This window comes from Mycobacterium europaeum, from assembly GCF_034555895.2.
Taxonomy (GTDB): Bacteria; Actinomycetota; Actinomycetes; order Mycobacteriales; family Mycobacteriaceae; genus Mycobacterium; species Mycobacterium europaeum.
Map to the genome: position 1 here is coordinate 796,739 of NZ_CP157315.1, position 57,671 is coordinate 854,409.

The window sequence follows — 57,671 nt, forward strand, 5'->3', positions numbered from 1 at the left end:
CATCCGGGCCTTCCCGCTGTCCAACTGGACCGAGTTCGACATCTGGTCCTACATCGGCGCCGAGAACATCGCGCTGCCCTCGATCTATTATGCCCACCGGCGCAAGGTGTTTCGCCGTGACGGCATGCTGCTGGCCGTCGACCGGCACATGCAGCCGCGCGACGACGAGCCGGTGTTCGAAGCGACGGTGCGTTTCCGCACGGTCGGCGACGTCACCTGCACCGGATGCGTGGAATCGGCGGCCGGCACGGTGCAGGAGGTCATCGCCGAGACCGCGGTGTCCCGGTTGACCGAACGGGGCGCCACCAGGGCCGACGACCGCATCTCGGAAGCCGGCATGGAAGACCGCAAACGACAGGGGTACTTCTGATGGCCACACCCACCACGCTGCTTCGCCTGGCGACGGCCGGTTCCGTCGACGACGGCAAGTCCACGCTGATCGGGCGCCTGCTCTACGACTCGAAGGCCGTCATGGAGGACCAGTGGGCCGCGGTGGAGCAGACGTCCAAGGAGCGCGGCCACGACTACACCGACCTGGCGCTGGTGACCGACGGCCTGCGCGCCGAACGCGAGCAGGGCATCACCATCGACGTCGCCTACCGCTACTTCGCCACTCCCAGGCGGAAATTCATCATCGCCGACACCCCGGGCCACATCCAGTACACCCGCAACATGGTGACCGGCGCGTCGACCGCCCAACTGGTGATCGTGCTCGTCGACGCCCGCCACGGCCTGCTGGAGCAATCCCGCCGGCATGCCTTCCTGGCCTCGCTGCTGGGCATCCAGCACATCGTGCTCGCCGTCAACAAGATGGACCTGATCGGCTGGGACAGAGACGAGTTCGAGGCCATCCGCGACGAATTCCACGCCTTCGCCGCGCGCCTGGACGTGCACGACGTGGCCACGATCCCGCTTTCGGCGTTGCACGGCGACAACGTGGTGACCAAGTCGGATCGGACGCCCTGGTACGAGGGCCCGGCGCTGCTCTCCCACCTCGAGGAGGTCTACATCGCCGGCGACCGCAACCTGGTCGACGTGCGATTCCCGGTGCAGTACGTCATCCGCCCGCACACCCGCGAGCACCAGGACCACCGCAGCTATGCCGGCACCGTGGCCAGCGGCGTCATGCGTCCCGGGGACGAAGTCGTCGTCTTGCCGATCGGCAAGACCACCCGGATCACCGCGATCGACGGGCCGAATGGTCCAGTGGAAGAAGCGTTTCCGCCGATGGCCGTGTCGATGAGCCTCGCCGACGACATCGACATCTCCCGCGGTGATCTCATCGCCCGCACCCACAACCAGCCCCGGATCGCCCAGGAATTCGACGCGACCGTGTGCTGGATGGCCGACGACGCAACGCTGGAGCCCGGCCGGGAATACGTCATCAAGCACACCACCCGCACGACGCGTGCGAGGGTGACCGGGCTGGACTACCGGCTGGACGTGAACACCCTGCACCGCGACAAGGCCGCAACCGCGTTGCAGCTCAACGAACTTGGCCGCATCTCGCTGCGCACTCAGGTGCCGCTGCTGCTCGACGAATACACCCGCAACGCCAGCACCGGATCGTTCATCCTGATCGATCCGCACACCAACGGCACCGTCGCGGCGGGCATGGTGCTGCGTGACGTGTCGGCGCAGACGGCAAGCCCGAACACGGTTCGGCACAAGTCGTCGGCCATCGCCGAGGCGAGGCCGCGCGGCAAGACCGTATGGTTCACCGGCCTGTCCGGGTCGGGTAAGTCCTCGGTGGCGATGCTGGTCGAGCAGATGCTGCTCGAAAAAAGCATCTCCGCTTACGTTCTCGACGGTGACAACCTGCGCCACGGCCTGAACGCGGACTTGGGCTTTTCCATGGCCGACCGTGACGAGAACCTGCGCCGGCTGGCGCATGTGGCGGCGCTGCTCGCCGACGCCGGCAACGTGGTGCTGGTGCCGGCCATCAGCCCGCTGATCGAGCAGCGCGAGATGGCTCGTAATGTGCACGCCGCCGCGGGGTTCGACTTCGTCGAGGTGTTCTGCGACACCCCCATCGAGGAATGCGAGCAGCGCGATCCCAAGGGGCTGTACGCGAAGGCCCGCGCGGGGGAGATCGCCCACTTCACCGGCATCGACAGCCCGTATCAACCGCCGGTCAACCCCGAGCTGCGGCTCACGCCGGACCATAGCGTCGAGGAACAGGCGCAGAGCATCGTCGATCTGCTCGAATCGCGCGGATAGCACGCCGGGCCAGCCCGGCTGCATCGGAATACCCGCACCGGGTGGCACAATCCTGAGAGTGCGCATGTCAGCAAAGGCGGAGTACGCGGTGCGGGCCATGGTCCAGCTCGCCACGGTCCCCCTCGGGACGTTGGTGAAAACCGACGACTTGGCCCAGGCGCAGGGCATACCGCCGCAGTTTCTCGTCGACATCCTGACCAACCTGCGCACCGACCGCCTGGTGAGAAGTCACCGGGGCCGCGAAGGTGGTTACGAACTGGCCCGGCCCGGCGACGAGATCAGCATCGCCGACGTGCTGCGCTGCATCGACGGCCCACTGGCCAGCGTGCGCGACATCGGTCTGGGTGACCTGCCCTACTCCGGCCCGACCGCGGCGCTCACCGACGTCTGGCGGGCGTTGCGGGCCAGCATGCGATCGGTGCTGGAGGAGACGACCCTGGCCGACGTCGCTGCCAACGCCCTGCCCGGACACGTCGTTCAGTTCGCCGAGGACTACCGAAGGCAGGAGAGCGTGCGGCACGGCACCCCGCGCGCCGGCGAATAGGCCCCGCCGGCCGCCCGGCTCAGCCTCCCGACCCGTACGGGCGGGTCAGGATCTCCATGGCATGCCCCGAGGGATCGAGGAAGTACACCCCGCGCCCGCCGTCGTTGCGGTTGATCTCGCCGGGCCGGCTGGCGCCCGGGTCCGCCCAGTGCGGCAGTCCGCGTGAGGAGATCTTGCCGTAGATGGTGTCGAAGTCCTCCTCGGACACCAGGAAGGCGTAGTGCTGCCGCGGAATCTCCGCCCCGTCGGGGGCGTCCGCATAATCCAGGTTGGCGCCGTGCTCGAGCTGGACAACCATGAAGTGGCCGAACGGCTTTGGACTGGGCAGGCCGAACAACTCGGTGAGGAACTCCGCGGCCTCGCGCTTGTCGCGGGAGGCGACGATCGTGTGGTTGAAACTGATGGCCATGCTTCTCCCTATTTCGGTGCCGTGAGCTCCAGGGCGATGTTGTCGGGGTCGCGGAACTGCAGGATGTAGGACGGACCGATGTCTTTCACCGGCTCGTGGGCGACACCCAGTTCATCGAGATGCGCTGCCGCGGAATCTAATTCGCCCTTGGTGGCGATCCGGAACGCGATGTGGTCGAGCCCGGTGCGATCTTCGTCGAAGCGGTCGCTGGCAACGGGCCGCAGTCCGAGCAGCGTGCCGCCGAGGTCGTAGATAACCCCACCGAACAGGAAGCTCAACTGGTGGCGGGTGGCCTCGTCGGCGTTGTCGGGCACCTCCAGCAGCACCGGCCAACCGAACACGCTCTCGTAGAACTGGCGGGACCGCTCGATATCGGTGACGGTGAGGCGGACGTGCGCGATGGAACTGCTGGTGAAACCCATCTGCTCCATGCTGCCACTTGCGCACCCGGAAGTTGACTCCCATGCCAGAATCGCCGTCGTGCGGATTGCGATGACGCTGCCGGTGATGGAACCGGACTTGAATGCGGAAATTTTGGAGAACTGGGCGCGCGCGATCGACGACGGCCCGTTCTCATCGCTGTGCTGGGGCGAGCGGATCGCGTTCGACAACCCGGACAACCTCACCCTGCTCGGAGCGCTGGCCGCCTGGACGAGCCGGGTGCGACTGCTGACGACCGTGATCGTGCCGCAGCTGCACGACCCGGTCATGCTGGCCAAGGCGCTGGCGACCGGCGACATGCTCTGTGGCGGGCGGCTGAGCGTGGGCATCGGCGTGGGCGGCAGGCATGAGGACTACCACGCCGTCGGCGCCGACCCGGCCACGCAGACGATGCGCGACATGGCCGAACGCGTGGCCGTGATGAAACGGGTGTGGGCCGGGGAGAAGCTCACCGACTCGGTCTTGCCGGTCGGGCCGGCGCCGGTGCAGCCAGGTGGTCCGCCGCTGTTTGTCGGCAGCATCGGCCCGAAGACCATCCGCAGCGCCGCTTCCTGGGCCGCCGGGCTGGCCGGGACCACCCTGGACCTGGATGTCGCCAAGCAGAACGAGCTGTTCGACGTCGCGCGCGACGCGTGGACGCGGGCGGGCAGGGGCAAACCCCACCTGGTGACGTCGTTCTGGTTCGCGTTCGGCTCGCCCGAGCAGGCCCGCGCCCAGGTGCATCGTCATCTGCGGCGCTACATGAACTGGATACCGGGGGAGTACGTCGACGCGATGGCGCCGACGACCGGCTGGGCCGGCACCGAGGACGAACTGCTGGCGGTGCTGCGCAAGTTCGAGGCCATCGGCGCCGACGAGGTGCAGCTCATCCCGACCAGCTCGGACATCGACCAGCTGCGCCGCGCGGCCGACGTGGCGGCCCAGATCTAGGGTTGGAGTCAGGCCGATGGTGGCGACCCGCTTCGCCCGGCTTCGCCGCGCTTGCGATCGCCACTAGGCCGACGCGCGCTGGTCGTCGCCCGCCGCCGGCTGCTGGGGAGGCTGACCCTTGCGCAGCGTCGCCAGCAGCTCGCGGTACGGGCCGACGAGGTAGACGGTGTCGCCGCCACGCAGCCAGGCGTCACGCCGCGGGTGGAGCTCGACGGGCGCGTCCTGGCGGGTGATCGCGATGACACGGGTCTGGGTGGACAGCTCGAACATCTTCAGCCCGTCGAGTTCGCTGCCCGGCGCCACGTGCATGCCGCCGATCATGAACGAACGCTGCCCGACGGAAAACGTGCCCAGCACCTGCAGCCCCATCGCAGCGCCGATGAACCACGGCGCGGCCAGTTCGACCGTGGACCGGACGTTTTCAAACCCGAACCGCTGCGCCACCGCGGCCCCCAGCGCACGGTCGTAGACCCGCAGCACCAGGGGAACGTCGGGCCGGACGACTTCGGGCTTGACCCGCGGGCCCAGCATCTCGCGCAGCACGATCCCGGTCTCGATGTTGACCATGTCGTCCTGCGTCAGCACCGCCACCGCGCGCGCGTGGTCGACGCGGGCGGCCTCGAGCGTCTGGCGCAGCGTCGCGTCGCCGAAGATCACCGGCACGTCCAGGTCGGCGGCAGTGGACAGGTAGCGGTTGTTCTCGTCGCGCTCGATCACCGCGACGTCGTATCCGGCCGACCTCAGGTCGGCGACGACGCGGCTGCCGAACGAGCCGAGACCGACGACGATGACGTGATTGCGCAGGTGGCGCGCCCGGCGGCGTCCCACCGAGTGGGCGAACCGCCGCGACAACAGCAGGTCGGCGATGAAGGCGACGAGGAGCGCCGTGGTGGTGACGCCGGCGAACATCAACATGATGCTGAACAGCCGCAGCCAGGTGGGCTGGTGGAGGAAGCTGAAATCGCCGTAACCCACCGTCGCGATCGTCTCGGTGCTGAAGTACAGCGCGTCGAGCCACGTCATCTTGGGACGAGGCTGGTAAGAGAAGCGCAGGACCACCGTCGAGCCGATCAGCAGGCACACCGCGGCCAGCACCGCCCGCGCGAACATCGGGTTGGCGTCGTCGCGCAGGGCGCGCGCGCCGTCGAGTGCCCGCCGCAGCCGGAGCAGGCGGTAGTGCGTCACGGTGGGCCGGGGGACCTTGATGCCGCGGGCGGCCAACTCCTCGGCGGTGCCGATCATCGCGGTCCAGTCGCCCGCGTGAATCGGCAGGTCGCGGCCCGGGCAGGTCACCACTGCTCCCGGGGTGGTGCAGTTCTCGCCGTGAATCACCGCCACCGGCGCCAGATCGCCGTAGATCTCGCGCAGCGTCGCGTCGCGGGGCGCCTCGGCGCCGGAGACCACGAACTCGATGCCGGCCGCTTCGAACGGGTGCACGGTGTGCGCCAGGCATGCCTCGACGACCGAGGGCGCCGCGAGGTCGGCGACGTCCAGGATGGCTCCGGGGCGCTTGTCGGCGGCCATGGCCGTGCGCAGCACGTCATTGGCCAGCCGCGCCACCACCCGCACCCGCGGATTGGCCTTCCTCGCCAGCAGCGCGATTTCGAGGTTGGTCGCGTCGTCGTCCCCGACGCAGATCACGGCGCGAGCACGGGTGACCCCGACGGTTTCCAGCTCGCCGGCGGTGCGGACCTTGACGATGTGCACACCGGCGGTGTTGAGCTCCTCGACGATCGTGGTCGCCAGCGCGTCATCACCGCTGACGATGATGTGGCCGCGCACGCTCACCCACCCTCCCGGGCGTCCGGCATAACCCCCACCTCTGCTGACGTTGGCGTTTGTTCCTATGACTATCGGGCACCGTGCCGATTCATGCCAGTGCGACACTGGCGCGGGAGCCGAGGTGAATTGCCACGGCGCCGCGGGCGAGATTCGATAGCGGTATGACGCAGCCGGAACTTCCGGGGCCGCTCGCCGCCTTGACCCGGCTCATCTCGGAGCGCATCGCCGCGGCGGATTTCGCCGGGGCGTTGCCCCTGATGAGCGAGCTGGTCGCGGTCTGCCGGCCGATCTTGGGGGAGCGCCATCCGAACGTGTTGGACATGGAGCTGGCGCTGGTGCACCTGCAGCTCCAAATGGGGGACCAGGCCGGGGCCTACGCCGCTCTGGAGCAGCTGGTACCCGAGCTCGAGGAGGTGCTGGGTCGCAACCACATCACCACGTTGACGGCGCGGCACATGTTCGCGGACCGGCCGCAGCCCGAGGGGCGGGCCGCGCTGGCCGAATGGTCGCAGCTGCTGGCCGACGAAGAAGGCGTGCTGGGCGCCGAGCACCCGACCGTGTTGACGTCCAGGGACCGGGTCGCGCACCAGCGCAAGGAGCTCGGCGACTACCCGGGCGCCATCGCCGAGGGTGAGCGCGTCCTCGCCGCGCGGCGCCGGGTGCTCGGCGAGCACCACGAGGACACCCTTGGTATGTGGCTGTCGCTGACGCAATGGCAGGGCGAGTCGGTGGACGCTGCCGGCGCCATGGCTCAGCTCGAGTCGCTGGTCGAGGTGATGCGCGAGAAGCTGGGACACGACCACCGGCACACGCTGATCGCGCGGCACACCATCGCGCTGTGGGAGTCCGAACCCGAGGACTACCGGGACAAGGTGGCCACCTGGCAAGCCCTGGTCGACGACGAAGCCCGGGTCTTCGGTGACGACAGTCCCGTCACGGTGGCCGCCCAAGAGGAACTGGCGAAGTGGCGGGCCCGCGCCGAGGACTACCGCTGGGCGGCCGAGATGCGCGGCCGGGTCGAGGAATCCACCAAGCGCCGCCTACGCGCCAGGAGCCAAGCGACGCGGCACTTTTCGAACGGCGAATACCTGCGGTGCTGGCTTGCCGAGCGCGGTGCCCAATTCCCGGTCTGGGCAAGCCATTACGGTGGCGATGCGGTCTGGGACTTCTCCCCGGAGTCCCTCGACGCACTGGAAGAGCTTCTCGTTCAAAAGGCCCCGACGCCCGAGCAGCTCTTGGACGAGGAACGCAATGCGCCGTTCATCGACGGCGCGGTGTGGTACCTGGGCGAGGTGCTGCGCCGCGGACGATCCCTGCCCTGGGAATACACCCGTGGCGAAACGGCGGATCCCACCGTCGGACACGTCGACGTCTTCGAGGCCCTCACCAGCGTGCTGCATGCCGTCGACCGCGGGACCCTGCGCCGCACGTACGACCGGTTCACCGCCCCCCGGTAACAGGACGTGCCGGGGGCCGGCAGTGATACTGGGCGGGTGCCCTTCATCGAACGCGTCGCGTCCCGCGAGGTCTACCGGAGCCAATGGATGGTGCTCCGCGAAGACGACATCCGTCGCCCGGACGGCAGCCCCGGCATTTACGGCGTGGTGGACAAACCCGACTATGCGCTGGTGATGCCGTTCGACGGGCACCGCTTCCGGCTCGTCGAGCAGTTCCGGTACCCGCTCGGGGCGCGACGCTGGGAATTCCCGCAGGGAACCGCGCCCGGTCTGGCGCACACCGACCCCTCTGAACTTGCCGCCCGCGAGTTGCGCGAGGAAACGGGATTGAGTGCGACGTCATTCGAGGTCCTCGGTCAGCTCGACGTCGCGCCCGGCATGACGAGCCAGCGCGGGTGGGTGTTCCTGGCCACCGGAATCGCCGAGGGCGAACCGGATCTCGAGCACGAGGAACAGGACCTGCGCAGCGCCTGGTTCGACCGCGAGGACGTCGAGCAGATGATCCGCTCCGGCGTGATCGCCGACGCGCAGTCCGTCGCCGCCTACGGCTTGTTCCTGCTGCGACGGCCATGAAGCAATGCGGGGATCCGCAGGGTCGCGCGTCTCACTAGTTGGGCGCGGGCGTCATCGAGGCGATGTAATAGACCTCGCGCCCGGTCGGGTAGCCGCCGCCGTTGGTGGCGATGTGGACGTGGTCGTAGTGGTTGAGGGTTTCCGACCCGAGGTCGGCGGTCCAGCTGCCCCCTCCGACGCCCGGATAGATCTTCTGGCGCCAGATCACGTGGTTGATTCCCCATCGCTTCGCGTTCGCCAGGGCGTAGCCGGCGATCTGGTTGCCGAGTTCGATGCCCTCGGGGCTGCCGTGGTTCGGGATCATCACGTCGATCGCCAGCCCGTTGGGATGCCACGGCAGGGGATCTTGACGGTACCCGTAGATGGTTTTGATCTGCGGAAACAGCACGCTGATGGCTCGCTCGGCCCAGATCGTCTTGACCTGCAGCCTGTCCTCCGACGCCAGGCCGCGGGGCAGGGCGACCTGGAACTGCTGGGCGGCGGCGGGCGCGTTCGCGGCCAGCATCTCGACTTCCGCGGGGGTGGCGGTGTGCGGCGCGCTTGTCGGGGCGGCAGCCGGGGTGGTGGGTGCGGGCGCGGCAGCCGCTGCCGTCGCGTTCGGCGCGCAGCATCGCGGCTTGGTGTCTTGGGCGTAGACCATGCCGGCCGCAAGCGCGAACGAGGCCACGATCGCCAGCCAGCGGCCGCGCCCGTCGGCCAACACGTTCTTGCCCACGACCAGCAGCTTAGTGTCGGGTGGGGCGCCTGTGGCGCGTTTTCAGGTGGATAATTCAGCTCGGCGAATTGACCCTGAGCCACCCCGGCTCGGTCCACAATGGCACCATGCCCGGCCAGTCCTTCGAGGATGCCAACGCGTTTCACCGGATGATGCGTCGTTTCGCGTCGACACCGGTGGGTGCCGCGCTTCTTCGCCCCACGGCGCACCACCTCGACCGGCTCATCACCCGGGTCAGCGGGGGCAGGAGCAGCTTCGCCGGGCTGGCGACCGGCATCCCGGTGGTCATGCTCACCACCACCGGCGCGAAATCCGGTGAGCCGCGCACCGTCGCCGTGTACGGGATCCCGCACCCCGACGGCCTGGCCCTCATCGCGTCCAACTTCGGCGGCGCCAAGCACCCATCCTGGTACCACAACCTGAAGGCCCACCCCGAAGCGACGGTAACCATCGGCCGCGATACCTGGCACGCCACCGCGCGGCTCGCCACGCCCGGCGAGCGCGACGAGATCTGGGCGAAAGGCCTCGAGCTGTATCCGGGCTGGCGGAAGTACGAAGTGCGGGCCGGAAAGCGCCACATTGAGGCGTTCGTGCTGGAACGAGAGTGACGCGGCTTACCCGCGACCGGCCGACGGAGGCGCGGAGGGCCATGGCGTTCGGCCAAGAGTTGTCGGACCGGTACGAGGTCGAAGTTTTGGACATCAGCGACCGCGGGCAGCTGGGTGAATGCGCCCCGGGCGTCGGCGGCTGAGCGTCGCGTCGGCTGGTGGGCTTGCTCGCCCTAGCTGTTGTCGCCCACGTATGCGTCGGCCCAGGCGCCGATGATTCGCCCCGCCCGGTGCGCTTGCCCGCGGGCGGTGAGAAAGTGATCCGAGCCCTCCAGCGAGACGAAGCTGCGCGGGTGGCGGGCCAAGCGGAAGATCTCGCTGGCGTTCTCGATGCCGACCGTGTTGTCGGTCGGTGAGTGCAGGATGAGCAGCGGCAGGCGCAGACCCTTGATCTTGTCGCGCAGGTGGGCCCGGCGCACATCCTCGACGAATGCCCGCTTGAGCGTCAGTGTGCGCCCGCCGACCATCCATTCGGCGCTGCCCTCGGTCAGGCAGCGGTCCACGACTGCGTCGTAATGCTTTTCGACGTGGCTCGGGTCGACCGGCGCGGCGACCGTAACCACAGACCGCACTCCCGGCGATTGCCGAGCGGCGGCGAGCACCGCTGCTCCGCCCCACGAGTGCCCGACCAGGATGTCGGCCGGGGTTCCGCGGCTTGTCATGAATTCGCATGCCCTGGCGATGTCGTGGACCTTGACGGTGAACGACCCGTCGCCCCAGTCGCCCTGGGATCCGCCCAGACCCAGCGCATCGAAGCGCAGCATGCCGATGCCGTCGGCGGCCAGTTGCTTGCAGATCCTCGCGGCGGCGGGCGAGTCCTTGCCGAGCGTGAAGCCGTGCGCGAACACGCCCCAGCCCCGCACGGCTCCGTCGGGCATCTCGATGACGCCGGCCAGAGTCGCGCCCGTGGAACCTTGGAACGTCACACGTTCGCCCATGCCGACGATCTAACCCGCCCCGGACGGCGGTCGTGAAGCCGACCTACCTGCGAGAAGGTTTGTGCCCCAGGCAGGAACAATAACTGCGGAATTGAGCCACATATTCGCAGTTCAGAGGCATAATGCGGGTGTGCGTGTCGGATCGTTGTCGGATGCCTCAGCTCGGCCGAAATGAAATCCGTTGTGCGACAACCGCGTACAAGTCAGCCTCTGCGGGCGACGTCTTGGCTCAGGATCTGGGGCCAGGTCTCGACATCGGCCGGGATGTGCGCCACGGTGAGCGTTGACCGCGGCATCAGTGCGGCAAGCGATTCCGCTGTCGACATCGGATGCGCCGGGTCGCCGACCCAGGCCAGAATCGTCGTCGGCACATCGATTCGTGCGACCGCTTCGCGAGCGGGCAGGTCGCTGAGAGCCGCGCCTCGAAACAGTGACGGCAGCAGCGCGTCGGCCACATCGGGAACTGTTTCGGGCGCGCCGACCGTGGCTGGCGGCGGAGTCGCCCCACGCGCCGACGCGATGAATGCCCCGACTCCCTCGGTTTCGATAAGTTCGGCCGCAGCCCGGTAGATCGCCGCCTGCGCGGGCCGGGTTTCCCACGCGGTGGCCGGCACCATGAGCGTGAGGCCGGCGAAGCGGTCCGGCTCGCGGGCAGCCGCGTGCAGCAGCGTGCCGGCACCCATGGACGGGCCGACTCCGTGCACCCGTTCGTCGGGAAACCATTTGTCGAGCAGCTGCAGAAGATCCTCGGCAAGGCTTTCCCACCGGTAATCCTCCGGGACCTTGCGCCCAGTCGACTTGCCATGGCCGCGTGCGTCGTACCGCAGCAGTCGGGTCCCGCTGAGGCCCCTGCCGAGGTCGAGATTGAGCACCCGGTCACGCGCGCGGCTGGAGGTAAGTCCGTGCAGTTGAACTACCGGATGACCACCTTCGTCGCTCAGTTCGACGGCAAGCTCTGCACCAGGAACCACGAAAGTGGACATCACGCAACTCTTCTCACGACCGGACGGCTCGCCCCGGAGCCGACCGCGCAGACCGAGCATTCAGGCTAACTGGCGCGTTAGGGTACCGCCATGCGGCTGACCAACGTGGCGCACCTGCGGCTACCCTTTGGACGACTCTGGGGCTACGACGTGTCGGTGTCTGACCTCGGCCGGCAGCTCCCGGTGTCTTTCGACCAGCGCATACACGTTGGTGCGGGCGCACGACCCGGCTCCTGGATGGCTCTGTCCATTCGGTTGCCGGCAGGCGTCAGCCGCCAATCGTTGGCCGATGCGTGGCTGGCGGTGATCGCCCGCCACGGCACCCTACGAACGGCATTCACACTCGGGGCAGACGGCGATCCGCAGCTGCATGAGATCGATATTCACCCAGGCAAGTGGGTAGAGCATGAGATCACTCCGGGCCAGGCGGTCAACGACGCACTGCGAGTAGTTCTCAATGCGACGTGCTCGCCCTATCAGCGGCCCTCACATCGATTGTGTGTGCTGGAGACTGCCGCCGGATTGACGGTGGTGATCGCTGCCGACCACGCCCACGTGGACATGTGGTCAATGCTGGTGATTGCCCGGGACCTGTTGTCGATGCTCGCCGACGCGCGGATCGGACGTCCGTCGTCGCTGCAGCCGCCGCCGGCATTTGTCGTGCACACGCAAGCACTGTTGGACCGTCCAGCGGCACCGGAACGCGTGCGCGCGCGATGGGCACAAATCCTCAGCGACAGCGGTGGGGTGATGCCACGGTTTCCGCTGCCGTTGGGTGATTCCGGGCCGCATCCGGAACGCGTTGAAGTGCGTGACGTGTTCGATGTCGATGACGGCGCCGCGTTCGCCGCGCAGGCACGCGACGACGGTGTCTCGACGCTGGCACTCGCTGTGGTCGCCATGACTGCGGTGACCCGCGAGCTGGCCGGGGCGCCGCTGCGCGCGGTCTTCCCCGTGCACAGCCGATTTGAAGACAGATGGCACGACTCGGTCGGCTGGTTCATCACCAATTCGGTCCTGGAGTCGGCGGTTGCCGAGCCGCACGCCGCGGCCGCCGCCGTCAAAGAAGCCGTGCAGCTTGGTTCCTGGCCACTGGCCGACGTACTGGCTCCGTGGGGTGGAATGCCCATCGCGCCCGGCATGTTCGCGATTTCCTGGCTGGACCAAAGCAGGCTTCCGGTGCGCATCGACTCGGTCGGACTCGACGCCCAGTATGTGAGCGCGAGCGTTGACACCGACGGCGTCATGCTCTGGTTCATCCAGGACGAGTCCGGGCTACATCTGCGATGCCGCTACCCGGATACCGCGGAGGCACGAACCAACGTGGGGGCGTGGCTGGACCTGTTGGTGGCGCGCCTACAGGCACTGGCGCAGTCCTCGGTTCGAGGACTGCTGCGGGTGGCGGGCCGCACATATCGCGTGCAGCGCGCGACGCGCGAACACGTGGGGGTGATCGCCCAGCTGCTCTCCGACGACGAATTCGGTCGGGATCGCGAAGACGCCGAACTCGAACGCTACGAGGCGGCCTACGACATCGTCGTTCGCAACCGATCCAACTATCTCGGCGTCGTCCTGAACGGTTCCGATATGGTCGTCGCGACCGTGCAATTGACGATCATTCCCGGCCTTTCCCGCGGCGGCGCCACCCGGCTGCAGATCGAGGGATTACGGGTCGCCAAAGCCGAACGCGCACAGGGTCTTGGTACTGCACTCGTCGAGTGGGCACACAACTACGGCCGAGCACACGGGGCACGGCTGGCGCAGGTGACCACAGACGAGGCTCGCGAAAGGGCTCGGGCGTTCTATTGCCGGCTCGGGTACCACGCCGCCCACGTCGGGCTGAAATGCACCATCTGAGTCCGGTTTGTGACACTGGAGCCCCCAAACGGCGTTTTCATTAGCCGAGTTGACTAACGGACGCCGTCTGACCTGCAAGAACATGAGTGCCGCCGGCGCACGCTCTGGCGGAACTGCACGGTGACGGGCATACGGCCACTGCGTAGACCACGGACGGTCTAAACGTCCCCGTTTCTGTCGTAGCGCCGTGAGACGATGGCGTTGTGGCAGATGCAGACATACTGAAAGGTTTGCGCGAACAGGTTCTAGACGAGTCAGAGTCTCTGGTGGGCTTGCTCCGCAAGTGTCTTGCTCTGGGTGCTTTAACAGGGTCCGATGAACTACGGAAATGGGCGAAGAACGAGCTAGAGGGCTACTCAGATGATGCGTCATTACCGCCTTACCGTTCGATTACCGCCCCGCTGTTCATCAACCAACGGGGCGGAAACGAGTTCCTGACCGGTCAGCAGATCAATCACTTACAGATACCGAAGGACTTGCGTAAGTACGTCCCGGAAAGCCTCGCATTTAGACAGCCGCTAGAAGAGATTGTGCAGATGGCGGCATCTGGTGAGAAGTCCATGAAAATGGGATACGCAATCTTTTCCGTGGTAGCAGCCGAATGGACCAAGATGTTGGGACCGTGGCAGGCGATCACTGCTCTCTATTATTCTGTGTTGCCGTCTTCGATTGCCGGAATCGTCAGCATGATACGAACGACGTTGGTAGAGATAGTCATTGACTTAGCGAAAGATGTTCCCCTAGACAGCCTTCCGAGCAAGGCCAAGGTAGATGCGGCGGTTCAAGTGCATATCGGTTCTCAAGACAACAACTATGAAGTGAACGTGAGCGGTTCAAACTCCGGTGTGATCGGCCAAGGTGACGGATCACGTCAGACTCAAATGCACTCTGCACCAAGCGATTTAGTACCGATCATTGCTCAGCTGCGTGGCGCGTTGGCAGACGTGAGCAATCCCGAACAACGTGCCGACGCACAGCAAACGATTGACGATTTTGATGAGGCTGTGTCAGAAGGTGATCCAAAGCCAGAGAAGATCAAACGACGTTGGGGGATTATTGAGCGCGTTGGCACGGCACTTGGCAGCGCAGTGCTCACGGAGGCAGTCAAACAAGGTGCGCCCATTGTCGCGGCCCATCTTCAACTGCTGATGTGAAACGGGCCGAATGAATCGGATAGGTAGGGGATGGGTGCAAACACGCCCAGGTCGACTGTTTGCACTGGTCAGCGCCACCACGCCGGCAGGTTTTATATCTGCCGACCCTGCTCTCACCAGTCCGAACGCCCTGGCGGCAACGTGTGCAGTGCGCCTATCTCGCGGTTCGCTGCGTTTGCGGCCTGATAGGCATCGTCGCCAGTGATGTTGCTAGTCTGGTGGTATCTCTGTCTGAAGTTCCGCGCAGGCAACCGAGTTCGGGTTCATTCCGGCCTACGTCAATCGATTGCCGGTCAGTGAAGGTGGACCGTATCGCGGCAAGGCGCCCAGAGCACAGCGATTCATCGGAAGGCTTTGATTCACGGCTTCGGCGTTACGGTTTATCTGCGAGTCGCAATATCCCGTGAAACATCTTCGGATCCAATAAGATTGGGTTTTCGTATGTCCTTGCGTCCGCGTCATTGTTTGCCTTGTCCCAGAACCTAATCCGGCCGGTTCTCTCATCGTCAGATAGCTGCCCTGCATGTTGCTTTCGGTGGACCGCGGAGTCCCACAGAGTTCGCCATTCTTGGCCCGGCGCCAGCACGGCGATGCGTTGTGGCATATCTAGATGGGTAACCCCAATATCTTGGCCAGTAGCGTTGAGGTGGTACGGAGAGACATCCAGCGGATTATCCATCGTCAGCTCGATGTGGTAGGCAGGTGTCTGACCAAAATTTTTGACCACAAGGTCCAAATATTGAAAGTTTTTTGGATTGTGGTCAATGAACACAACGACATTCGGCTGCGAGACTTTCCGGCGATTCAGTTCAGCTTCCCGTGCTTCTGTCGCAAGCGTCTCCTGCGCTAACTGTGCTTGCTTGGTGATTGCATCCTGCGCTGTCTTCTCCTGAGATAGACGCGTGTTTCGCGCTTCCTCGACTTGGCGCTTCGCCTGTCTGACCTGGCGGCTGGCGTAGCGACCGGCGACGATGACCGTGACCAAAGCGATCATTGTGTATGCCCACGTTCCAATGGCAGACCAATCGTTGGGTCCCAAGTGTTGATGCAGCCACCGGTAGCAGTCGACCGCCCACACCTGGAAAGGGTGCCAGACCGTCTTCGAAACATCGGACATACTTTGAAAGCCTAAAACCAACCCCCGCAGGCAGAACGCCCGGCTACGAGTGCCCAACGTGTCTGTGGAAAGAGACTCACGACGCGATAGACCGCATCGCCGCTGAGTATTCAAATCTCGGCTTTGAATCGGTGCTAGCCGCGCGTGGCGACTTTGCGTGCCAGCTCGCCGGAAAGCTTCCGGAGCGGTACCGGCTCCAACATGAAGCAACGCTTGGCGAAATCGCGCAACGGTTCGGTTGGCTCAAGCAAGGCATGGATGCAGTTCACCGGTGCTGACGTCCCTCGCCAAGGAATCGGCGCGCCGTCAACTACGCCGATTGGCTCCTCAGCTAGGTTTGGTCGCGTGTTACCGGCTGACGCGTCCTGGCTGCATTTGGGGGGATATGCGTTCATATTTCCCGTCACGTTAAGTGGCATAACGCTTTGGCTCTTATGGAAACGGCGCCAGAGAATCAAGGAATGGCCCGCTGTACAGACGGCTGCAGACTTCAGTCCCGCTACCCAGATATTGCTACTCGCGCTGTTTGTGGTCGGATTGCTCATGCTTGTGGGATTATGGGCAATCGATGTTGGGGCGATGGATTTCAGACTGGGATCACTCAATTTAGGTCATGTACATTGGCTGCAAGCCGCTTGGTGGCATAATCACGCTTACATTCCGAATATCTTGGCTGGTGCGACTGGGTTTTGCATCGGAGCGCCTGTTGCGCTTGTCATACTTGCTAGTTTCACTTCGCAACGCGAAGACAAAGCGACACTCGACCGGGTTAATCGGCTATCGGCCCAGGCGTGGGACTCATTTCGTCGGTTAGTCAATGACTTTGTCACTGACGAAAGATATGAGTTAGTGGTGAACCAAGCGAGGGATATCAAAAAGTACTACGACGAGACCAGCACGGCTATAGACGATTTAATTGTATCCGCGAATATGGGGCTTATAGATCCTAAATTGCTCGAACGTCCAGTCAGAGAGATTAGCGAACTTGTCCAGCAAATGTCAGACATTGAGAAGAATTTCCGAACGGCTGTTAATGCGCTAAGGCTAAATATAAACTTTTTCGAGACCCGGGACCAATGGGCTCAAATAATCGGTGCATGGCGTGTGTTGGATCAATATGTGCGCTTGCAGCGCCTGGAGCAAGGTCTCGAATGGTTCGACCAAAGAGCCGATGCAGGCTTCCGAAAATGGACGGACCAAGACGGCAATCCGCTACAAGATCTCTTGGATGCGATAGAGATACGGCTTTACACACCGAACATGACGCTCAATGTCGACACTATGGCTAATGCTCTCGACACGCTATCCGCGTACAACCGGACCGACCCTATGCAGCTCGGTCAGCAGCTGCGGATTCCAGGTAACCCTTTTCATCCCGATCATTCGAGAAGTTATCACGCAAAGCGTGATGCAGCTCAACTTTTCATCTTGGATCTGAAACGCTACATCGGCCTCGTTGAGTTGATGTACTGGCCACGCGGTCAAACGGTGCCCAAACGCGAAAGTAACTCGTACGAGCTGACTCCTAACGAGGTGTTCGGATCGCTTCAAACGCCGGAGGGTAAACGGCAATTGGAGCAGGCTGTCAGCCGAATCGAAGCGCGACAGAAGCGCGAACGACGGAAGCGATGTATAAAGCGTGCGCTATGGGGTGTCTCAGTAAGCGATCATGAAGCGACGCTTCGTGAGGAACAATTGACTCGCGTTCACCGGCGCTAATTCGTACGTCAATCGCTTGTCGCCACGCGGTCAAGATAAGCATCGATTTCAGCGGCGTTTACTTTAACGAGGCGACCGACTTTGTAGCCATTGAACTTTCAATCAGCGATAGATGCACGAATGGTGTTGGGGGAGATATTCAGCAGCCCCGCGGCTTTTGTTGTTGAAATGAGTTGGCGCTTAGACATATTAAAGCCCTTAAAGAGATTGGAATGATTTGATAGCCAACGCTCTAAGGGTTAGCGTTCTCATTGAATTGAATACTATCGGCTAGTATGCGCACTTCAATTGGGCGCGGTTGCGGTGGGCTAGACCACAATTGCGAGAATAGCAGCCTGAGCGAAAGCGTGTGAAGTTCGCGACTCCACCAGGCGGGTACCAGCAAACGAATCCGGCTAGTGCAAACCCGAGCCGGATAGGTAGGGGATAGGTAGACCGTTTCTGATGGTCGCTGCAGCAACCTTCGAAGGCACTGTATAGCACGTGTTTCACTCCCACTAGCTACAGTGCCCCCGGCAGGATTCGAACCTGATTGATTGATCGGCGCTAGCGACGTTTCTAAGTGCAATTTCACCGCATCTACCTGCTGTTTTCCTGCTTCACCCCGTCCGGCAGTATGTAACACTGTCGGACATAGGCGTACATTCGTGTTGCACGAACCTTGCACACGAATGGAGCCAAAGTGGCGAGAAAAAGACGCGGGTTCGGCCGCCTGCGGCAACTGCCGTCGGGGCGCTGGCAAGCCGCCTACGTCGGCCCCGACACCAAGGTGCACAAAGCCCCGCGCACCTACGCCACTGAGTCAGACGCCGAAGGCTGGCTGGCCGCCGAGCGCCGCAAGATCGACCTGGGGACGTGGGGTGCGGTCGAACGCTCCGACGGCATCACGCTACGCGCCTACGCCGACAAGTGGATCGAGCAGCGCACCCTGCGGCCGCGCACCCGCCAGCACTACGAGTCCATGCTGGAACGGTTGATCCTGCCCGAGCTGGGCGCCGCCAAGATCGTCACGCTGACCCCTGCCCGGGTCCGGGAATGGCACGCCGGCCTCGGCAATGACCACCCGACCCGCAACGCGCACGCCTACGCCCTGCTGCACGCGATCTGCGCGACCGCCGTGCAAGACGAAGTGCTCGACGCCAACCCGTGCCGAATCCGCGCGGCCATGCAGACCACACGGCGCCGCGACGTCGACATCCTGACGCCGACCGAAGTCAACCGGCTGGCGTCGAAAATGCCGCCCAATCTGCGCGCCAGCGTGCTGTTGGCCGCGTGGTGCGGGTTGCGGTGGGGGGAGACGTCGGAGCTTCGCCGCAAGGACGTCAGCGCCGACTGCGGCGTACTGCACATCCGCCGCGCCGTCACCTACCGCAGCGGCCAGTTCCACCCCGGAGAACCCAAAACCCTCGCCGGGGTGCGCGACGTGGCGATACCACCCCATATTCGTTCAACGCTCAAAGCGCACTTGCGCAATCATGTTGGCCGGGCTGGTGATTCGCTGCTGTTCGGCGACGACGACGGCACGCATCTGCGCGGCGACCGCTACCGCGCCCATTGGGAGAAGGCCCGCGCGGCGGTCGGCAAACCGAACTTGCGGGTGCACGATCTGCGCCACGTCGGTGCCGTCTTGGCGGCTCAATCCGGCGCCACCACAGCCGAACTCATGCACAGGTTGGGGCACACCACGCCGCAGATGGCGCTGCGCTATCAACATGTTGCTGAGGGCCGCGACGCTGAGATAGCGCGGCGGCTATCGAAACTTGCGATAGGGGAGAAGTAAATGAACGAAGCGGAGCAACACTTACCCGTGCTTGCAGAGCTTGAGCGGTTAGACCGGGCTGACGCCGCGGTCGATGGGCGTCCGAACTGGATGCGGGTGCGCCGCTTGGCCATCTTTGCGCCGTGCTGCAAAGAGGAGCCGCTTATTGAGGTGATGAACACCGAGCCGCCGTGCGTCCTGGTGCGCCAAGTCACCTACGGCGCCACCGATCCGGCCGACACTGAGCGCAAGCCGTGGTCGGGTGCGCGCCGTGGTGACGTAGGCGTGGTGTGGCTGTCGACCTTTGAGCGGATGGCCGAGCAGGGGCCGCCGCAGATTGTGCCGTGCCGGCACCGCCGCTGGCGGGTCTCCGCGACTGATGTAGTCAACCGCCGTGGACGACATGTCATGTCGGAAGCGGACATGTGAGGTAACATCGGGAACGCGCTGCTGGCTGGGACCAGGAAGCTCGCCATTTTCATCGTCGGTAGGTGAGCCGCAGACCCTTGAAAGGTCTGTCTCCCGTGCCCGGCAAAAGCAACAAATTCGCCAACCGCAGTGAACTGATCGGCCTGCAACAGGCTGCTGACTACTGCGACGTCTCCTACCGGACGGTGCGCCGCTGGATCGCAGACGGCCGCCTCAACGCTGTCCGCGTCGGCCCCCGCCTCCTGAAAGTTGATGTCGCCGAACTTAATCGCGTCCTAGCACCCGTCGGCGGTGGCGCCGCATGACCGCGACAAGGGGCCCCGACAGGGGACCGGGCCCGCTCACCACGGACCCGGCCACCGGAAAAGTGGTTCCGACACCACACGACACCGAAGCCGACACCAGGCCGCAGCACCGCGTGCATTCTAACGCTCGGCGACCACGGCTCGGCATGTACGCGTGCGGATGGCGCGCTGGTTTCGCCGCTGGCGCCGCCGACGCGTTGCGGGTAGCTGGCCGGCGCCTGCCGGTCGAAACCTGGCACATCATCGAAGTGCTCGCCGACCAGTACGAGTTGGCCGCCGATGATTAGCGACGAACACCTGAAAATGCTTGCCGCGTCCGGCATCTCCGAAGAATTCGCCTTCGCGCGCGGCTACGAAACCATTACCGAGAAGCGCCGCCTAGCCGACTTGAACATCACCCCGGCCGGACGCAACGTACCGGGGTTGTTGGTGCCCATGCTGCGCAGTGACGGCTCGACGTGGGGTTACCAGTATCGGCCCGACACCCCGCGGCTGCGTGACCACAAGCCGATCAAGTACGAAACGCCGTGGCAGCAGCGCAACGGCTTGGATATCCCGCCCGGCGTCGCGGACAAGCTGAGTGACCCCGACGTGCCGTTGTTCATCACCGAAGGTGTGAAGAAGGCCGATTGCGGTGCGCAGCATGGCTTGTGCATCGCCGCACTGTCCGGTGTGTGGAATTGGCTGCACAGCAACAGCGCCGGCGGCAAGATGGCGCTGCCGGAATGGCATGACTGCGCGCTCAACGGCCGCCGTGTCATCGTCGCGTTTGACGGCGACATCGCCCGCAAGGAACCCGTCCAGAAAGCCGCCCGTGGACTTGCCGGATATCTGGCGACCAAGGGTGCCCGTATCGAATACCTGTGGTTGCCCGACACGGACCAGAAGACCGGCCTTGATGATTACCTGACCGAGCACACCGTGGATGAGTTGTGGCGGCTCGTCAAACCCACCCAGCCGCCGGTCACCCAAAACCGCGACGAGACCGCCGGTGACCGGCAGGAGGCCAAGCCGAAATCGGAAGCTGTCCAGCCGATCACGCTTGCCGACGCGCACGCCACGTTCACGCGTTGGCTCGGCGACGATTACGACACCGACGCGCTCGACATCATGCTGACCGTCGCGGCGGCCGAGAAATTCAACGACGGCAGCGACCCGGTATGGCTGCTGCTCATTTCCGGTCCCGGCGCCGCCAAAACCGAAACCGTGCAAGGACTCGACGGCGTCGGTGCCACCATCACCAGTTCTATCGCGTCTGAAGCCGCCTTGCTGTCAGCGACGCCGGCCCGGGAGCGCACCAAAGACGCCACCGGCGGCCTGCTGCGGAAAATGGGTGACCGCGGCCTGCTCGTCATCAAGGACGTCACGTCCATCCTGTCGATGGACCGCAATATGCGCGGGAAAGTGCTCTCGGCGCTGCGGGAAATCTACGACGGCCGCTGGGTTCGCGAAGTCGGGACTGACGGTGGCCACACCATCGGCTGGACCGGCCGCATCACCGTGGTTGGCGCCGTCACCACCGCATGGGATACCGCCCACGCTGTTATCGCCACAATGGGTGACAGGTTCGCGCTGGTGCGTATCGACTCAGCCGGGGATGGCCGTCACGCCGCTGGACGCAAAGCGATCAAAAACACCGGCTCGGAGAAAAGGATGCGCGCCGACCTCGCCACGGCGGTAGCCGGTGTAATCGCCGGCATGAACCGCGAACCCATCACCATCACCGACGCCGAAACCGACGCGCTGCTTGCCGCGGCAGACCTCGTCACCTTGGCCCGCACCGGCGTCGAATACGACTACCGCGGCGACGTCATCGACGCCCACGCCCCCGAAATGCCCACCCGGTTCGCCAAACAGCTCACCCAAATCGTTCGCGGCGCCGTCGCTATCGGCATCGACCGCGGCGAGGCACTACGTCTGGCCATCCGGTGCGCGCGCGACTCTATGCCGCCGCTGCGCCTGGCCATCATTGACGACATCGCGGCTCATCCGAACTCGACAGCCACCGATGTGCGTCGGCGACTCAACAAGCCCCGCGCCACCGTCGACCGCCAATTGCAGGCGCTGCACATTCTCGGGTTGCTCGACCTCGCCGAGGTTGAAACCGACCGCGGGACCGGCTGGTGGTATTCGCTCAACCCCGGCATCTCGCCGGACGCCATCAACCCCGAAGCGTTACCAGATTTGTTACTACATACCCCCACTCCCCTTGAGAAGGGTGACGAAATGGAGCAGACAAACGGGGAAAAGGCAGAGCCTCCTGACGTATCTACTCACATTTCTGGTAACGGTCAGGCACCCGGAATCGTCGTGCCCGCCGGCCCCGGCCGCTGCCCGCAGTGTGGGTTCCACACCGCCACTCAGGGACACCGTGTTGGCTGTTCAACGAACGAAAGCGGACGAACATGACCGGGTTCGCCCACGGTCCCGCCGTTCCCGTCCTCGACGGTCCCGGCGAAACCCTGACCGCGTGCATCACCAGCTACAGCGGCACCACGCCGCCGGTGGTCGCCCTCGTCGCCGCCACCATCTACGGCCCCGCCCTGTCTTGGTATCTGACCCCCGACAACGCCATCGCCCTGGCCGAACAACTCACGGCCGCAGCCGACGCCGCCCACGACCTCGCAGAAACCCAACCCACCACCAAGGAGTAACCATCATGGCCACGCAGATTTCCCCGCTCACCGTGTGGGCCACCCCGGCCGGCATCGCCCTCGCCATCACCCGACCCGGCGCCGGACCCGACGACACCACCCGCATCGTCACCCTCCCCATCGATTACGCCCTCGACCAGTTCCTGCCCTCACTCATGACCGCGCTCAACCAGTACGCCAAATACAAGAACGCGCAGGAAGCGGTCGACGCAGCCATCGCCGAAGCCTCACTCAACGACGACGACCAGCCCACCGACGACACCGACGACGACGCGGGGGACACGCCGTGAAACGCATCCGCCGCGCCGCCAACCTGCGCCGCCAACCCAGCGAACCACCCCGACCCTGGTGGGCCGAGAAGCCCAAACGCGGCCGCCCCCGCACCAACTTCAGCGCGAACAGCACGACGGCGAGGGGGTACGGCAACGCCCACCAACGCGAACGCGCACGCTGGGCGCCACTCGTCGCCACGGGCGGCGTCCGCTGCGTCCGCTGCCACGAGTACATCAAGCCCGGCCAACGCTGGGCACTCGACCACGCCGACACTCCCGACGCCCACCGGCTGGGCCTCTACTGGGGTTGCTCGCACCAGCACTGCAATAACGCCCGCAAACCACCCCAACCGCAGCAAACCCCGCGAGCCATCGAAGATTTCTTCGGCACCGCCGTGTCTAATAAGGCGCAGTCGGAGCAATCAAGGCCGCCGCCGCCGGCATGCGTTTGACCAGCGGGGTTCTTTTTTGTATTGACCATTGTTCTGACCTTCGCTCAAAACGCGATACACACACAGCGGAAAAATGTAAATAAGGCGCGATGGAATTCAGCAAATTTCCGGTCGATTCGGCTGGATTCCGGTCGGATCAGTGCAGGTCAGGCCGAATTGGGCTTATTCTGGATGCACCGCCGTTGCGGTGAATTCGCGGTTGCCGCCGTTGCGGGACCGCCTTCGGGTTGGCCCGGCCGTTGCCGGTTTTGCGCCCGCCAAGTGGTGTTTCGTCCCCTGCTGCGCAGGTTCGCCCGCCGGGTTTTTCGGTTTCCTTCCCAGGCCCGGGCTGTGACCGCGCTACCGGGGGCGGGACACCACCGGCCCAACCACACACACAACCGATAGGCGGTAATTCACATGTCCAAGCAGCGACTTGATCCCCAGGTTCTTGCCGAGCTGCCCGAAAGCGAATTTTGCGACCGGATTCGTAATGCGTTTGCCCGTATCGAATCGCGGGGGCTGCGCGCGGAGTACGACCAGCGCAGCCTCACCATGCGCGAGAAACAGCTCAACGATGACGACAAGGAGGAGTTGGAGGCGCTGAAGGCGGCCGATGAGATTCGTCAGCGGGCCGACAAGTCGCGCCAGGAGCAGGAGTACAGCCAGCGTTCTGCGGAGATCGGCGCGGCGATTGACGCCCGCGCCCGGGGTCGGCAGTTGTCCCCGTTGGCGGTCAGCGGCGAGCACATCGACATGTTGGAGGAGGCCCGCCGGCGCGGGCAGACCATCACCGTGGTTGAGGAACGCGCCGCGTTGTTGACCACCGATTTCGGTTCCCGCAGAGAGTATTTGGCGTCGGGGTTGCTGGCCCCGCGAACGCTGTGGCGCGCGTCGGGGATTCCGACGACGACCCCGGCGACCGGGTACACGGCGGTGACCCCGTCGTTCACGCTGCCCGATGGTGCCGCGCTGAAAACCGAGAATGTCGCGGGCGCGGAGTTCGATGCGGTGAATCCGTCGGAAGTGACCTTGGGTCGGGCCCACGCCTGGTCCGACATCAGCTCCGAGGGGCTGCTGAGCACGTCGATCGCGGAAATCACCGCCGCCCACAGCAGGATCGTCAGCAGGCATGTGGACTATGCGACGGTGGCGGCTATCGAAGCCGCAGCCGATGCCGGCAACACGATTGATGAGGCGCTGCTGCAAGTGGCCGATGAGGCCGCCGCCGACGTGACCTCGTTGTGGATCGTCGGCACGGCCGCCGCCCTGTCCACGCTGGTCGGCAACGCCACCTTCACGCCAACTTCAGGGCCTGACACCGAGTCGTTCGCCGCCGCCTACGGCGGTGCGAAGGTCTACGTCTCCGGCGCGGCAACGGCCGACGTGTTGACCGTCTTTCACCCGCAATCGTTCCGCGCGTATGCGACCTCGCTGTCGTCGGCGACGGTCATCGATGCCAGTACGGCTGGGCAGCGCCTGGGGTCCTGGATGTTCTTCGGCTTGGGTTGCAGTTTGGTGGGTTCGGCCATCTCCATCGGCGGCACCGCGGGCTGACCGATTGAAGTAGCGGGACCGTCTGCCGCCCCGGGGTTTTCGCGGCTGCCCCGGGGGGTGGCGGCGGGTGGTTGCCGCGACTTAGGAGGTCGGCTCCCAGCGCCAGCCATCGTTGTTATTGCAGGCGATTGGCTCGCCGTCACCGGCGATGCCGGAAGCTCCGTGGTCGCGGCTGCGACAGAATTCCCCGGGTTCGTAACAGTGGCCGCTGTTAGTGAGGGGATAGCAATTTGAATTTGAAGGCGCGAGCGGCGGGGTGGGAGCCGGGGCGAACAGTCCGGCGGTGAGCGCGAGGGCGGCGAGTACCTGTTCCACGCGGCTTAGTGTTGCACTGACTCAGACGTGGCGGACTGAAATGGTCGGCTGGGGGGTGACCCGCAGTCTGCCTCGATTCGCGCATAAGTTGCACGAATCTCGCACGACGATACATTCATGCTGGTCAATGGGTGCCCCCGGCAGGATTCGAACCTGCGGCCTTCTGCTCCGGAGGCAGACGCTCTATCCCCTGAGCTACGGGGGCGCTACGGCTTGGGCGTTGCGCCATTGGGCCCAGCCAGACTAGCGCATGTTGGTAGCCGCTTTGCGACCGCAACGGATTCGGGGTGCGGGCACCTCAGCCAATAGGATGGACGCTCGTGACGCCCGCTGACCTCGCCGAGCTGCTCAAGACCACCGCGTCCGCGGTGCTGGCCGAGCGCGGGCTGGACGCTGCCGCGTTGCCCGCGACCGTCACCGTGGAGCGCCCTCGCAATCCCGAGCATGGCGACTACGCCAGCAATCTGGCGCTGCAGCTGGGCAAGAAGGTCGGCGCCAATCCCCGGGAGTTGGCGGGTTGGCTGGCCGAGGCGCTGTCGCGGGCCGACGGCGTCGCGTCGGCGGAGGTGGCCGGTCCCGGCTTCATCAACCTGCGCCTCGAGGCCTCCGCGCAGGCCAAGATCGTCAACGCGGTCATCGGCGCCGGCGACGCCTTCGGCCACTCCGATGTGCTGGCCCGCCAGAAGATCAACCTCGAGTTCGTCTCGGCCAACCCGACCGGGCCCATCCACATCGGCGGCACCCGTTGGGCCGCCGTCGGTGACGCGCTCGGCCGGCTGCTGACCACCCAGGGCGCCGACGTAGTGCGCGAGTACTACTTCAACGACCATGGCGCCCAGATCGACCGCTTCACCAGCTCCCTGATCGCCGCCGCCAAGGGGGAGCCGGCGCCCGCCGACGGCTACGCCGGCGCCTACATCAACGACATCGCCATGCAGGTGCTGCAGAAGGCGCCCGACGCGCTCGGCCTGCCCAACCCCGAGATGCGCGAGACGTTCCGCGAAATCGGTGTCGACCTGATGTTCGCCCACATCAAGGAGTCGTTGCACGATTTCGGCACCGACTTCGACGTCTACACCCACGAAGACTCGATGCACACCGGCGGCCTGGTCGAGCAGGCCATCGCCCGGCTGCGCGAGTCCGGCAACATCTACGAGAAGGACGGCGCAAGCTGGTTGCGCACCAGTGCTTTTGGCGACGACAAGGACCGCGTCGTGATCAAGAGCGACGGCAAGCCCGCCTACATCGCCGGTGACATCGCGTACTACCTGGACAAGCGGCAGCGCGGTTTCGACCTGTGCATCTACATGCTCGGCGCCGACCACCACGGATACATCGCGCGGCTCAAGGCCGTGGCGGCCGCCTTCGGCGACGACCCGGCGACCGTCGAGGTGCTCATCGGCCAGATGGTCAACCTGGTCCGCGACGGCGCACCCGTGCGGATGAGCAAGCGGGCCGGAACCGTGATCACGCTCGACGACCTGGTCGAGGCGATCGGCGTCGACGCGGCGCGCTACAGCCTGATCCGGTCGTCGGTCGACACCCCGATCGACATCGACCTCGCGCTGTGGTCCTCGGCGTCCAATGAGAACCCGGTCTACTACGTGCAATACGCGCATGCCCGGCTGTCGGCACTGGCCCGCAACGCCGCCGAACTCGGGCTGATCCCCGACACCGGGCACCTCGAGCTGCTCAGCCACGACAAGGAGGGGACGCTGCTGCGCAGCATCGGGGAATTCCCCCGCGTGCTCGAAACGGCTGCCGCACTGCGGGAACCGCACCGGGTATGCCGCTACCTGGAAGACCTCGCAGGCGACTACCACCGGTTCTACGACTCGTGCCGGGTACTGCCCCAGGGCGACGAGCAGGCCACCGACCTGCACGCCGCGCGCTTGGCGCTGTGCCAGGCCACCCGGCAGGTCATCGCCAACGGACTGGCGATACTCGGTGTCACCGCTCCGGAGCGAATGTGAACGTACACCCCGCCGGTCCCCGGCACGCCGAAGAGACCCGGCATCCCGACAGCGCGCCGCGACCGCAATCCCCCGACGAGTTGCTGCGGCTTGCCCCGAACGTGTGGCCGCGCAACATCGTTCGCGACGATACCGGCGTGGTGAGCCTGGCCGGGATACCGGTCACACAGCTCGCCCAGGAGTACGGCACCCCACTGTTCGTCGTCGACGAGGACGATTTCCGTTCCCGCTGCCGCGAACTCGCCACGGCGTTCGGCGGTGGACGCAACGTGTGCTACGCGGCCAAGGCATTCCTGTGCAGCGAGATCGCCCGCTGGGTCGAAGAAGAAGGCCTCTCGCTCGACGTGTCCACCGGGGGCGAACTCGCCGTCGCGCTGCACGCCGACTTTCCGCCGGAGCGAATCACCTTCCACGGCAACAACAAATCGGTCGCAGAGCTGACCACGGCGGTCAAAGCCGGCGTCGGGCATGTCGTGTTGGACTCGATGACCGAGATCGAGCGCCTCGATGCGATCGCGGGGGAGGCGGGCGTCGTCCAGGACGTCTACGTCCGCCTCACGGTCGGGGTCGAGGCGCACACGCACGAGTTCATCTCCACCGCACACGAGGACCAGAAGTTCGGGCTGTCGGTGGCCAGCGGCGCGGCGATGGCCGCGGTGCGCCGGGTGTTCGCCAGCGATCACCTGCGACTGGTGGGGCTGCACAGCCACATCGGCTCGCAGATCTTCGATGTCGACGGCTTCGAGGTCGCCGCGCACCGCGTCATCGGGTTGCTGCACCACATCGTCGACGAGTTCGGCGTGGACAAGACCGGTCAGATTTCGACCGTGGATCTCGGTGGCGGACTGGGCATTTCGTACCTGGGCACGGACGACCCGCCGCCGGTGGCCGAGTTGGCGGCCAAGCTGACGGCGATCGTCGCCAACGAGTCCGCGGCCGTGGGCCTGCCCACCCCGAGACTGGTGGTGGAGCCGGGGCGTGCCATCGCCGGGCCGGGCACCATCACGCTGTACGAGGTGGGCACCGTCAAGGACGTGGACGTGAGCAGCACGGCCCAGCGCCGTTATGTCAGCGTCGACGGCGGCATGAGCGACAACATCCGCACCGCGCTCTACGACGCCCAGTACGACGCCCGGCTGCTCTCGCGGGCCAGCGACGCGCCGGCGACCCTGGCCCGGGTCGTCGGAAAGCACTGCGAGAGCGGGGACATCGTGGTGCGCGACGCGTGGGTGCCCGACGACCTGCGCCCTGGTGACCTGCTCGGGGTCGCCGCGACCGGCGCGTACTGCTATTCGCTGTCCAGCCGCTACAACATGGTCGGCCGGCCGGCCGTGGTGGCGGTGCGTGCGGGGCGCTCGCGTCTGATCCTGCGCCGCGAGACGGTGGACGACCTACTGAGTCTGGAAGTGAGGTGAACTGTGCCCCGTGACGAAAAGCCTGTCGGCGTAGCGGTACTCGGGTTCGGCAACGTCGGAAGCGAAGTTGTCCGCATCATCGAGGACAGCGCCGACGACCTCGCGGCGCGTATCGGTGCCCCCTTGGTGTTGCGCGGCATCGGAGTGCGGCGGGTGGCCGCCGACCGCGGCGTCCCGATCGAGTTGCTCACCGACAACATCGAAGAACTCGTCTCCCGCGAAGACGTCGACATCGTCCTGGAATTGATGGGTCCGGTGGAACCGGCCCGCAAGGCGATCCTGTGCGCGCTCGAGCACGGCAAGTCCGTCGTCACCGCGAACAAGGCGCTGTTGGCCACCTCCACCGGGGAATTGGCGCAGGCCGCCGAAAACGCCCACGTCGACCTGTATTTCGAGGCCGCGGTCGCGGGCGCCATCCCGGTCATCCGTCCGCTCACGCAGTCGCTGGCGGGTGACACGGTGCTGCGGGTCGCCGGCATCGTCAACGGCACCACCAATTACATCCTGTCCGCGATGGACAGCACCGGCGCCGACTACCAGACCGCCCTGGCCGAGGCGAGCGCGCTGGGTTACGCCGAGGCCGATCCCACGGCCGACGTCGAGGGCTACGACGCCGCGGCCAAGGCCGCGATCCTGGCATCAATCGCCTTTCACACCCGGGTGACCGCCGACGACGTCTACCGCGAGGGCATCTCCAAGATCACGCCGGCCGACTTCGCCTCCGCGCGGTCCCTGGGTTGCACCATCAAGCTGCTGTCCATCTGCGAGCGCATCACCGGTGACGACGGGCAGGAGCGGGTGTCGGCCCGCGTCTACCCGGCGCTGGTGCCGCTGTCGCACCCGTTGGCCACGGTCAATGGGGCCTTCAACGCGGTCGTGGTGGAGGCCAAGGCGGCCGGCCGGCTCATGTTCTACGGTCAGGGCGCCGGCGGCGCGCCCACCGCGTCGGCGGTCACCGGTGACTTGGTGATGGCCGCCCGCAACCGGGTACTGGGCAGCCGCGGGCCGAAGGAATCGAAGTACGCCCAGCTTCCCATCGCCCCAATGGGTTTCATCACGACCCGCTACTACGTCAGCATGAACGTCGCCGACAAGCCCGGCGTGTTGTCCACGGTGGCGGCCGAATTCGCCAAGCGCGAGGTGAGCATCGCCGAGGTCCGCCAGGAGGGTGTGGTCGACGAAGGCGGGCGACGGGTGGGGGCCCGCGTCGTGGTGGTCACCCACAGCGCCACCGATGCCGCACTGTCGGAAACCGTCGACGCGCTGGCGGATCTCGATGTCGTGCAGGGCGTCACCAGTGTGCTGCGGCTGGAAGAGACCGGCCGATGAGCGTTCCGCGTACCGCCGTGCACCAACCGTGGCCGGGATTGATCGCGGCCTACCGCGATCGGCTGCCGGTGGGCGACAACTGGACCCCGGTCACCCTCCTCGAGGGCGGCACCCCGCTGATCGCGGCCACGCGCCTTTCCGAGCGGACCGGCTGCACGGTGCACCTCAAGGTCGAGGGTCTCAACCCGACCGGCTCGTTCAAGGACCGGGGCATGACCATGGCGGTCACCGACGCGCTGGCGCGTGGCCAGCAGGCCGTGCTGTGCGCGTCGACCGGTAACACGTCGGCGTCGGCGGCCGCGTACGCCGCCCGCGCCGGCATCACCTGCGCGGTGCTCATTCCGCAGGGCAAGATCGCGATGGGCAAGCTGGCGCAGGCGGTCATGCACGGCGCCAAGATCATTCAGATCGACGGCAACTTCGACGACTGTTTGGAACTCGCGCGCAAGATGGCCGCCGACTTCCCGACGATCGCGTTGGTCAACTCGGTCAACCCGGTGCGCATCGAGGGCCAGAAAACGGCGGCCTTCGAGATCGTCGACGCGCTGGGTGCCGCGCCGGACGTGCACGCCCTGCCGGTGGGCAACGCGGGCAACATCACCGCGTACTGGAAGGGCTACACCGAATATCACCACGACGGCGTCATCGACAAGCTGCCCCGCATGCTCGGCACCCAGGCGGCCGGCGCGGCGCCACTGGTGCACGGCGCCCCGGTCCGGCACCCCGAGACGATCGCGACCGCCATCCGGATCGGTGCTCCGGCATCGTGGGCGGCCGCGGTCAATGCGCAGCAGCAGTCCAACGGGCGCTTCCTGGCCGCCACCGACGAGGAGATCCTCGCCGCCTACCACCTGGTGGCCGAGAGCGAGGGCGTCTTCGTCGAGCCCGCGTCCGCGGCCAGCATCGCGGGTCTGCTCAAGGCGGTTGACGACGGTTGGGTGGCGCGCGGCTCGACCGTGGTGTGCACGGTCACCGGCAATGGCCTCAAGGATCCCGACACCGCGCTGAGGGACATGCCGACGGTGTCGCCGCTGCCGGTCGATCCGGTGCTCGTCGTCGAAAAGCTGGGCCTGGCCTGAGATGGTGGTTTGTCGGTGAGCCAGATGTTGCCCGCCGGGCTGGTGGCAAGCGCCGTGGTGTCGGCGTCCAGCGCCAACCTCGGTCCCGGTTTCGACAGCCTGGGCCTGGCGCTGAGCCTCACCGACGAGATCGTCGTGGAGACAACGGATTCGGGCCTGGTGGTGCTGGTCGAGGGGGAGGGCGCCGAGCAGGTGCCGCGCGGCCCCGAACACCTGGTGGTGCGGGCCGTGGAATGCGGGCTGCGCGCTGCGGGCGTGAGCGCCGCGGGACTGGTGGTCCGCTGCCGCAACGCCATCCCGCACTCCCGCGGCCTCGGCTCGTCCGCGGCGGCCGTGGTCGGCGGCCTAGCGGCGGCGAACGGGCTTGTGGCCCAGGGGAATTCGGATCCGTTGAGCGACGCGCAGCTGATCCAGCTGTCCTCGGAGTTCGAGGGGCATCCCGACAACGCCGCAGCCGCGGTGTTGGGCGGCGCGGTGGTCTCCTGGATCGATCGCTCCGGTGAACGGCCCCGGTACTCGGCGGTGTCGGTGCGGCTCCACCCCGGCATCCGCCTGTACTCCGCGATACCCCAAGAGCGCTCCCTCACCGCCGAGACCCGGGTGCTGCTGCCAGCTCAGGTGAGTCACGACGACGCCCGGTTCAACGTCAGCCGCGCGGCCTTGCTGGTGGTGGCGCTCACCGAACGCCCGGACCTGCTGATGCCGGCGACCGAGGATGTGCTCCACCAACCGCAGCGTGCGGCGGCGATGCCGGCCTCCGCGGAATATTTGCGGCTGTTGCGGCGTAATAAGGTGGCAGCGACACTTTCGGGGGCGGGTCCGGCGCTGATTGCCCTGAGCACGGAGCCGGAGCTACCCGCGGAAGTGGTGGAGTACGGGGCCACGAACGGATTTGCGCTCACTGAGATGACCGCCGGCGAACGAGTTCGCTGGAGCCCGGGAGTCAAAGTCCCCGGTTGATCCACAGCGTGGCCGGAGGGTTTGCTTGCTTCCGGCAAGGATGCGGGCTATCCTCGGACGCGTCCAGCAATCGCAGCATCTGCATCTGCATCAATACTGCCTTGCCACTAGGACAACACCAATTCTTCTCGTGAACGAGGTTCGCCGCTTACTCCGCCGACTGAGGCGATCACCGTTGCAGAGTCGATGATTGGGTGCACTCGGCACATTTGGCTGAATGCAACGAACCCCCCGGAATGACCTGATCAACGGGGGAAGAAAGGAAATCCGTGACCGATACGGACCTGTTCACGGCTGACGCGAGCACCGACAGCAATGACGTGCCGAACGCCGTGACCCCGGACACATCCGACGTCAAAACCAATGCCCCGGTTGGCTCTCTGTCCACCATGGTGCTTCCCGAACTGCGCGCGCTGGCTAACCAGGTCGGCGTCAAGGGGACGTCGGGCATGCGCAAAAACGAACTCATCGCCGCCATCAAGGAAATCAGGGGACAGTCCAACGGGACCTCCGCCCCTGCCGCCCCCGAGGACGGCGGCAAGTCCGACGCCGGCGCTGATGCACCGGCCGCTCAGGACCAACAGAACGGTTCCACTACCGAAGCGCCCCGCCGTGAACGGCGCAGCGCCTCGCGCGAGCCGGGTTCGGCCCGCACCGGCGACGACGCGGATGGCGAGAGCTCACGCACCCGTGAGGGCGCGGCCGCCGGAGCTGACGAGGGCCGCCAGGGCGGCGGCAAGCGGGAAACCCGAAGCGACGAGCGCGGGCAAGACGCCGGTGGTGACCAAAGCGGTGACCAGCAGGGCTCGGGCGGCCAGCAGTCTCGCGGCGGCTCGAACCAGCAGGACGACGACGGCGAGGGCCGTCAGGGCAGGCGCGGCCGCCGCTTCCGTGACCGCGATCGCAGGCGGCGCGGTGAGCGGTCCGGTGAGGGCGGTGACACCGAGCTGCGTGAGGACGACGTCGTGCAGCCGGTCGCCGGCATCCTCGACGTTCTCGACAATTACGCGTTCGTCCGCACCTCCGGCTACCTGGCCGGTCCGCACGACGTCTACGTCTCGATGAACATGGTGCGCAAGAACGGCCTGCGCCGCGGTGACGCGGTGACCGGCGCGGTTCGCGTGCCGAAGGACGGCGAGCAGCCCAACCAGCGGCAGAAGTTCAACCCGCTGGTCCGCCTGGACAGTGTCAATGGCGGTCCGGTCGAGGACGCGAAGAAGCGGCCCGATTTTTCCAAGCTGACGCCGCTCTACCCCAATCAGCGGCTTCGCCTGGAGACCACGCCCGACAGGCTGACCACGCGGGTGATCGACCTGATCATGCCGATCGGCAAGGGCCAGCGTGCGCTGATCGTGTCGCCGCCCAAGGCGGGCAAGACGACCATCCTGCAGGACATCGCCAACGCGATCACCAAGAACAACCCGGAATGCCACCTCATGGTCGTGCTCGTCGACGAGCGGCCCGAGGAAGTCACCGACATGACTCGTTCGGTCAAGGGCGAGGTCATCGCCTCGACGTTCGACCGGCCGCCGACGGACCACACGGCGGTCGCCGAGCTGGCCATCGAACGCGCCAAGCGGCTCGTCGAGCAGGGCAAGGACGTCGTGGTGCTGCTGGACTCGATCACCCGCCTCGGGCGCGCCTACAACAACGCGTCGCCCGCGTCGGGCCGGATCCTCTCCGGTGGTGTCGACTCCACCGCGCTGTATCCGCCCAAGCGCTTCCTCGGCGCGGCGCGCAACATCGAGGAAGGCGGGTCGCTGACGATCATCGCCACCGCGATGGTCGAGACCGGATCCACCGGTGACACCGTCATCTTCGAGGAGTTCAAGGGCACCGGTAACGCCGAGCTCAAGCTGGACCGCAAGATCTCCGAGCGGCGGGTCTTCCCGGCGGTCGACGTGAACCCCTCGGGTACCCGCAAGGACGAGCTGCTGCTGTCGTCCGACGAGTTCGGCATCGTGCACAAGTTGCGCCGGGTGCTGTCGGGTCTGGATTCACACCAGGCCATCGACCTGCTGATGTCGCAGCTGCGCAAGACGAAGACCAACTACGAGTTCCTGGTGCAGGTCTCCAAGACCACGCCGGGCTCCATGGACAACGACTGACCGGCCACCCCTGGGCCGGACGCTCTGGCCGCGACACGTAAACCGCGCACACGACGCGTCGGCGGGCCTCGCCAAGGTTTATGTCTCGGGGGATCGGCAGATCGGCGGCCCGCCGATCCAGCCGCTGCCGGCCCCGGTCCCCGGGAATGCCACGGCCCAACCCGGTGTTTTGGGGGGATAGCGGTTGACCTGGCATAATCGACGCTCGACTATCCCCGAACCGGCCGAGGTTCGCCAGGCACGGGGATCGCGGGCAAACTACCGAAAAGGACAGCATGAAAGCCGACATTCACCCCGCCTACGGGGAGACCACCGTGCACTGCGGGTGCGGGAACACTTTTCAGACCCGCAGCACCAAGCCCGGCGGCAACATCGTCGTCGAGGTGTGCTCGCAGTGCCACCCGTTCTACACCGGCAAGCAGAAGATTCTGGACAGCGGCGGCCGGGTGGCCCGCTTCGAGAAGCGTTACGGCAAGCGCAAAGGTGCCGCGACGGACAACACCGACAAATAGCTGCGTTGCCGACGCCCGAACTGTGCCAGAGCGCACAGGCCGGGCGTCGGTTTGCGTTTGCGGCAATGGGAACGCGGGGGCTGATCGGGGCAGGAGGTGACACGTGACGCAGCCGGTGCAGACGATTGATGTGCTGCTGGCCGAACACGCCGAGCTCGAGCGACGGCTGGCGGACCCCGACTTGCACAGCAATCCCACCGAGGCGCGCAAGGCCGGCCGCCGGTTCGCCCGGTTGGCCCCGATCGTCGCCACCTATCGAAAGCTGGAGTCGGCGCGCGGCGATCTCGAGGCCGCGCATGAGCTGGCCGCCGACGACGAGTCGTTCGCCGAAGAGGTCACCGAACTTCAATCACGGGTCGCCGAACTGGACACCCAACTGACCGACATGCTGGCCCCGCGCGATCCGCACGATCCCGACGACATCGTCCTCGAAGTCAAATCGGGTGAGGGCGGCGAGGAATCGGCGTTGTTCGCCGCGGATCTGGCCAGGATGTACATCCGCTATGCCGAGCGGCACGGCTGGACGGTGACGGTTCTGGACGAGACCACGTCGGACCTCGGTGGCTACAAGGACGCGACGCTGTCCATCGCCAGCAAGGGCGACTCGCCCGACGGGGTGTGGTCCCGGATGAAATTCGAGGGCGGGGTGCACCGGGTGCAGCGTGTCCCGGTGACGGAATCCCAAGGCCGCGTTCACACTTCGGCCGCCGGCGTTCTGGTCTATCCCGAACCCGAGGAAGTGGGGGAGGTGCAGATCGACGAGTCGGACCTGCGCATCGACGTGTACCGCTCGTCCGGCAAGGGCGGGCAGGGGGTGAACACCACCGACTCCGCGGTGCGGATCACGCATCTGCCCACCGGCATCGTGGTCACCTGCCAGAACGAACGCTCGCAGCTGCAGAACAAGGCGCGTGCGTTGCAGGTGCTCGCCGCCCGGCTGCAGGCGCTGGCCGAAGAGCAGGCGCTGGCCGACGCCTCGGCCGACCGGGCCAGCCAGATCCGGACCGTGGACCGCAGCGAGCGGATTCGCACGTACAACTTCCCGGAGAACCGGATCACCGACCACCGGATCGGTTTCAAGGCACACAATCTCGATCAGGTACTCGACGGCGACCTCGACGCGATGTTCGACGCGCTGAGCGCCGCCGACAAACAGTCTCGGCTGCAACAGGCATGAGTGCCCTGCGGCGCGCGATCGACTCCGCTGCGGCGACGCTGGCCGCAGCTGGGATCGACTCCGCGCGTTGGGATGCCGAGGAGCTGGCCGCCCACTTGTCCGGCACCGAGCGCGGTCGGCTGGCCCTGGTCGAGTCCACCGGTGAGGACTTCCTCGATCGGTACCGCGACGTCGTGGCCGCGCGTTCCCGCCGGGTGCCGTTGCAGCACCTCACCGGCACGGCCGCGTTCGGACCGCTGACGCTGGACGTCGGCCCCGGCGTCTTCATACCGCGTCCGGAAACGGAAGCGCTTCTCGCGTGGGTCACCGAGCAGCGTCTGCCGGCCCGGCCCGTCGTCGTCGACCTGTGCACCGGTTCGGGCGCACTGGCGTTGGCGCTGGCCCATGAGCGCCCCGCCGCCCGAGTCATCGGCATCGATGACTCCGAGGCGGCCCTCGAATACGCGCGCCGCAACGCGACGGGCACCGCGGTCGAACTCGTCCACGCCGACGTCACCGAGCCCACTCTGCTGCCGGAACTCGACGGTGAGGTCGACGTGGTGGTGGCCAATCCGCCCTATGTCCCCGACGCGGCCATCGTGGAACCCGAAGTCGGTCAATACGATCCGCACCACGCGGTGTTCGGCGGACCGGACGGGATGGCGGTGATCGCCCCCATCGTCGCCCTGGCCGGCCGCTGGCTTCGCCCTGGTGGCATCTTCGCCGTCGAACACGACGACACCACCTCGTCGCATACGGTGGAATTGGTCTGCGAGACAGGGCTTTTCGAGGACGTCCATGCTCGCCACGATCTCGCTGGCCGGCCGCGGTTCGTCACCGCGCGCAGAAAGCGGGGGCGGGTATGACGGAGGTCTTCGACTGCGCCGATCCCGGTCAGCGTGCGCGCGGGATCGCCTCGGCGGCCGGGGCGCTCAAGGGCGGCCGATTGGTGGTCATGCCGACCGACACCGTGTACGGCATCGGCGCCGACGCCTTCAACAGCGCCGCGGTGGCCGCGCTGCTGTCGGCGAAGGGGCGGGGCCGCGACATGCCGGTCGGCGTGCTGGTCGGCTCCTGGCACACCATCGAGGGCCTGGTCTACACCATGCCGGGCGGGGCTCGAGACCTGATCCGCGCGTTCTGGCCGGGCGCGCTGAGCCTGGTGGTGACGCAGGCACCGTCGCTGCAATGGGACCTCGGCGACGCCCGCGGCACCGTGATGCTTCGCATGCCGCTGCACCCGGTGGCCATCGAGTTGCTGCGCGAAGTGGGACCCATGGCGGTGTCCAGCGCGAACGTCTCCGGCCGCCCGCCCGCGGTGGACGCCGCCGAGGCCCGCACTCAACTCGGCGATCTCGTCGACGTCTATCTCGACGCGGGGACGGCCGAGCAGGGGGCGGCCTCCACGATCGTCGACCTGACCGGGCCGGCCCCGCGGATCCTGCGACCCGGCCCGGTGAGCGCCGAGCGGATCGCGGAAGTGCTCGGCGTCGATCCCGAAAGCCTGACCGCTCAGGCCTAGCCGGAGTGGTTCCCCGGTTGCCAGGTTGGTGCAGTACGGTCTCGACGTGTCCAGCGACCCGGCCGGCGGCCTAGCGAACCTCGCCAGTGGTTTGCTCGCCCTGTCCGACCGCGGCGCCGGAGTCCCCCTGCGCGAGCTGGCACTCGTGGGGCTGACCGCGGCGATCATCACCTACTTCGCGACCGGCCCGGTGCGGGTGCTCGCCACCCGGCTGGGTGCTGTTGCCTATCCGCGGGAACGCGACGTGCACGTGACGCCCACTCCCCGCATGGGTGGGTTGGCGATGTTTCTCGGCGTCGTCTCGGCCGTATTCCTGGCGTCGGAGCTTCCCGCGCTCACCCGCGGGTTCGTCTACTCGACGGGGATGCCCGCGGTGCTGGTGGCCGGCGCGGTCATCATGGGCATCGGCCTCATCGACGATCGTTGGGGGCTCGACGCCTTGACGAAGTTCGCCGGCCAGATCACCGCGGCCAGTGTGCTGGTCACCATGGGCGTGGCCTGGAGCGTCCTCTACATCCCGATCGGCGGTGTCGGCACGATCGTGCTGGACCAGGCCTCGTCGATCCTGCTCACGCTGGCGCTGACGGTCTCCATCGTCAACGCGATGAACTTCGTCGACGGGCTCGACGGACTGGCGGCCGGGCTCGGGCTGATCACCGCCCTGGCGATCTGCATGTTCTCGGTCGGACTGTTGCGGGATCACGGCGGCGATGTCCTCTTCTATCCGCCCGCCGTGATCTCCGTGGTGCTCGCGGGGGCCTGTCTGGGCTTCCTGCCGCACAACTTTCACCGCGCCAAGATCTTCATGGGTGATTCGGGCTCGATGCTGATCGGCTTGATGCTCGCGGCGGCTTCCACCACCGCCGCGGGGCCCGTCTCGCAAAACGCCTACGGCGCGCGCGACGTGTTCGCGCTGCTGTCGCCCTTCCTGCTGGTGGTGGCGGTCATGTTCGTGCCGATGCTCGATTTGCTGCTGGCGATCGTGCGCCGCACCCGCGCCGGCCGCAGCGCATTCAGCCCAGACAAGATGCACCTGCACCACCGGTTGCTGCAGATCGGTCACTCCCACCGCCGGGTGGTGTTGCTGATCTACCTCTGGGTGGGCATCGTCGCGTTCGGCGCCGCCAGCACGATCTTCTTCAACCCCCGTCACACCGCGGCGGTGATGTTGGGCGCCATCGTGGTCGCCGGCATCGCGACGGCGATCCCGCTCATGCGGCCGCGCGACGACTACGACGACGAGGACTACGACAGCTAGTAGTAGTGGCGCCTCGCCGTATGGTACGGTGCTGGTAGAGCCCCAAAAAGCCGCACAAATTGCCGGTCCATCGGACACAGATCCGGTCGGGTCGGCTGAGGACTCGCGCCGGGAGATACCCCTTGGGCGAATCCACTGTGACGTGCGATACGCTCGGCGGGCCACCGATCAGTCGGTCGGGGGACTCCCGCTCCACCAACTTGGGATTGAGGTGCTGCAGTGACGACACCAGCGCAGGACGCGCCGTTGGTGTTTCCCTCTGTTGCGTTCCGCCCGGTCCGCCTGTTGGTCCTCAGCATTGCCGTTGCTGTGGTGGCCGTCATCGCCGCCGGAGCGACCGGTCACCCGATGGTCGGGGTGTACTTCGGCGTCGGGATGCTCCTCGGTTTGCTCAACGCCCTCTTGGTGCGTCGTTCGGTCGCGTCGATCACCGCGAAGGACCATCCGCTGAAAAGCACGATGGCGCTGAACTCGGCCACCCGGCTGGCCATCATCACCGTCATTGGGCTGATCATCGCCTACGTCTTCCGGCCCGCCGGCCTGGGCGTCATGTTCGGATTGGCCCTTTTCCAGATCTTGTTGGTGGCATCGACGGCGCTCCCGGTGTGGAAGAAGCTGCGCGCCGGCGACTGGGCGGAGGCCCATCCCGCGGACGGAGGCGGCGTGATCGCGGGATCGGATGGAACGGAAGGAAAGAACGGCAACGATGACTGAGACGACGTTCCTCGCCGAATCCGCCATCGAGGTCGGCGCCCACACCCACGCCACGTGGCTGGGCATGACCGTCAACACGGACACCATCCTGTCCACCGCGATCGCGGCGGTGATCGTGCTCGCGCTGGCATTCTTCCTGCGCGCGAAGATCACCTCCACCGGCGTCCCCAGCGGCGTTCAGCTGTTCTGGGAGGCCATCACCGTCCAGATGCGCGACCAGATCGAAAGCGCGATCGGGATGCGGATCGCCCCGTTCGTGTTGCCGCTGGCCGTCACGATCTTCGTGTTCATCCTGATCTCCAACTGGCTGTCGGTGTTGCCGCTGCAGTACACCGACAAGTCCGGCCACACCACCGAACTACTGAAGTCGGCGGCCGCCGACATCAACTACGTCCTGGCGCTGGCCCTCTTCGTCTTCGTCTGCTATCACGTGGCCGGCATCTGGCGCCGCGGCATCGTCGGACACCCGCTCGCCGTGCTCAAAGGTCACGTGGCGTTCCTGGCGCCGATCAACCTCGTCGAAGAACTCGCCAAGCCGATCTCGTTGTCGCTCCGACTTTTCGGCAACATCTTCGCCGGCGGCATCCTGGTCGCGTTGATCGCGCTCTTCCCGCCCTACATCATGTGGGCACCCAACGCCATCTGGAAGGCCTTCGACCTGTTCGTCGGGGCCATCCAGGCGTTCATCTTCTCGATCTTGACCATCCTCTACTTCAGCCAAGCCATGGAGATGGAGGAACACCATGACTGAGACCACCACGAATTGTTTTGACCCACGCACCATTACAGAGGCCTGGTAGACCGCTACCAGCTATCAAGGAGGATAAGAATGGCTCTGGACCCCCAAGTCGCTGCCGCTGCTCTCATCGGCGGTGGACTCATCATGGGCGGCGGCGCGATCGGCGCCGGTATCGGTGACGGTATCGCCGGTAACGCGCTGGTCTCCGGCATCGCCCGGCAACCCGAGGCACAAGGCCGGCTGTTCACGCCGTTCTTCATCACCGTCGGTCTGGTCGAGGCGGCCTACTTCATCAACCTGGCGTTCATGGCGCTGTTCGTCTTCGCCACACCCGTCGGCACCTAATTCGCTGTGATGGGTGACGCGAGCCTGAGCTTTCTGGCATCCAGCCAGGTGGTGGCAGAGGGAGGCAACAACTTCCTCGTTCCGAACGGCACTTTCTTCTTCGTGCTGGCGATCTTCCTGATCGTGCTTGCGGTTATCGGCACGTTCGTCGTGCCGCCCGTCATGCGGGTATTGCGCGAGCGGGACGCCATGGTCGCCAAGACCGTCGCCGACAACAAGAAGGCCGGCGAGCAGTTCGACGCCGCCAAGGCCGACTACGAAGAAGCCCTCACGGAGGCGCGGGTTCAGGCGTCGTCGCTGCGCGACAATGCCCGCGCAGAGGGCCGTAAGCTCGTCGAAGACGCGCGCGCCCGTGGGGAGCAACAGGTGATGTCGACGATGCAAATGGCCTCCGAGCAATTGAAGCGGGAGAGAGACGCCGTGGAACTGGATCTGCGCGCCAACGTGGCGACCATGTCGGCGACGCTGGCCAGCCGGATCCTCGGTGTCGAGGTGGCCCCGGCCACCGCGGCCACCGGTAAGTCTGGACGGTAATCGCGTATGTCGACCTTCATCGGGCAGTTGATCGGATTCGCGGCCATCGTTTTCCTGGTCGTGCGGTACGTCGTGCCCCCGGTGCGCCGTCTGATGGCCGCTCGTCAAGATGCCGTGCGCCAGCAGCTGAAAGACGCTGCGGCGGCGGCCGATCGGCTGAGCGAGTCGACCACGGCCCACAGCAAGGCCGTGGAATCCGCCAAGTCCGAGGCCGAACGGCTCGTCGAAGAGGCCCAAGTGGACGCGGGCCGCCTCGCCGAACAGTTCCGGGCCCAGTCCGAGACCGAGTCTCAACGCATCACGGCACAGGGCGGGCGCCAGGTCGACCTGCTGCGCACGCAGCTGAGCCGCCAGCTCCGCCTCGAGCTCGGCCACGAGGCGGTGCGGCAGGCCGGCGAATTGGTGCGGAACTACGTCGCCGACCCGGCCCAGCAATCGGCCACCGTCGACCGGTTCCTCGACGACCTCGAAGCGATGGCCCCCGCGCCCGCGGAGGTCCAGTATCCGCTGTTGGCGAAGATGCGCTCCGCCAGTCGCGAGGCGGTGGCCGGGCTGTCGAAGCGGTTCAGCGACATTGCCAAAGGCCTTGACAACAAAGCCCTTACCGATCTGTCGGGCGAGCTCGTCGCGGTGGCCGAAATGCTGCACCGCGAGATCGTCGTCACCCGGTATCTGACGGTGCCGGCCGAGGACGCGGCGCCCCGCGTCCAGCTGATCGAGCGGCTGGTCTCCGGCAAGGTCGCCGACGCCACGCTCGACGTCTTGCGACTGGCCGTCTCGGAACGTTGGTCGGCCAACTCCGATCTGGCCGCCGCCATCGAGCACATCTCGCGGCAGGCGCTGCTCGAAGTCGCCGAACGTGAGAACAAGGTCGACGACGTGGAAGACCAGCTGTTCCGGTTCTCCCGAATCCTGGACGCACAGCCACGGCTCGCCATCCTGTTGAGCGACTACGGCGTACCGGTAGAAGGCCGGATCGGCCTGCTGCGCAAGGTGCTTGACAGCGCGAGCGACAGAGTCGATCCGATCGTGGTGGCGCTGCTGACCCAGACCGTCCAACTGCTCAGGGGTGAGTCGGCCGAGGAGGCCGTGCAGTTCTTGGCGAAAGTCGCCGTGGCACGTCGCGGCGAGATCGTCGCCCGGGTCAGTGCGGCGGCCGATCTCAGCGATACCCAGCGGTCTCGCCTCACCGACGTGCTCGGCCGCATCTACGGCCACCCGGTGACGGTGCAGCTGCAGACTTCTGACGAACTGCTGGGCGGGCTGCTCATCTCCGTGGCCGACGAAGTGATCGACGGGACACTCGCTTCTCGCCTCGCCGCGGCTGAGGCGCAATTGCCCGACTGACACCAACCATCCATCACAAGCACACGCGAAGCACGATCAAGTAGGAAGACGAAAAGCCATGGCCGAGTTGACAATCTCCGCTGATGACATCCAAAGCGCCATCGAGGAGTATGTAGGCTCTTTCACCTCCGACACCTCACGGGAAGAGGTCGGTACCGTCGTCGAGGCCGGTGACGGCATCGCGCACGTCGAAGGCTTGCCCTCCGTCATGACGCAGGAGTTGCTCGAGTTTCCGGGCGGGGTTCTCGGCGTCGCCCTGAACCTCGACGAGCACAGCGTCGGCGCGGTGATCCTGGGTGACTTCGAGAAGATCGAAGAGGGCCAGCAGGTCAAGCGCACCGGCGAGGTGCTGTCGGTCCCGGTCGGCGACGCGTTCCTGGGGCGCGTGGTCAACCCGCTCGGCCAGCCCATCGACGGGCGCGGCGACATCGACACCGACATCCGCCGGGCGCTGGAGATCCAGGCGCCGTCTGTGGTGCAGCGGCAAAGCGTGAGCGAGCCGCTGCAGACCGGCATCAAGGCCATCGACGCGATGACGCCGATCGGCCGTGGCCAGCGGCAGCTGATCATCGGCGACCGCAAGACCGGCAAGACCGCCGTGTGCGTCGACACCATCCTCAACCAGCGGGAGAACTGGGAGAGCGGCGACGAGAAGAAGCAGGTCCGCTGCGTGTACGTCGCCATCGGTCAGAAGGGCACGACCATCGCGTCGGTCCGGCGCGCGCTCGAGGAGGGCGGTGCGATGGACTACACCACGATCGTCGCCGCTCCGGCGTCCGACTCCGCCGGCTTCAAATGGCTTGCGCCCTACACGGGTTCGGCGATCGCCCAGCACTGGATGTACGACGGCAAGCACGTGCTGATCGTCTTCGACGACCTGAGCAAGCAGGCCGAGGCTTACCGCGCGATCTCGCTGCTGCTGCGCCGGCCGCCGGGCCGTGAGGCCTACCCCGGTGACGTGTTCTACCTGCACTCGCGGCTGCTGGAGCGCTGCGCGAAGCTCTCCGACGAGCTCGGGGGCGGTTCGCTGACCGGCCTGCCGATCATCGAGACCAAGGCCAACGACATCTCGGCCTACATCCCGACCAACGTCATCTCGATCACCGACGGGCAGTGCTTCCTGGAGTCCGACCTGTTCAACCAGGGCGTGCGGCCCGCCATCAACGTCGGTGTGTCGGTGTCCCGCGTGGGCGGTGCAGCGCAGATCAAGGCCATGAAAGAGGTGGCCGGCTCGCTGCGTCTGGACCTGTCGCAGTACCGCGAACTGGAATCGTTTGCGGCCTTCGCTTCGGACCTGGACGCGACCTCCAAGGCGCAGCTGGAGCGCGGTGAGCGGCTCGTCGAACTGCTCAAGCAACCGCAGTACCAGCCCATGCCGGTTGAGGAGCAGGTGGTTTCGATCTTCCTGGGCACCGGGGGTCACCTGGACTCGGTACCGGTCGAGGACGTCAGGCGTTTCGAGACCGAGTTGCTGGACCACATGCGGGCCTCGGAGGAGAAGTTCCTGGCCGGCGTCCGTGACAGCGGAAAGCTTCCCGAAGAGGCCGAAAAGCAGCTGACCGACATCATCAACAACTTCAAGAAGGGCTTCGCAGCCACGGGCGGCGGATCGGTGGTGCCCGACGAGCACGTCGAGCCGATGGACGAAGAAGACCTCGGGAAGGAGTCGGTGAAGGTGAAGAAGCCGGCGCCGGAGAAGAAAGCAAAGAAAGAGAAGAAGTAGCAACCAATGGCTGCCACACTTCGCGAATTACGCGGCCGGATCCGCTCGGCGGGGTCGATCAAGAAGATCACCAAGGCCCAGGAGATGATCGCGACATCGCGCATCGGAAAGGCGCAGGCCCGGCTGGAAGCGGCCAGGCCCTACGCGTTTCAGATCACGGCGATGTTGACCACGCTGTCGTCCGAAGCCGCCCTCGATCACCCTCTGCTGGTGGAGCGGGAAGAGCCCAAACGCGCCGGTGTCCTGGTGGTGTCCTCCGACCGTGGCTTGTGCGGCGCGTACAACTCCAGCATCTTCCGCCGCTCCGAGGAGCTGTTCTCCCTGCTGCGGGAGGAAGGTAAGACGCCGGTCGTGTACACCGTGGGTCGGAAGGCGCTGAACTACTTCAAGTTCCGCAACTGGGACATCACCGACTCGTGGACGGGCTTCTCCGAGCAACCTCAATACGAGAACGCCGCGGAGATCGCCTCAACTCTGGTCGATGCCTTCATGAAGGGCACTGGCGACGAGTCGCAGGACGACCAGGGCGTCGATGAACTGCACATCGTCTACTCGGAGTTCAAGTCGATGATGTCGCAGGCCGCGGCGGCTCACCGGATCGCACCCATGGTGGTCGAGTACGTCGAGGACCAGCCGGAAGTGCGCACCCTGTATTCGTTCGAGCCGGACGCGACGACGCTTTTCGAGTCGCTGCTGCCGCGTTACGTGACCACCCGTGTCTACGCCGCGCTGCTCGAATCGGCGGCATCGGAGCTCGCTTCGCGTCAACGAGCGATGAAGTCGGCAACCGACAACGCGGACGACCTGATCAAAGAGCTCACGCTGATGGCGAACCGCGAGCGCCAGGCCCAGATCACCCAAGAGATCAGCGAAATCGTCGGCGGCGCAAACGCGCTCGCCGACGCCAAGTAGCACACGAGGAAGAGAAAACATAATGGCTGCTACTACTGGAACGACAGAGAAGGCCGGAAAGGCCACGAACTCCGAGACCAGCGGCCGCGTGGTGCGAATCACCGGTCCCGTGGTCGACGTCGAGTTCCCGCGCGGCTCCGTGCCGGAACTGTTCAACGCGCTCAATGCCGAGATCACGTTCGAGGAGCTCAAGAAGACCCTCACCCTGGAGGTCGCACAACACCTCGGCGACAACCTGGTGCGCACCATTTCGCTGCAGCCCACCGACGGACTGGTCCGCGGCGTCGAGGTGACGGACAGCGGCAAGCCGATCTCGGTGCCGGTCGGCCAAGAGGTCAAGGGCCACGTCTTCAACGCGCTGGGTGACTGCCTGGACGAGCCGGGCTACGGCGAAGGCTTCGAGCACTGGTCGATTCACCGCAAGCCGCCCCCCTTCGAGGAGCTCGAGCCCCGCACCGAGATGCTCGAGACCGGCCTGAAGGTCGTCGACCTGCTCACTCCGTACGTGCGTGGTGGCAAGATCGCGCTGTTCGGCGGTGCCGGCGTCGGCAAGACGGTGCTCATCCAGGAGATGATCAACCGTATCGCCCGAAACTTCGGTGGGACTTCGGTTTTCGCTGGGGTGGGGGAGCGCACCCGTGAGGGCAACGACCTCTGGGTGGAGCTCAAAGAGGCTGACGTGCTCAAGGACACCGCGCTGGTGTTCGGTCAGATGGACGAGCCGCCCGGCACCCGTATGCGGGTGGCCCTGTCGGCGTTGACGATGGCCGAGTGGTTCCGCGACGAAGCCGGCCAGGACGTGCTGCTGTTCATCGACAACATCTTCCGATTCACCCAGGCCGGGTCCGAGGTATCGACGCTGCTCGGCCGTATGCCGTCCGCGGTGGGATACCAGCCCACGCTGGCCGACGAGATGGGTGAGCTGCAGGAGCGCATCACCTCGACGCGGGGCCGCTCGATCACCTCGATGCAGGCGGTCTACGTGCCCGCCGACGACTACACCGACCCTGCGCCGGCGACCACGTTCGCGCACCTGGACGCCACTACCGAGCTGTCCCGTTCGGTGTTCTCCAAGGGTATTTTCCCGGCGGTGGACCCGCTGGCCTCGAGCTCGACCATCCTCGACCCGAGCGTGGTCGGTGACGAGCACTACCGGGTTGCGCAGGAAGTCATCCGAATCCTGCAGCGCTACAAGGACCTTCAAGACATCATCGCGATCCTCGGTATCGACGAGTTGTCGGAAGAGGACAAGCAGCTGGTCCAGCGTGCACGGCGCATCGAGCGGTTCCTCTCGCAGAACATGATGGCGGCCGAACAGTTCACCGGTCAGCCGGGTTCGACGGTGCCGGTAAAGGAGACGATCGAGGCGTTCGACCGACTCACCAAGGGCGACTTCGACCACATCCCGGAACAGGCGTTCTTCCTGATCGGTGGCCTTGACGACTTGGCCAAGAAGGCCGAAGGCTTCGGCGCCAAACTGGATTCCTGAGGCGTGAGCGAGCAGGCTCTGAAAGGCTTTGTGGCATGGCCGAATTGAACGTTGAGATAGTCGCCGTCGACCGGAAGATCTGGTCGGGTGAGGCAACGTTTTTGTTCACCCGCACCACCGTCGGCGAAATCGGAATTTTGCCCCGGCACATCCCGGTCGTCGCCCAGTTGGTCGACGACGCCATGGTGCGCGTCGAACGTGAAGGCGAGGACGATCTGCGGGTCGCCATCGAGGGCGGGTTTTTGTCGGTCACCGAAGAGACGGTGACCGTGCTGGCCGAGTCCGCCGCGTTCGAGTCCGAGATCGACGAAAGCGCCGCCAGGGAGGATTCGGAGTCCGACGACCCCCGCATCGCGGCGCGCGGGCGCGGCAGATTGCGCGCCGTCGGCGCGATCGACTAACAGCCGATGAGCGCGCCCATGATCGGCATGGTCGTGCTCGTCGTCGTCCTGGCGGGCGCGGTGGTCGCGCTCAGTTATCGGTTGTGGAAGCTGCGCCAGGGCGGCACCGCGGGGATCATGCGAGACATTCCCGCGGTCGGAGGTCACGGCTGGCGGCACGGCGTGATCCGTTACCGCGGCGGTGAGGCCGCGTTCTACCGGCTCTCCAGCCTGCGGCTGTGGCCGGACCGTCGACTCAGCCGCAGGGGAGTGGAGATCGTCTCCCGCCGTGCGCCCCGCGGCGACGAGTTCGACATCATGACCGACGAGATCGTTGTGCTGGAGTTGCGCGACACGACGCAGGAGCGCAGGACCGGTTACGAGATCGCGCTCGACAAGGGCGCTTTGACGGCGTTTTTGTCCTGGCTGGAGTCCCGCCCGTCACCGCGCGCTCGCCGTCGCAGCGTCTAGGCCGTGCGCCGCAGGTTACCCCGCGTCCGGGGCGCCGCCGCTGGGCTGCGCCCCTGGTTTCCAGAGCACGTCGCCGTCGGGGTTGGCCCTGCGCGCCAGGATGAAGAGCAGATCCGACAGGCGGTTCAGGTATTTCGCCGGGAGGACACTGATCTGCTGCGGCGCCGCCTCGACCGCCGCCCAGGCCGAGCGTTCCGCCCGACGGACGATGGTGCGGGCGACGTGCAACAACGCTGAGAGAGGCGAACCACCCGGCAGCACAAAGGAATTGAGCGCCGGCAGGTTCTCGTTATATTTGTCACACCAGCCCTCGAGCCGGTCGACGTACGGCTGGGTGACCCGCAGCGGTTGATATTCGGGGTTCTCCACCACCGGGGTCGACAGGTCCGCGCCGGCGTCGAAGAGGTCGTTTTGGATCTGCCGCAGCACTCCGGCGATTTCCTGGTCGGGCTGACCGAGCGCGATCGCGACGCCGATCGCCGAGTTGGCCTCGTCGCAGTCCGCGTAGGCGACCAGGCGGGGGTCGTTCTTGGAGACCCGCGAAAAGTCGCTCAGTCCCGTCGTGCCGTCGTCACCGGTTCGCGTATAGATGCGGGTCAGGTGTATCGCCATGAGCAAAACGGTACTGCGGCTCGCCGAAGGACCGACCCCCGGCTGACTCCTGACGCCGGCTCCGCGGAGGCATCGTCGTCAGGCGGGCTGACTGACAACCCGATACCGCTTCACTAGACTGACGCGGGTGGCTGAGCGATTCGTGGTGACCGGCGGCAACCGGTTGTCCGGCGAAGTCGCAGTGGGGGGCGCCAAGAACAGCGTGCTCAAGCTGATGGCCGCGACGCTGCTGGCCGAGGGCACCAGCACCATCACCAACTGCCCCGACATCCTCGATGTGCCGTTGATGGCAGAAGTCTTGCGCGGCTTGGGCGCCACCGTCGAACTCGACGGCGACGTCGCCCGCATCACCTCACCCGACGAGCCGAAATACGACGCCGACTTCGCGGCGGTGCGACAGTTCCGGGCGTCGGTCTGTGTGCTCGGGCCGCTGGTCGGCCGGTGCAAGCGGGCCAGGGTCGCGTTGCCGGGCGGCGACGCGATCGGTTCGCGTCCGCTGGACATGCATCAGGCGGGCCTGCGCCAGCTGGGCGCCCAGTGCAACATCGAACACGGCTGCGTCGTCGCCCACGCCGACACGTTGCGCGGCGCGGAGATCCAGCTGGAGTTCCCGTCGGTGGGGGCCACCGAGAACATCCTGATGGCCGCCGTGGTGGCCGAGGGTGTCACCACCATCCACAACGCGGCGCGCGAGCCCGATGTCGTGGACCTGTGCACCATGTTGAACCAGATGGGCGCGCAGGTCGAAGGTGCCGGTTCGTCGACGATGACCATCACCGGGGTCCCGCGGCTGTACCCCACCGAGCACCGGGTGATCGGGGATCGCATCGTCGCCGCCACCTGGGGCATAGCCGCCGCGATGACCCGGGGAGACATTTCGGTGACGGGCGTCGACCCGGCCCACCTCCAGGTGGTCCTGCACAAGTTGCACGACGCCGGCGCGACGGTCACCCAAACGGACAACAGCTTCCGGATCACCCAGTACGAGCGCCCGAAGGCCGTCAACGTGGCGACGCTGCCGTTCCCCGGGTTCCCGACGGATTTGCAGCCGATGGCGATCGCCCTGGCCTCCATCGCCGATGGCACCTCGATGATCACGGAAAACGTTTTCGAGGCCCGCTTCCGCTTCGTCGAAGAGATGATCCGGTTGGGCGCGGATGCCCGCACCGACGGCCACCATGCGGTCGTTCGGGGCCTGCCGCAATTGTCGAGCGCCCCGGTGTGGTGTTCGGACATTCGGGCCGGTGCAGGCCTGGTTTTGGCGGGGCTCGTCGCCGACGGTGACACCGAGGTCCACGACGTTTTCCACATCGATCGCGGCTACCCGTTGTTCGTGGAAAACCTGGCGATTTTGGGAGCGGAGATCGAGCGGGTAGAGTAACCAAAGTCAGTGCCCCACAGGGGCGGTCGCCACACCAGGCGGCCGACAACCCGGGCCCTTGACTCCCTCGCTGGATTGGTACTAGCCTGGCACGGCTGCTCCCGACACGGTCTCACAAAGACCAAAACTGGGAGTTGACTCCACTGCCGGATCTGTATTAAGCTGGCAGGGTTGCCCCAAAACGGGCGAAACAAGTGTTGTTTGAGAACTCAATAGTGTGTTTGGTCTTTATTATTTGTTGTTGTTTTTGGCCATACCTAGCACTCCCCGTGTGTGGGTATGGCAACTTTTGATGCCAGTTATTTGGTGTCTTTTTGTTAGGTCAGATTTTCTCTGATTTGAAATTCACCTCGTTCTGCGAGGAGATTTTGTTTGGAGAGTTTGATCCTGGCTCAGGACGAACGCTGGCGGCGTGCTTAACACATGCAAGTCGAACGGAAAGGCCCCTTCGGGGGTACTCGAGTGGCGAACGGGTGAGTAACACGTGGGCAATCTGCCCTGCACTTCGGGATAAGCCTGGGAAACTGGGTCTAATACCGGATAGGACCACTTGGCGCATGCCTTGTGGTGGAAAGCTTTTGCGGTGTGGGATGGGCCCGCGGCCTATCAGCTTGTTGGTGGGGTGATGGCCTACCAAGGCGACGACGGGTAGCCGGCCTGAGAGGGTGTCCGGCCACACTGGGACTGAGATACGGCCCAGACTCCTACGGGAGGCAGCAGTGGGGAATATTGCACAATGGGCGCAAGCCTGATGCAGCGACGCCGCGTGGGGGATGACGGCCTTCGGGTTGTAAACCTCTTTCAGCAGGGACGAAGCGAAAGTGACGGTACCTGCAGAAGAAGCACCGGCCAACTACGTGCCAGCAGCCGCGGTAATACGTAGGGTGCGAGCGTTGTCCGGAATTACTGGGCGTAAAGAGCTCGTAGGTGGTTTGTCGCGTTGTTCGTGAAAACCGGGGGCTTAACCCTCGGCGTGCGGGCGATACGGGCAGACTAGAGTACTGCAGGGGAGACTGGAATTCCTGGTGTAGCGGTGGAATGCGCAGATATCAGGAGGAACACCGGTGGCGAAGGCGGGTCTCTGGGCAGTAACTGACGCTGAGGAGCGAAAGCGTGGGGAGCGAACAGGATTAGATACCCTGGTAGTCCACGCCGTAAACGGTGGGTACTAGGTGTGGGTTTCCTTCCTTGGGATCCGTGCCGTAGCTAACGCATTAAGTACCCCGCCTGGGGAGTACGGCCGCAAGGCTAAAACTCAAAGGAATTGACGGGGGCCCGCACAAGCGGCGGAGCATGTGGATTAATTCGATGCAACGCGAAGAACCTTACCTGGGTTTGACATGCACAGGACGCGTCTAGAGATAGGCGTTCCCTTGTGGCCTGTGTGCAGGTGGTGCATGGCTGTCGTCAGCTCGTGTCGTGAGATGTTGGGTTAAGTCCCGCAACGAGCGCAACCCTTGTCTCATGTTGCCAGCGGGTAATGCCGGGGACTCGTGAGAGACTGCCGGGGTCAACTCGGAGGAAGGTGGGGATGACGTCAAGTCATCATGCCCCTTATGTCCAGGGCTTCACACATGCTACAATGGCCGGTACAAAGGGCTGCGATGCCGCAAGGTTAAGCGAATCCTTTTAAAGCCGGTCTCAGTTCGGATCGGGGTCTGCAACTCGACCCCGTGAAGTCGGAGTCGCTAGTAATCGCAGATCAGCAACGCTGCGGTGAATACGTTCCCGGGCCTTGTACACACCGCCCGTCACGTCATGAAAGTCGGTAACACCCGAAGCCAGTGGCCTAACCCTTGGGAGGGAGCTGTCGAAGGTGGGATCGGCGATTGGGACGAAGTCGTAACAAGGTAGCCGTACCGGAAGGTGCGGCTGGATCACCTCCTTTCTAAGGAGCACCACGAAAAGCACTCCAATTGGTGGGGTGCGAGCCGTGAGGGGTTCCCGCCTGTAGTGGGCGGGGGCCGGGTGCGCAACAGCAAATGATTGCCAGACACACTATTGGGCCCTGAGACAACACTCGGCCAGTCCGTGTGGTGTCCCTCCATCTTGGTGGTGGGGTGTGGTGTTTGAGTATTGGATAGTGGTTGCGAGCATCTAGACGGATGCGTTGCCGGCAACGGTCGCGTGTTCGTCGAAATGTGTAATTTCTTCTTTGGTTTTTGTGTGTAAGTAAGTGTTTAAGGGCGCATGGTGGATGCCTTGGCATCGAGAGCCGATGAAGGACGTGGGAGGCTGCGATATGCCTCGGGGAGCTGTCAACCGAGCATTGATCCGAGGATTTCCGAATGGGGAAACCCAGCACGAGTGATGTCGTGTTACCCGCATCTGAATATATAGGGTGCGGGAGGTAACGCGGGGAAGTGAAACATCTCAGTACCCGTAGGAGAAGAAAACAATTGTGATTCCGTCAGTAGTGGCGAGCGAACGCGGAACAGGCTAAACCGCATGCATGGATAACCGGGTAGGGGTTGTGTGTGCGGGGTTGTGGGATTGATATGTCTCAGCTCTACCTGGCTGAGGGGTAGTCAGAAAGTGTCGTGGTTAGCGGAAGTGGTCTGGGACGGCCCGCCGCAGACGGTGAAAGCCCGGTACGCGAAAACCCGGCACCTACCTTGTATCAACACCCGAGTAGCAGCGGGCCCGTGGAATCTGCTGTGAATCTGCCGGGACCACCCGGTAAGCCTAAATACTTCTCGATGACCGATAGCGGATTAGTACCGTGAGGGAATGGTGAAAAGTACCCCGGGAGGGGAGTGAAAGAGTACCTGAAACCGTGTGCCTACAATCCGTCAGAGCCTCCTCGTGGGGTGATGGCGTGCCTTTTGAAGAATGAGCCTGCGAGTCAGGGACACGTCGCGAGGTTAACCCGTGCGGGGTAGCCGCAGCGAAAGCGAGTCTGAATAGGGCGCATCCCCTTTGGGGTGTAGTGGCGTGTTCTGGACCCGAAGCGGAGTGATCTACCCATGGCCAGGGTGAAGCGCGGGTAAGACCGCGTGGAGGCCCGAACCCACTTAGGTTGAAGACTGAGGGGATGAGCTGTGGGTAGGGGTGAAAGGCCAATCAAACTCCGTGATAGCTGGTTCTCCCCGAAATGCATTTAGGTGCAGCGTTACGTGTTTCACCACGGAGGTAGAGCTACTGGATGGCCGATGGGCCCTACTAGGTTACTGACGTCAGCCAAACTCCGAATGCCGTGGTGTATAGCGTGGCAGTGAGACGGCGGGGGATAAGCTCCGTACGTCGAGAGGGAAACAGCCCAGATCGCCGGCTAAGGCCCCTAAGCGTGTGCTAAGTGGAAAAGGATGTGCAGTCGCAGAGACAACCAGGAGGTTGGCTTAGAAGCAGCCACCCTTGAAAGAGTGCGTAATAGCTCACTGGTCAAGTGATTGTGCGCCGATAATGTAGCGGGGCTCAAGCACACCGCCGAAGCCGCGGCAACCGCAAGGTTGGGTAGGGGAGCGTCCCCCATGCGACGAAGCCACCGGGTAACCGAGTGGTGGAGTTTGGGGGAGTGAGAATGCAGGCATGAGTAGCGATAAGGCAAGTGAGAACCTTGCCCGCCGTAAGACCAAGGGTTCCTGGGCCAGGCCAGTCCGCCCAGGGTGAGTCGGGACCTAAGGCGAGGCCGACAGGCGTAGTCGATGGACAACGGGTTGATATTCCCGTACCCGTGTGTGGGCGTCCCTGATGAATCAGCGGTACTAACCACCCAAATGGTGGTCTATCAATCCCTTCGGGGTGCGAGGATCGCCGGCTGCGTGGGATCTTCGCTGGTAGTAGTCAAGCAATGGGGTGACGCAGGAAGGTAGCCGTACCAGTCAGTGGTAATACTGGGGCAAGCCCGTAGGGAGAGCGATAGGCAAATCCGTCGCTCATTAATCCTGAGAGGTGATGCATAGCCGATTGAGGCGAATTCGGTGATCCTCAGCTGCCAAGAAAAGCCTCTAGCGAGCACACACACGGCCCGTACCCCAAACCGACACAGGTGGTCAGGTAGAGCATACCAAGGCGTACGAGATAACTATGGTTAAGGAACTCGGCAAAATGCCCCCGTAACTTCGGGAGAAGGGGGGCCGGAATACCGTGAACACCCTTGCGGTGGGAGCGGGATTCGGCCGCAGAAACCAGTGGGTAGCGACTGTTTACTAAAAACACAGGTCCGTGCGAAGTCGCAAGACGATGTATACGGACTGACGCCTGCCCGGTGCTGGAAGGTTAAGAGGACCCGTTAACCGTAAGGTGAAGCGGAGAATTTAAGCCCCAGTAAACGGCGGTGGTAACTATAACCATCCTAAGGTAGCGAAATTCCTTGTCGGGTAAGTTCCGACCTGCACGAATGGCGTAACGACTTCCCAACTGTCTCAACCATAGACTCGGCGAAATTGCACTACGAGTAAAGATGCTCGTTACGCGCGGCAGGACGAAAAGACCCCGGGACCTTCACTACAACTTGGTATTGGTGTTCGGTACGGTTTGTGTAGGATAGGTGGGAGACTTTGAAACCTCAACGCCAGTTGAGGTGGAGTCGTTGTTGAAATACCACTCTGATCGTATTGGACACCTAACGTCGAACCCTTATCGGGTTCACGGACAGTGCCTGGCGGGTAGTTTAACTGGGGCGGTTGCCTCCTAAAATGTAACGGAGGCGCCCAAAGGTTCCCTCAACCTGGACGGCAATCAGGTGTTGAGTGTAAGTGCACAAGGGAGCTTGACTGCGAGACTTACAAGTCAAGCAGGGACGAAAGTCGGGACTAGTGATCCGGCACCCCCGAGTGGAAGGGGTGTCGCTCAACGGATAAAAGGTACCCCGGGGATAACAGGCTGATCTTCCCCAAGAGTCCATATCGACGGGATGGTTTGGCACCTCGATGTCGGCTCGTCGCATCCTGGGGCTGGAGCAGGTCCCAAGGGTTGGGCTGTTCGCCCATTAAAGCGGCACGCGAGCTGGGTTTAGAACGTCGTGAGACAGTTCGGTCTCTATCCGCCGCGCGCGTCAGAAACTTGAGGAAACCTGTCCCTAGTACGAGAGGACCGGGACGGACGAACCTCTGGTATACCAGTTGTCCCACCAGGGGCACCGCTGGATAGCCACGTTCGGACAGGATAACCGCTGAAAGCATCTAAGCGGGAAACCTTCTCCAAGATCAGGTTTCTCACCCTTTTAGAGGGATAAGGCCCCCCGCAGACCACGGGATCGATAGGCCAGACCTGGAAGCTCAGTAATGAGTGCAGGGAACTGGCACTAACCGGCCGAAAACTTACCAACACACAATCGCAACCACTTTCCATTTCCAGCGGCATCAGCCGCCGGAAACTTGGGCACCACACCCCCCACCGAAACCAAATTTAAATAGAGTTACGGCGGCCACAGCGACAGGGAAACGCCCGGTCCCATTCCGAACCCGGAAGCTAAGCCTGTCAGCGCCGATGATACTGCCCCTGCGGGTGGAAAAGTAGGACACCGCCGAACATACACAAAAACACCCCCGGAGACGGGGGTGTTTTTGCATTTGCGGCGCCGGCGATTCCTAGTCGAATTTCCCTAATCGAATAGTGTCAAAGTCGCGTCCGCCGATGCGTGCTTCCTTTCTAGCGCGAGCAGGGTTTGTTTCCGGTCGAGGCCGCCGCCGTAGCCGGTGAGGCTGCCATTGGCGCCGATCACGCGGTGGCAGGGCACGACGATCGCAATGGGATTGTGGCCGTTGGCCAATCCCACGGCGCGTGCGGACCCCGGAGCGCCGATCTGTTCGGCAATCCTTCCGTACGATCGCGTTTCGCCGTACGGAATTGTTTGTAGCGCCTTCCACACTCGCCGCTGGAATTCGGACCCGCGCAGTTCGAACTCGAAATCGAATTCGGTCAGCTCGCCGGCGAAATATGCTTCGAGTTGCTCGGTGGCCTCTTGGAATGCGGCCGGGTTCGGTGTCCAGCCGGTGCGGCTCGGTTCATAGGTCTGGTCGACCATCCGAAGCATGGTCAAGACCGAGTCCTGCCCCGCCAGGGTCAGCGGCCCGATCGGGCTTTCGATGGTGCGGTACTCGATCATGCGACCTCCTGTGGTGGCCATTGGTTAACCGGATGTTCGAGGGTGGTCCAAAGGTATTGGGTGGCGTAGGAGCGCCAGGGGCGCCACCGGGCGGCGTGTGTGGCCAGCGCCCCTTCGCCAGTCGGCAAGCCCAGCTGCCTGGCGGCCGAGCGAAGGCCAAGGTCGGTGGCGGGGAAGGCATCCGGGTCGCCGAGGCCGCGCATGGCAATCACCTCTGCGGTCCAGGGGCCTACCCCGGGCAGATCCAGCAATTGCCTGCGGGCGGCTTCCCAGTCGCTCCCGCTGTCGAGAACGATACGGCCGTCGGCGAGGCCGGCGACCAATGCGCTCAGGGTCCGTTGGCGGGCTTTGGGGACCGCCAAGTGGACGGGGTCGATCTCGGCGAGCTGCTCCACCGACGGGAAGGTATGCGTCAATCCGCCGTCCGGGTCCGCGATCGGCTGCCCGTAGGCGGCGACCAGGCGGCCGGCGTGCGTGCTCGCCGCTTTGGTCGAGACCTGTTGGCCCAGAACCGCGCGCACGGCCAGTTCGGCCTCGTCGACGGTGCGGGGAACGCGTTGTCCGGGCGCCTTCACGACCGCGGGACGCAGTCCGGGGTCACCGGCGAGCGCCTCGTCCACCGCTTCGGGATCGGCGTCGAGATCGAGCAGCCGCCGGCAGCGGGCGATCGCCGTCGTGAGGTCGCGAAAGTCGTCGAGCGCGAGCAGGCAGCGGACGTGATCGACGGCCGGTGTCAGGGTGACGACGGCGCTGCCGATCGGTAGGCGCAGGGTGCGTCGATAGGTGCCATCGCGAACTTCCTCGCACCCGGGCACCGTGCTGGCGGCCAAGTGGCCGAAGATCCCTTGGTAGGCGAACGGGGTGCGAACCGGCAGGCGAAGGCACACCGTTCCCGCCGACGCGGCGCCCGACCCGGACCTGGCCGCCGCCAGCCGGCGCAGTTCCGTCGGCGTGTTCTCGAAGACCAGGCGCACGGTGTCGTTGAACTGGCGGATGCTGGAGAACCCCGACGCGAACGCAACATCGCCGAACGGCAGGGTTGTGGTCTCGATCAGCAGGCGGGCGGTTTGCGCACGCTGGGCCCGGGCCAGCGCGAGTGGCCCGGCGCCCACTTCTGCCTGCAGCAGCCGCTCCAGCTGGCGAGTGGTGTAGCCGAGGTGGGCCGCCAAGCCGCCGACACCCTCGCGGTCCACTGTGCCGTCGGCGATGAGCCGCATCGTCCGTGCGATGACGTCGCCGCGCACATTCCATTCCGGCGATCCCGGCGACGCGTCGGGGCGGCACCGTTTGCACGCCCGGAATCCGGCCCGCTGAGCGGCGGCGGCGGTTGGGTAGAACCGCACGTTGCGGGCGAACGGCGGCCGCACCGGGCAGCTGGGGCGGCAATAGATGCGGGTGGTCAGGACCGCCGTGACAAACCAGCCGTCGAACCGGGCGTCCTTGGACTGGACGGCGCGGTAGCAACGTTCGAAGTCGTCGTGCACGCTTCCAGACTTACACCCACCCACCGACAAAACTGGCGGAAAAACGACATGGCAGTGGGCGTGCGACCGCCGCGGTCTCAGCCGAGGGGAAATCGTTTCGGCGATTGCCGCAGTTTGCGGCCGGGAAAGTTGCAGGTGTCTTAGGCCGGCTATATGTTTCGCTCTATGCGAAGTTGCCTCGGCTCATGAGCCGGTTCGCACTGCAGGCTCGGCCACGGCTCCTGCGGTCGGGCGAGCTGGCGCCCTCAGCCGTGTTCGACATCGGCGGGGTTTTGTTCGCTGGCGGCTGTTCGCGCTGACGCTCATGGACGGGCCACTGCTACCGGGGAGTCGTGCTGCGGAGGCCGAAGACGTCTCCGACTTCCTCACTACCTGCTCCACAAGGCCGGCATGCTTGCTTTTGGAGGGCGAGGCCGGTATCGGCAAAACCACCCTGTGGTTGGCCGCAATCGAGCAGGCCCGGGCACGAGGCATGCATGTGCTCACCGCGCGCGCTGCGGCGACCGAATCGGTGACGGCTTACATTTCCTTGACGGACCTGTTTTCGGGGATCCCGGAAGAAGTCCTTGACGCGCTCCCAGCGCCGCAACGCATGGCTGTCGACCGAATGCTGTTGCAGGTCAGCGACGATGGGCAGACAACCGACCAGCGTGCGATTGCGGCGGCGTTCCTTTCGTTAATCGAGATTCTGTCGGATCGCGCACCCGTCCTGGTGGCCATTGACGACCTCCAATGGCTGGACCCTTCGAGTGCTCGCATCATCGCGTTCGCGGCACGACGGTTCTCAGGCCCGGTCGGGCTGCTCGCGACCGTGCGCACCGGGGACGGTGACGATGTGTCGTGGTTCCAGTTCGAAAACCCAAATGGGATAACGCGAATTGCGCTCAAACCCTTGACCATCGCTGGGCTACATCAAGTCATCACAGCGCGGTTGGGTCGCTCGGTTTCAAGACATGCCATGCTGCGGATCCACGATGCGTCTGGCGGCAATCCGTTTTACGCCCTCGAAT

General features: G+C 65.1%; 52 protein-coding genes, 1 tRNA gene and 3 rRNA genes (2 of these 56 running past the window's edge). 45 read left to right on the forward strand and 11 right to left on the reverse strand.

The window, feature by feature from the left end; all coding sequences use genetic code 11:
• The 3 genes in view from cysD to U8D42_RS03890 are tightly spaced (at most 58 nt apart) and all read left to right on the forward strand, a layout consistent with a single transcriptional unit that may run on beyond the window.
• On the forward strand, window positions 1–370 hold the 3' portion of the coding sequence (gene cysD / locus U8D42_RS03880; protein ID WP_322859165.1) for a sulfate adenylyltransferase subunit CysD. The gene continues 560 nt to the left of window position 1, outside the view; the window shows 370 of its 930 coding nt (coding positions 561–930); its start codon lies beyond the left edge, outside the window; it ends in the stop codon at window positions 368–370.
• Entirely contained in the window at window positions 370–2,220 is a 1,851-nt protein-coding gene (gene cysC, locus U8D42_RS03885; RefSeq protein ID WP_322859164.1) for an adenylyl-sulfate kinase, read from the forward strand. Before cysD ends, cysC begins: the two co-directional genes overlap by 1 nt.
• A 58-nt stretch (window positions 2,221–2,278) precedes the next feature.
• A complete protein-coding gene (locus U8D42_RS03890; protein WP_085242746.1) occupies window positions 2,279–2,764 on the forward strand; it encodes an Rrf2 family transcriptional regulator in 486 nt (161 codons plus the stop codon).
• A 19-nt stretch (window positions 2,765–2,783) separates the two neighbouring features.
• Here U8D42_RS03890 and U8D42_RS03895 read toward each other — a convergent pair whose 3' ends face one another.
• Both U8D42_RS03895 and U8D42_RS03900 read right to left on the reverse strand, forming a co-directional pair.
• Window positions 2,784–3,173, reverse strand: coding sequence for a VOC family protein (locus U8D42_RS03895; protein WP_322859163.1), 390 nt, complete (start codon window positions 3,171–3,173; stop codon window positions 2,784–2,786).
• Between the two features lie 8 nt (window positions 3,174–3,181).
• Window positions 3,182–3,595: a VOC family protein gene (locus tag U8D42_RS03900; protein ID WP_085242781.1), complete on the reverse strand. Its 414-nt coding sequence runs from the start codon at window positions 3,593–3,595 to the stop codon at window positions 3,182–3,184.
• A 70-nt stretch (window positions 3,596–3,665) separates the two neighbouring features.
• On the opposite strand from U8D42_RS03900, the gene U8D42_RS03905 reads away from it, so the two are divergent.
• Window positions 3,666–4,544 (forward strand): LLM class flavin-dependent oxidoreductase, encoded by an 879-nt coding sequence (locus U8D42_RS03905; RefSeq protein WP_085242748.1) that lies wholly within the window; start codon window positions 3,666–3,668, stop codon window positions 4,542–4,544.
• Between the two features lie 63 nt (window positions 4,545–4,607).
• Here U8D42_RS03905 and U8D42_RS03910 read toward each other — a convergent pair whose 3' ends face one another.
• Entirely contained in the window at window positions 4,608–6,332 is a 1,725-nt protein-coding gene (locus tag U8D42_RS03910; RefSeq protein WP_322859162.1) for an NAD-binding protein, read from the reverse strand.
• A 155-nt stretch (window positions 6,333–6,487) separates the two neighbouring features.
• Between U8D42_RS03910 and U8D42_RS03915 the strand changes: the two genes are divergently transcribed.
• Together U8D42_RS03915 and U8D42_RS03920 are read left to right on the forward strand one after the other, a co-directional pair.
• On the forward strand, window positions 6,488–7,783 hold the full coding sequence (locus U8D42_RS03915; protein WP_322859161.1) for a tetratricopeptide repeat protein: 1,296 nt from the start codon (window positions 6,488–6,490) through the stop codon (window positions 7,781–7,783).
• Between the two features lie 87 nt (window positions 7,784–7,870).
• Window positions 7,871–8,356 (forward strand): NUDIX domain-containing protein, encoded by a 486-nt coding sequence (locus tag U8D42_RS03920; RefSeq protein ID WP_244275264.1) that lies wholly within the window; start codon window positions 7,871–7,873, stop codon window positions 8,354–8,356.
• A gap of 34 nt (window positions 8,357–8,390) precedes the next feature.
• On the opposite strand, the gene U8D42_RS03925 is transcribed toward U8D42_RS03920, so the two are convergent.
• Window positions 8,391–9,071 (reverse strand): glycoside hydrolase, encoded by a 681-nt coding sequence (locus tag U8D42_RS03925; RefSeq protein WP_322859160.1) that lies wholly within the window; start codon window positions 9,069–9,071, stop codon window positions 8,391–8,393.
• A gap of 107 nt (window positions 9,072–9,178) precedes the next feature.
• Here U8D42_RS03925 and U8D42_RS03930 point away from each other — a divergent pair, with 107 nt between their 5' ends.
• Window positions 9,179–9,679 (forward strand): nitroreductase family deazaflavin-dependent oxidoreductase, encoded by a 501-nt coding sequence (locus U8D42_RS03930; protein ID WP_085242752.1) that lies wholly within the window; start codon window positions 9,179–9,181, stop codon window positions 9,677–9,679.
• A 173-nt stretch (window positions 9,680–9,852) separates the two neighbouring features.
• Here U8D42_RS03930 and U8D42_RS03935 read toward each other — a convergent pair whose 3' ends face one another.
• The gene (locus U8D42_RS03935) at window positions 9,853–10,617 is read right to left on the reverse strand and encodes an alpha/beta hydrolase family protein (protein WP_322859159.1); all 765 of its coding nucleotides are present in this window, start codon (window positions 10,615–10,617) and stop codon (window positions 9,853–9,855) included.
• Window positions 10,618–10,820: 203 nt separating this feature from the next.
• Window positions 10,821–11,600, reverse strand: a complete 780-nt coding sequence (locus U8D42_RS03940; protein ID WP_322859477.1) for an alpha/beta fold hydrolase — start codon at window positions 11,598–11,600, stop codon at window positions 10,821–10,823.
• A 90-nt stretch (window positions 11,601–11,690) separates the two neighbouring features.
• Here U8D42_RS03940 and U8D42_RS03945 point away from each other — a divergent pair, with 90 nt between their 5' ends.
• Complete coding sequence (locus U8D42_RS03945) at window positions 11,691–13,457, forward strand: GNAT family N-acetyltransferase (protein WP_322859158.1); 1,767 nt, start codon at window positions 11,691–11,693, stop codon at window positions 13,455–13,457.
• 203 nt (window positions 13,458–13,660) lie between these two features.
• A complete protein-coding gene (locus U8D42_RS03950) occupies window positions 13,661–14,611 on the forward strand; it encodes a hypothetical protein (protein ID WP_322859157.1) in 951 nt (316 codons plus the stop codon).
• Between the two features lie 373 nt (window positions 14,612–14,984).
• Here the strand turns inward: U8D42_RS03950 and U8D42_RS03955 are convergent, their stop codons facing one another.
• Window positions 14,985–15,596: a hypothetical protein gene (locus tag U8D42_RS03955; protein WP_348636938.1), complete on the reverse strand. Its 612-nt coding sequence runs from the start codon at window positions 15,594–15,596 to the stop codon at window positions 14,985–14,987.
• A gap of 333 nt (window positions 15,597–15,929) precedes the next feature.
• Between U8D42_RS03955 and U8D42_RS03960 the strand changes: the two genes are divergently transcribed.
• The 10 genes from U8D42_RS03960 (at window position 15,930) to U8D42_RS04005 (ending at window position 24,854) form a co-directional block, all read left to right on the forward strand.
• Window positions 15,930–17,447: a hypothetical protein gene (locus U8D42_RS03960; RefSeq protein ID WP_322859155.1), complete on the forward strand. Its 1,518-nt coding sequence runs from the start codon at window positions 15,930–15,932 to the stop codon at window positions 17,445–17,447.
• 682 nt (window positions 17,448–18,129) lie between these two features.
• Window positions 18,130–19,227 (forward strand): tyrosine-type recombinase/integrase, encoded by a 1,098-nt coding sequence (locus U8D42_RS03965; RefSeq protein WP_322859154.1) that lies wholly within the window; start codon window positions 18,130–18,132, stop codon window positions 19,225–19,227.
• Window positions 19,228–19,635, forward strand: a complete 408-nt coding sequence (locus U8D42_RS03970; protein ID WP_322859153.1) for a hypothetical protein — start codon at window positions 19,228–19,230, stop codon at window positions 19,633–19,635.
• Between the two features lie 95 nt (window positions 19,636–19,730).
• On the forward strand, window positions 19,731–19,940 hold the full coding sequence (locus tag U8D42_RS03975) for a helix-turn-helix domain-containing protein (RefSeq protein ID WP_322859152.1): 210 nt from the start codon (window positions 19,731–19,733) through the stop codon (window positions 19,938–19,940).
• Window positions 19,937–20,227: a hypothetical protein gene (locus U8D42_RS03980; protein WP_322859151.1), complete on the forward strand. Its 291-nt coding sequence runs from the start codon at window positions 19,937–19,939 to the stop codon at window positions 20,225–20,227. The genes U8D42_RS03975 and U8D42_RS03980 overlap by 4 nt, the downstream gene beginning before the upstream one ends.
• Window positions 20,220–22,349 (forward strand): DUF3854 domain-containing protein, encoded by a 2,130-nt coding sequence (locus tag U8D42_RS03985; RefSeq protein ID WP_322859150.1) that lies wholly within the window; start codon window positions 20,220–20,222, stop codon window positions 22,347–22,349. Before U8D42_RS03980 ends, U8D42_RS03985 begins: the two co-directional genes overlap by 8 nt.
• Window positions 22,346–22,594, forward strand: a complete 249-nt coding sequence (locus U8D42_RS03990; RefSeq protein WP_322859149.1) for a DUF6907 domain-containing protein — start codon at window positions 22,346–22,348, stop codon at window positions 22,592–22,594. The genes U8D42_RS03985 and U8D42_RS03990 overlap by 4 nt, the downstream gene beginning before the upstream one ends.
• Window positions 22,595–22,599: 5 nt before the next feature.
• Window positions 22,600–22,884 (forward strand): hypothetical protein, encoded by a 285-nt coding sequence (locus tag U8D42_RS03995; RefSeq protein ID WP_322859148.1) that lies wholly within the window; start codon window positions 22,600–22,602, stop codon window positions 22,882–22,884.
• Window positions 22,881–23,318, forward strand: coding sequence for a hypothetical protein (locus tag U8D42_RS04000; protein ID WP_322859147.1), 438 nt, complete (start codon window positions 22,881–22,883; stop codon window positions 23,316–23,318). Before U8D42_RS03995 ends, U8D42_RS04000 begins: the two co-directional genes overlap by 4 nt.
• A 399-nt stretch (window positions 23,319–23,717) precedes the next feature.
• Window positions 23,718–24,854, forward strand: a complete 1,137-nt coding sequence (locus U8D42_RS04005) for a hypothetical protein (RefSeq protein WP_322859146.1) — start codon at window positions 23,718–23,720, stop codon at window positions 24,852–24,854.
• Between the two features lie 447 nt (window positions 24,855–25,301).
• Here the strand turns inward: U8D42_RS04005 and U8D42_RS04010 are convergent.
• Window positions 25,302–25,374: transfer RNA gene (locus tag U8D42_RS04010), tRNA-Arg, on the reverse strand.
• A gap of 115 nt (window positions 25,375–25,489) precedes the next feature.
• Here U8D42_RS04010 and argS point away from each other — a divergent pair.
• The 21 genes from argS (at window position 25,490) to U8D42_RS04115 (ending at window position 47,135) form a co-directional block, all read left to right on the forward strand.
• Window positions 25,490–27,142: an arginine--tRNA ligase gene (gene argS / locus U8D42_RS04015; protein WP_322859145.1), complete on the forward strand. Its 1,653-nt coding sequence runs from the start codon at window positions 25,490–25,492 to the stop codon at window positions 27,140–27,142.
• Window positions 27,139–28,557: a diaminopimelate decarboxylase gene (lysA, locus tag U8D42_RS04020; protein WP_085242757.1), complete on the forward strand. Its 1,419-nt coding sequence runs from the start codon at window positions 27,139–27,141 to the stop codon at window positions 28,555–28,557. Before argS ends, lysA begins: the two co-directional genes overlap by 4 nt.
• A gap of 3 nt (window positions 28,558–28,560) precedes the next feature.
• Window positions 28,561–29,886, forward strand: a complete 1,326-nt coding sequence (locus U8D42_RS04025) for a homoserine dehydrogenase (RefSeq protein WP_322859144.1) — start codon at window positions 28,561–28,563, stop codon at window positions 29,884–29,886.
• Window positions 29,883–30,965: a threonine synthase gene (gene thrC / locus U8D42_RS04030; RefSeq protein ID WP_322859143.1), complete on the forward strand. Its 1,083-nt coding sequence runs from the start codon at window positions 29,883–29,885 to the stop codon at window positions 30,963–30,965. Before U8D42_RS04025 ends, thrC begins: the two co-directional genes overlap by 4 nt.
• 24 nt (window positions 30,966–30,989) lie before the next feature.
• Window positions 30,990–31,925 (forward strand): homoserine kinase, encoded by a 936-nt coding sequence (gene thrB / locus U8D42_RS04035; RefSeq protein ID WP_322859476.1) that lies wholly within the window; start codon window positions 30,990–30,992, stop codon window positions 31,923–31,925.
• A 269-nt stretch (window positions 31,926–32,194) separates the two neighbouring features.
• Window positions 32,195–34,033, forward strand: coding sequence for a transcription termination factor Rho (rho, locus tag U8D42_RS04040; protein ID WP_322859142.1), 1,839 nt, complete (start codon window positions 32,195–32,197; stop codon window positions 34,031–34,033).
• 275 nt (window positions 34,034–34,308) lie between these two features.
• Window positions 34,309–34,545 carry a 50S ribosomal protein L31 gene (gene rpmE, locus U8D42_RS04045; RefSeq protein ID WP_322859141.1) on the forward strand — a complete coding sequence of 79 codons (237 nt, stop codon included), beginning with the start codon at window positions 34,309–34,311 and terminating at the stop codon, window positions 34,543–34,545.
• A 103-nt stretch (window positions 34,546–34,648) separates the two neighbouring features.
• Window positions 34,649–35,722: a peptide chain release factor 1 gene (prfA, locus tag U8D42_RS04050; protein WP_085242762.1), complete on the forward strand. Its 1,074-nt coding sequence runs from the start codon at window positions 34,649–34,651 to the stop codon at window positions 35,720–35,722.
• On the forward strand, window positions 35,719–36,567 hold the full coding sequence (prmC, locus tag U8D42_RS04055) for a peptide chain release factor N(5)-glutamine methyltransferase (protein WP_322859140.1): 849 nt from the start codon (window positions 35,719–35,721) through the stop codon (window positions 36,565–36,567). Before prfA ends, prmC begins: the two co-directional genes overlap by 4 nt.
• Window positions 36,564–37,223 (forward strand): L-threonylcarbamoyladenylate synthase, encoded by a 660-nt coding sequence (locus tag U8D42_RS04060; RefSeq protein WP_090420992.1) that lies wholly within the window; start codon window positions 36,564–36,566, stop codon window positions 37,221–37,223. The genes prmC and U8D42_RS04060 overlap by 4 nt, the downstream gene beginning before the upstream one ends.
• Before the next feature lie 28 nt (window positions 37,224–37,251).
• Window positions 37,252–38,481 (forward strand): glycosyltransferase family 4 protein, encoded by a 1,230-nt coding sequence (locus U8D42_RS04065; protein ID WP_090421609.1) that lies wholly within the window; start codon window positions 37,252–37,254, stop codon window positions 38,479–38,481.
• Between the two features lie 219 nt (window positions 38,482–38,700).
• A complete protein-coding gene (locus U8D42_RS04070) occupies window positions 38,701–39,195 on the forward strand; it encodes an ATP synthase subunit I (protein WP_322859139.1) in 495 nt (164 codons plus the stop codon).
• Window positions 39,188–39,946 (forward strand): F0F1 ATP synthase subunit A, encoded by a 759-nt coding sequence (atpB, locus tag U8D42_RS04075; protein ID WP_090420989.1) that lies wholly within the window; start codon window positions 39,188–39,190, stop codon window positions 39,944–39,946. Before U8D42_RS04070 ends, atpB begins: the two co-directional genes overlap by 8 nt.
• Window positions 39,947–40,030: 84 nt before the next feature.
• Window positions 40,031–40,279 carry a F0F1 ATP synthase subunit C gene (locus tag U8D42_RS04080; RefSeq protein WP_024636915.1) on the forward strand — a complete coding sequence of 83 codons (249 nt, stop codon included), beginning with the start codon at window positions 40,031–40,033 and terminating at the stop codon, window positions 40,277–40,279.
• A gap of 9 nt (window positions 40,280–40,288) precedes the next feature.
• A complete protein-coding gene (locus U8D42_RS04085; RefSeq protein ID WP_085242767.1) occupies window positions 40,289–40,813 on the forward strand; it encodes a F0F1 ATP synthase subunit B in 525 nt (174 codons plus the stop codon).
• A 6-nt stretch (window positions 40,814–40,819) separates the two neighbouring features.
• Window positions 40,820–42,160 (forward strand): F0F1 ATP synthase subunit B/delta, encoded by a 1,341-nt coding sequence (locus U8D42_RS04090; protein WP_322859138.1) that lies wholly within the window; start codon window positions 40,820–40,822, stop codon window positions 42,158–42,160.
• 58 nt (window positions 42,161–42,218) lie between these two features.
• Window positions 42,219–43,883: a F0F1 ATP synthase subunit alpha gene (atpA, locus tag U8D42_RS04095; RefSeq protein WP_322859137.1), complete on the forward strand. Its 1,665-nt coding sequence runs from the start codon at window positions 42,219–42,221 to the stop codon at window positions 43,881–43,883.
• A 6-nt stretch (window positions 43,884–43,889) separates the two neighbouring features.
• The gene (locus U8D42_RS04100) at window positions 43,890–44,795 is read left to right on the forward strand and encodes a F0F1 ATP synthase subunit gamma (protein WP_322859136.1); all 906 of its coding nucleotides are present in this window, start codon (window positions 43,890–43,892) and stop codon (window positions 44,793–44,795) included.
• A gap of 22 nt (window positions 44,796–44,817) precedes the next feature.
• Window positions 44,818–46,284, forward strand: coding sequence for a F0F1 ATP synthase subunit beta (atpD, locus tag U8D42_RS04105; RefSeq protein WP_322859135.1), 1,467 nt, complete (start codon window positions 44,818–44,820; stop codon window positions 46,282–46,284).
• Between the two features lie 35 nt (window positions 46,285–46,319).
• Window positions 46,320–46,685, forward strand: a complete 366-nt coding sequence (locus tag U8D42_RS04110) for a F0F1 ATP synthase subunit epsilon (protein WP_067747732.1) — start codon at window positions 46,320–46,322, stop codon at window positions 46,683–46,685.
• Between the two features lie 6 nt (window positions 46,686–46,691).
• Window positions 46,692–47,135 (forward strand): DUF2550 domain-containing protein, encoded by a 444-nt coding sequence (locus tag U8D42_RS04115; protein WP_085242772.1) that lies wholly within the window; start codon window positions 46,692–46,694, stop codon window positions 47,133–47,135.
• Between the two features lie 15 nt (window positions 47,136–47,150).
• Here the strand turns inward: U8D42_RS04115 and U8D42_RS04120 are convergent, their stop codons facing one another.
• Complete coding sequence (locus U8D42_RS04120; RefSeq protein ID WP_322859134.1) at window positions 47,151–47,747, reverse strand: cob(I)yrinic acid a,c-diamide adenosyltransferase; 597 nt, start codon at window positions 47,745–47,747, stop codon at window positions 47,151–47,153.
• Between the two features lie 127 nt (window positions 47,748–47,874).
• Between U8D42_RS04120 and murA the strand changes: the two genes are divergently transcribed.
• From murA to rrf, 4 genes are all read left to right on the forward strand, one after another.
• Window positions 47,875–49,128, forward strand: a complete 1,254-nt coding sequence (murA, locus tag U8D42_RS04125; protein WP_085242774.1) for a UDP-N-acetylglucosamine 1-carboxyvinyltransferase — start codon at window positions 47,875–47,877, stop codon at window positions 49,126–49,128.
• A 369-nt stretch (window positions 49,129–49,497) separates the two neighbouring features.
• Window positions 49,498–51,016 (forward strand): 16S ribosomal RNA (locus U8D42_RS04130).
• A gap of 282 nt (window positions 51,017–51,298) precedes the next feature.
• Window positions 51,299–54,397 (forward strand): 23S ribosomal RNA (locus U8D42_RS04135).
• A 91-nt stretch (window positions 54,398–54,488) separates the two neighbouring features.
• Window positions 54,489–54,601 (forward strand): 5S ribosomal RNA (gene rrf / locus U8D42_RS04140).
• The 16S, 23S and 5S rRNA genes sit together here, the layout of an rRNA operon.
• Window positions 54,602–54,673: 72 nt before the next feature.
• On the opposite strand, the gene U8D42_RS04145 is transcribed toward rrf, so the two are convergent.
• Window positions 54,674–55,177, reverse strand: coding sequence for a methylated-DNA--[protein]-cysteine S-methyltransferase (locus U8D42_RS04145; RefSeq protein WP_322859133.1), 504 nt, complete (start codon window positions 55,175–55,177; stop codon window positions 54,674–54,676).
• The gene (locus U8D42_RS04150; RefSeq protein WP_322859132.1) at window positions 55,174–56,661 is read right to left on the reverse strand and encodes a DNA-3-methyladenine glycosylase 2 family protein; all 1,488 of its coding nucleotides are present in this window, start codon (window positions 56,659–56,661) and stop codon (window positions 55,174–55,176) included. The genes U8D42_RS04145 and U8D42_RS04150 overlap by 4 nt, the downstream gene beginning before the upstream one ends.
• Before the next feature lie 304 nt (window positions 56,662–56,965).
• Here U8D42_RS04150 and U8D42_RS04155 point away from each other — a divergent pair, with 304 nt between their 5' ends.
• On the forward strand, window positions 56,966–57,671 hold the start of the coding sequence (locus U8D42_RS04155; RefSeq protein WP_322859131.1) for an ATP-binding protein. 2,066 nt of this gene lie beyond the right edge of the window; 706 of the gene's 2,772 nt are visible here — the first part of the coding sequence; the start codon lies at window positions 56,966–56,968; the stop codon falls past the right edge of the window.

Excerpts from the sequence above, each read along its gene's own strand:
- thrB (WP_322859476.1), top strand. The coding sequence starts at position 30,990 with ATGTTGCCCGCCGGGCTGGTGGCAAGCGCCGTGGTGTCGGCGTCCAGC.
- U8D42_RS03915 (WP_322859161.1), top strand. The coding sequence starts at position 6,488 with ATGACGCAGCCGGAACTTCCGGGGCCGCTCGCCGCCTTGACCCGGCTC.
- U8D42_RS03895 (WP_322859163.1), bottom strand. The coding sequence starts at position 3,173 with ATGGCCATCAGTTTCAACCACACGATCGTCGCCTCCCGCGACAAGCGC.
- U8D42_RS03995 (WP_322859148.1), top strand. The coding sequence starts at position 22,600 with ATGGCCACGCAGATTTCCCCGCTCACCGTGTGGGCCACCCCGGCCGGC.
- atpA (WP_322859137.1), top strand. The coding sequence starts at position 42,219 with ATGGCCGAGTTGACAATCTCCGCTGATGACATCCAAAGCGCCATCGAG.
- U8D42_RS03900 (WP_085242781.1), bottom strand. The coding sequence starts at position 3,595 with ATGGGTTTCACCAGCAGTTCCATCGCGCACGTCCGCCTCACCGTCACC.
- U8D42_RS03945 (WP_322859158.1), top strand. The coding sequence starts at position 11,691 with ATGCGGCTGACCAACGTGGCGCACCTGCGGCTACCCTTTGGACGACTC.
- atpD (WP_322859135.1), top strand. The coding sequence starts at position 44,818 with ATGGCTGCTACTACTGGAACGACAGAGAAGGCCGGAAAGGCCACGAAC.
- U8D42_RS03960 (WP_322859155.1), top strand. The coding sequence starts at position 15,930 with ATGAAGCAACGCTTGGCGAAATCGCGCAACGGTTCGGTTGGCTCAAGC.
- prmC (WP_322859140.1), top strand. The coding sequence starts at position 35,719 with ATGAGTGCCCTGCGGCGCGCGATCGACTCCGCTGCGGCGACGCTGGCC.
- U8D42_RS03970 (WP_322859153.1), top strand. The coding sequence starts at position 19,228 with ATGAACGAAGCGGAGCAACACTTACCCGTGCTTGCAGAGCTTGAGCGG.
- U8D42_RS03980 (WP_322859151.1), top strand. The coding sequence starts at position 19,937 with ATGACCGCGACAAGGGGCCCCGACAGGGGACCGGGCCCGCTCACCACG.
- U8D42_RS04110 (WP_067747732.1), top strand. The coding sequence starts at position 46,320 with ATGGCCGAATTGAACGTTGAGATAGTCGCCGTCGACCGGAAGATCTGG.
- U8D42_RS04145 (WP_322859133.1), bottom strand. The coding sequence starts at position 55,177 with ATGATCGAGTACCGCACCATCGAAAGCCCGATCGGGCCGCTGACCCTG.
- U8D42_RS03905 (WP_085242748.1), top strand. The coding sequence starts at position 3,666 with ATGACGCTGCCGGTGATGGAACCGGACTTGAATGCGGAAATTTTGGAG.
- atpB (WP_090420989.1), top strand. The coding sequence starts at position 39,188 with ATGACTGAGACGACGTTCCTCGCCGAATCCGCCATCGAGGTCGGCGCC.
- U8D42_RS03940 (WP_322859477.1), bottom strand. The coding sequence starts at position 11,600 with ATGTCCACTTTCGTGGTTCCTGGTGCAGAGCTTGCCGTCGAACTGAGC.
- U8D42_RS04100 (WP_322859136.1), top strand. The coding sequence starts at position 43,890 with ATGGCTGCCACACTTCGCGAATTACGCGGCCGGATCCGCTCGGCGGGG.
- U8D42_RS04085 (WP_085242767.1), top strand. The coding sequence starts at position 40,289 with ATGGGTGACGCGAGCCTGAGCTTTCTGGCATCCAGCCAGGTGGTGGCA.
- U8D42_RS03990 (WP_322859149.1), top strand. The coding sequence starts at position 22,346 with ATGACCGGGTTCGCCCACGGTCCCGCCGTTCCCGTCCTCGACGGTCCC.
- U8D42_RS04120 (WP_322859134.1), bottom strand. The coding sequence starts at position 47,747 with ATGGCGATACACCTGACCCGCATCTATACGCGAACCGGTGACGACGGC.
- U8D42_RS04060 (WP_090420992.1), top strand. The coding sequence starts at position 36,564 with ATGACGGAGGTCTTCGACTGCGCCGATCCCGGTCAGCGTGCGCGCGGG.
- thrC (WP_322859143.1), top strand. The coding sequence starts at position 29,883 with ATGAGCGTTCCGCGTACCGCCGTGCACCAACCGTGGCCGGGATTGATC.
- rpmE (WP_322859141.1), top strand. The coding sequence starts at position 34,309 with ATGAAAGCCGACATTCACCCCGCCTACGGGGAGACCACCGTGCACTGC.
- U8D42_RS03985 (WP_322859150.1), top strand. The coding sequence starts at position 20,220 with ATGATTAGCGACGAACACCTGAAAATGCTTGCCGCGTCCGGCATCTCC.
- U8D42_RS04090 (WP_322859138.1), top strand. The coding sequence starts at position 40,820 with ATGTCGACCTTCATCGGGCAGTTGATCGGATTCGCGGCCATCGTTTTC.
- U8D42_RS04115 (WP_085242772.1), top strand. The coding sequence starts at position 46,692 with ATGAGCGCGCCCATGATCGGCATGGTCGTGCTCGTCGTCGTCCTGGCG.
- U8D42_RS04005 (WP_322859146.1), top strand. The coding sequence starts at position 23,718 with ATGTCCAAGCAGCGACTTGATCCCCAGGTTCTTGCCGAGCTGCCCGAA.
- U8D42_RS03930 (WP_085242752.1), top strand. The coding sequence starts at position 9,179 with ATGCCCGGCCAGTCCTTCGAGGATGCCAACGCGTTTCACCGGATGATG.
- U8D42_RS03920 (WP_244275264.1), top strand. The coding sequence starts at position 7,871 with ATGGTGCTCCGCGAAGACGACATCCGTCGCCCGGACGGCAGCCCCGGC.
- U8D42_RS03935 (WP_322859159.1), bottom strand. The coding sequence starts at position 10,617 with ATGGGCGAACGTGTGACGTTCCAAGGTTCCACGGGCGCGACTCTGGCC.
- cysC (WP_322859164.1), top strand. The coding sequence starts at position 370 with ATGGCCACACCCACCACGCTGCTTCGCCTGGCGACGGCCGGTTCCGTC.